At 72.6% G+C, this 55,081-nt stretch carries 52 protein-coding genes and 1 riboswitch (1 of these 53 cut by a window edge); of the genes, 35 read left to right on the forward strand and 17 right to left on the reverse strand.

Annotation, left to right across the window (positions count from 1 at the left end; translation table 11 throughout):
• Positions 1 to 68: 68 nt before the first annotated feature.
• The gene (locus ACFXI4_RS32450; protein WP_384997612.1) at positions 69 to 668 is read right to left on the reverse strand and encodes a DUF305 domain-containing protein; all 600 of its coding nucleotides are present in this window, start codon (positions 666 to 668) and stop codon (positions 69 to 71) included.
• 82 nt (positions 669 to 750) lie between these two features.
• Complete coding sequence (locus tag ACFXI4_RS32455) at positions 751 to 1,152, reverse strand: DUF6153 family protein (RefSeq protein ID WP_384997614.1); 402 nt, start codon at positions 1,150 to 1,152, stop codon at positions 751 to 753.
• Between the two features lie 151 nt (positions 1,153 to 1,303).
• On the opposite strand from ACFXI4_RS32455, the gene ACFXI4_RS32460 reads away from it, so the two are divergent.
• Entirely contained in the window at positions 1,304 to 2,029 is a 726-nt protein-coding gene (locus ACFXI4_RS32460; RefSeq protein ID WP_384997616.1) for a lysophospholipid acyltransferase family protein, read from the forward strand.
• Positions 2,030 to 2,091: 62 nt separating this feature from the next.
• Here ACFXI4_RS32460 and ACFXI4_RS32465 read toward each other — a convergent pair whose 3' ends face one another.
• From ACFXI4_RS32465 to ACFXI4_RS32500, 8 genes are all read right to left on the reverse strand, one after another.
• Positions 2,092 to 3,693, reverse strand: coding sequence for an alpha/beta hydrolase (locus tag ACFXI4_RS32465; RefSeq protein WP_384997618.1), 1,602 nt, complete (start codon positions 3,691 to 3,693; stop codon positions 2,092 to 2,094).
• A 129-nt stretch (positions 3,694 to 3,822) separates the two neighbouring features.
• Positions 3,823 to 4,584, reverse strand: coding sequence for an urease accessory protein UreD (locus ACFXI4_RS32470; RefSeq protein ID WP_384997763.1), 762 nt, complete (start codon positions 4,582 to 4,584; stop codon positions 3,823 to 3,825).
• Positions 4,581 to 5,261, reverse strand: a complete 681-nt coding sequence (ureG, locus tag ACFXI4_RS32475; protein WP_384997620.1) for an urease accessory protein UreG — start codon at positions 5,259 to 5,261, stop codon at positions 4,581 to 4,583. The genes ACFXI4_RS32470 and ureG overlap by 4 nt, the downstream gene beginning before the upstream one ends.
• 56 nt (positions 5,262 to 5,317) lie before the next feature.
• Complete coding sequence (locus ACFXI4_RS32480; RefSeq protein WP_384997622.1) at positions 5,318 to 5,995, reverse strand: urease accessory protein UreF; 678 nt, start codon at positions 5,993 to 5,995, stop codon at positions 5,318 to 5,320.
• Between the two features lie 15 nt (positions 5,996 to 6,010).
• Positions 6,011 to 7,732 (reverse strand): urease subunit alpha, encoded by a 1,722-nt coding sequence (locus ACFXI4_RS32485; protein WP_362723046.1) that lies wholly within the window; start codon positions 7,730 to 7,732, stop codon positions 6,011 to 6,013.
• Entirely contained in the window at positions 7,725 to 8,036 is a 312-nt protein-coding gene (locus ACFXI4_RS32490; RefSeq protein WP_362723049.1) for an urease subunit beta, read from the reverse strand. The genes ACFXI4_RS32485 and ACFXI4_RS32490 overlap by 8 nt, the downstream gene beginning before the upstream one ends.
• A 10-nt stretch (positions 8,037 to 8,046) precedes the next feature.
• Positions 8,047 to 8,349, reverse strand: a complete 303-nt coding sequence (locus ACFXI4_RS32495; protein ID WP_037672587.1) for an urease subunit gamma — start codon at positions 8,347 to 8,349, stop codon at positions 8,047 to 8,049.
• Between the two features lie 394 nt (positions 8,350 to 8,743).
• Positions 8,744 to 9,022, reverse strand: a complete 279-nt coding sequence (locus ACFXI4_RS32500; protein WP_362723055.1) for a type II toxin-antitoxin system Phd/YefM family antitoxin — start codon at positions 9,020 to 9,022, stop codon at positions 8,744 to 8,746.
• 151 nt (positions 9,023 to 9,173) lie between these two features.
• On the opposite strand from ACFXI4_RS32500, the gene ACFXI4_RS32505 reads away from it, so the two are divergent.
• From ACFXI4_RS32505 to ACFXI4_RS32515, 3 genes are all read left to right on the forward strand, one after another.
• A complete protein-coding gene (locus ACFXI4_RS32505; protein WP_384997626.1) occupies positions 9,174 to 9,809 on the forward strand; it encodes an ATP-dependent Clp protease proteolytic subunit in 636 nt (211 codons plus the stop codon).
• A 7-nt stretch (positions 9,810 to 9,816) separates the two neighbouring features.
• The gene (locus tag ACFXI4_RS32510; RefSeq protein WP_384997628.1) at positions 9,817 to 10,125 is read left to right on the forward strand and encodes a hypothetical protein; all 309 of its coding nucleotides are present in this window, start codon (positions 9,817 to 9,819) and stop codon (positions 10,123 to 10,125) included.
• A 331-nt stretch (positions 10,126 to 10,456) separates the two neighbouring features.
• A riboswitch (cyclic di-AMP (ydaO/yuaA leader) is annotated at positions 10,457 to 10,670 on the forward strand.
• Positions 10,671 to 10,673: 3 nt separating this feature from the next.
• Positions 10,674 to 11,147: a C40 family peptidase gene (locus ACFXI4_RS32515; protein WP_384997630.1), complete on the forward strand. Its 474-nt coding sequence runs from the start codon at positions 10,674 to 10,676 to the stop codon at positions 11,145 to 11,147.
• Between the two features lie 43 nt (positions 11,148 to 11,190).
• On the opposite strand, the gene ACFXI4_RS32520 is transcribed toward ACFXI4_RS32515, so the two are convergent.
• Positions 11,191 to 11,649 carry an ATP-binding protein gene (locus ACFXI4_RS32520; RefSeq protein ID WP_362723066.1) on the reverse strand — a complete coding sequence of 153 codons (459 nt, stop codon included), beginning with the start codon at positions 11,647 to 11,649 and terminating at the stop codon, positions 11,191 to 11,193.
• 214 nt (positions 11,650 to 11,863) lie between these two features.
• On the opposite strand from ACFXI4_RS32520, the gene ACFXI4_RS32525 reads away from it, so the two are divergent.
• Positions 11,864 to 12,724 carry a helix-turn-helix domain-containing protein gene (locus ACFXI4_RS32525; protein WP_384997632.1) on the forward strand — a complete coding sequence of 287 codons (861 nt, stop codon included), beginning with the start codon at positions 11,864 to 11,866 and terminating at the stop codon, positions 12,722 to 12,724.
• A gap of 9 nt (positions 12,725 to 12,733) precedes the next feature.
• Positions 12,734 to 12,961: a DUF397 domain-containing protein gene (locus tag ACFXI4_RS32530; RefSeq protein WP_384997634.1), complete on the forward strand. Its 228-nt coding sequence runs from the start codon at positions 12,734 to 12,736 to the stop codon at positions 12,959 to 12,961.
• 61 nt (positions 12,962 to 13,022) lie between these two features.
• Here the strand turns inward: ACFXI4_RS32530 and ACFXI4_RS32535 are convergent, their stop codons facing one another.
• The gene (locus tag ACFXI4_RS32535) at positions 13,023 to 14,150 is read right to left on the reverse strand and encodes an 8-amino-7-oxononanoate synthase (protein WP_384997636.1); all 1,128 of its coding nucleotides are present in this window, start codon (positions 14,148 to 14,150) and stop codon (positions 13,023 to 13,025) included.
• Between the two features lie 147 nt (positions 14,151 to 14,297).
• Between ACFXI4_RS32535 and bioB the strand changes: the two genes are divergently transcribed.
• The 3 genes from bioB to bioD are packed head-to-tail and all read left to right on the forward strand — an operon-like array spanning position 14,298 to position 17,477.
• A complete protein-coding gene (gene bioB, locus ACFXI4_RS32540; protein ID WP_384997638.1) occupies positions 14,298 to 15,485 on the forward strand; it encodes a biotin synthase BioB in 1,188 nt (395 codons plus the stop codon).
• Complete coding sequence (locus tag ACFXI4_RS32545) at positions 15,478 to 16,758, forward strand: adenosylmethionine--8-amino-7-oxononanoate transaminase (RefSeq protein ID WP_384997640.1); 1,281 nt, start codon at positions 15,478 to 15,480, stop codon at positions 16,756 to 16,758. Before bioB ends, ACFXI4_RS32545 begins: the two co-directional genes overlap by 8 nt.
• A 2-nt stretch (positions 16,759 to 16,760) precedes the next feature.
• Positions 16,761 to 17,477, forward strand: a complete 717-nt coding sequence (gene bioD, locus ACFXI4_RS32550) for a dethiobiotin synthase (protein ID WP_384997642.1) — start codon at positions 16,761 to 16,763, stop codon at positions 17,475 to 17,477.
• Here bioD and ACFXI4_RS32555 read toward each other — a convergent pair.
• Positions 17,474 to 19,747 (reverse strand): LuxR C-terminal-related transcriptional regulator, encoded by a 2,274-nt coding sequence (locus tag ACFXI4_RS32555; protein WP_384997644.1) that lies wholly within the window; start codon positions 19,745 to 19,747, stop codon positions 17,474 to 17,476. The genes bioD and ACFXI4_RS32555 overlap by 4 nt on opposite strands.
• A gap of 116 nt (positions 19,748 to 19,863) precedes the next feature.
• On the opposite strand from ACFXI4_RS32555, the gene ACFXI4_RS32560 reads away from it, so the two are divergent.
• Together ACFXI4_RS32560 and ACFXI4_RS32565 are read left to right on the forward strand one after the other, a co-directional pair.
• Complete coding sequence (locus tag ACFXI4_RS32560; protein WP_384997646.1) at positions 19,864 to 20,550, forward strand: esterase/lipase family protein; 687 nt, start codon at positions 19,864 to 19,866, stop codon at positions 20,548 to 20,550.
• 75 nt (positions 20,551 to 20,625) lie between these two features.
• The gene (locus ACFXI4_RS32565) at positions 20,626 to 21,309 is read left to right on the forward strand and encodes a class I SAM-dependent methyltransferase (protein WP_384997648.1); all 684 of its coding nucleotides are present in this window, start codon (positions 20,626 to 20,628) and stop codon (positions 21,307 to 21,309) included.
• A gap of 12 nt (positions 21,310 to 21,321) precedes the next feature.
• Here the strand turns inward: ACFXI4_RS32565 and ACFXI4_RS32570 are convergent, their stop codons facing one another.
• Together ACFXI4_RS32570 and ACFXI4_RS32575 are read right to left on the reverse strand one after the other, a co-directional pair.
• Positions 21,322 to 21,696 (reverse strand): fic family toxin-antitoxin system, toxin component, encoded by a 375-nt coding sequence (locus tag ACFXI4_RS32570; protein WP_362729168.1) that lies wholly within the window; start codon positions 21,694 to 21,696, stop codon positions 21,322 to 21,324.
• A gap of 4 nt (positions 21,697 to 21,700) precedes the next feature.
• Positions 21,701 to 21,952, reverse strand: a complete 252-nt coding sequence (locus ACFXI4_RS32575) for a toxin-antitoxin system HicB family antitoxin (protein ID WP_384997650.1) — start codon at positions 21,950 to 21,952, stop codon at positions 21,701 to 21,703.
• 127 nt (positions 21,953 to 22,079) lie between these two features.
• Here ACFXI4_RS32575 and ACFXI4_RS32580 point away from each other — a divergent pair, with 127 nt between their 5' ends.
• The 13 genes from ACFXI4_RS32580 to ACFXI4_RS32640 all read left to right on the forward strand — a co-directional run bounded on the left by ACFXI4_RS32580 (position 22,080) and on the right by ACFXI4_RS32640 (position 39,010).
• Positions 22,080 to 22,922, forward strand: a complete 843-nt coding sequence (locus ACFXI4_RS32580) for an ABC transporter ATP-binding protein (protein ID WP_384997652.1) — start codon at positions 22,080 to 22,082, stop codon at positions 22,920 to 22,922.
• Between the two features lie 4 nt (positions 22,923 to 22,926).
• Positions 22,927 to 25,494 carry an ABC transporter permease gene (locus tag ACFXI4_RS32585; RefSeq protein ID WP_384997654.1) on the forward strand — a complete coding sequence of 856 codons (2,568 nt, stop codon included), beginning with the start codon at positions 22,927 to 22,929 and terminating at the stop codon, positions 25,492 to 25,494.
• Positions 25,495 to 25,523: 29 nt separating this feature from the next.
• Positions 25,524 to 26,384 (forward strand): TIGR03621 family F420-dependent LLM class oxidoreductase, encoded by an 861-nt coding sequence (locus ACFXI4_RS32590; protein ID WP_384997655.1) that lies wholly within the window; start codon positions 25,524 to 25,526, stop codon positions 26,382 to 26,384.
• Between the two features lie 142 nt (positions 26,385 to 26,526).
• Positions 26,527 to 27,834, forward strand: coding sequence for a D-alanyl-D-alanine carboxypeptidase/D-alanyl-D-alanine-endopeptidase (dacB, locus tag ACFXI4_RS32595; protein WP_384997657.1), 1,308 nt, complete (start codon positions 26,527 to 26,529; stop codon positions 27,832 to 27,834).
• 120 nt (positions 27,835 to 27,954) lie between these two features.
• On the forward strand, positions 27,955 to 28,374 hold the full coding sequence (locus tag ACFXI4_RS32600) for a GNAT family N-acetyltransferase (protein ID WP_384997659.1): 420 nt from the start codon (positions 27,955 to 27,957) through the stop codon (positions 28,372 to 28,374).
• A gap of 171 nt (positions 28,375 to 28,545) precedes the next feature.
• Complete coding sequence (locus tag ACFXI4_RS32605) at positions 28,546 to 29,886, forward strand: hemolysin family protein (protein ID WP_384997661.1); 1,341 nt, start codon at positions 28,546 to 28,548, stop codon at positions 29,884 to 29,886.
• Positions 29,883 to 30,896: a hemolysin family protein gene (locus ACFXI4_RS32610; protein ID WP_384997663.1), complete on the forward strand. Its 1,014-nt coding sequence runs from the start codon at positions 29,883 to 29,885 to the stop codon at positions 30,894 to 30,896. The genes ACFXI4_RS32605 and ACFXI4_RS32610 overlap by 4 nt, the downstream gene beginning before the upstream one ends.
• Before the next feature lie 59 nt (positions 30,897 to 30,955).
• Positions 30,956 to 31,813 carry an SGNH/GDSL hydrolase family protein gene (locus ACFXI4_RS32615; protein ID WP_384997665.1) on the forward strand — a complete coding sequence of 286 codons (858 nt, stop codon included), beginning with the start codon at positions 30,956 to 30,958 and terminating at the stop codon, positions 31,811 to 31,813.
• 477 nt (positions 31,814 to 32,290) lie between these two features.
• Entirely contained in the window at positions 32,291 to 34,579 is a 2,289-nt protein-coding gene (locus tag ACFXI4_RS32620) for a tectonin domain-containing protein (protein ID WP_384997667.1), read from the forward strand.
• A gap of 54 nt (positions 34,580 to 34,633) precedes the next feature.
• Positions 34,634 to 34,978 carry a DUF4326 domain-containing protein gene (locus ACFXI4_RS32625; RefSeq protein WP_362715275.1) on the forward strand — a complete coding sequence of 115 codons (345 nt, stop codon included), beginning with the start codon at positions 34,634 to 34,636 and terminating at the stop codon, positions 34,976 to 34,978.
• Between the two features lie 73 nt (positions 34,979 to 35,051).
• Positions 35,052 to 36,497 carry an adenylosuccinate lyase gene (purB, locus tag ACFXI4_RS32630; RefSeq protein WP_384997669.1) on the forward strand — a complete coding sequence of 482 codons (1,446 nt, stop codon included), beginning with the start codon at positions 35,052 to 35,054 and terminating at the stop codon, positions 36,495 to 36,497.
• Positions 36,494 to 37,039: a G/U mismatch-specific DNA glycosylase gene (gene mug, locus ACFXI4_RS32635; RefSeq protein WP_384997765.1), complete on the forward strand. Its 546-nt coding sequence runs from the start codon at positions 36,494 to 36,496 to the stop codon at positions 37,037 to 37,039. The genes purB and mug overlap by 4 nt, the downstream gene beginning before the upstream one ends.
• A gap of 813 nt (positions 37,040 to 37,852) precedes the next feature.
• Entirely contained in the window at positions 37,853 to 39,010 is a 1,158-nt protein-coding gene (locus ACFXI4_RS32640) for an ROK family transcriptional regulator (protein WP_384997671.1), read from the forward strand.
• A gap of 73 nt (positions 39,011 to 39,083) precedes the next feature.
• Here ACFXI4_RS32640 and ACFXI4_RS32645 read toward each other — a convergent pair whose 3' ends face one another.
• On the reverse strand, positions 39,084 to 39,845 hold the full coding sequence (locus tag ACFXI4_RS32645) for a GntR family transcriptional regulator (protein ID WP_384997673.1): 762 nt from the start codon (positions 39,843 to 39,845) through the stop codon (positions 39,084 to 39,086).
• A 410-nt stretch (positions 39,846 to 40,255) separates the two neighbouring features.
• Between ACFXI4_RS32645 and ACFXI4_RS32650 the strand changes: the two genes are divergently transcribed.
• The 5 genes from ACFXI4_RS32650 to ACFXI4_RS32670 all read left to right on the forward strand — a co-directional run bounded on the left by ACFXI4_RS32650 (position 40,256) and on the right by ACFXI4_RS32670 (position 48,844).
• Positions 40,256 to 41,086, forward strand: a complete 831-nt coding sequence (locus tag ACFXI4_RS32650; protein ID WP_384997675.1) for an alpha/beta fold hydrolase — start codon at positions 40,256 to 40,258, stop codon at positions 41,084 to 41,086.
• A 360-nt stretch (positions 41,087 to 41,446) separates the two neighbouring features.
• Entirely contained in the window at positions 41,447 to 43,027 is a 1,581-nt protein-coding gene (locus ACFXI4_RS32655; RefSeq protein WP_384997677.1) for an alkaline phosphatase D family protein, read from the forward strand.
• Between the two features lie 162 nt (positions 43,028 to 43,189).
• Entirely contained in the window at positions 43,190 to 44,599 is a 1,410-nt protein-coding gene (locus ACFXI4_RS32660) for an SWIM zinc finger domain-containing protein (protein ID WP_384997679.1), read from the forward strand.
• On the forward strand, positions 44,596 to 47,262 hold the full coding sequence (locus tag ACFXI4_RS32665; RefSeq protein ID WP_384997681.1) for a DUF6493 family protein: 2,667 nt from the start codon (positions 44,596 to 44,598) through the stop codon (positions 47,260 to 47,262). Before ACFXI4_RS32660 ends, ACFXI4_RS32665 begins: the two co-directional genes overlap by 4 nt.
• A 142-nt stretch (positions 47,263 to 47,404) precedes the next feature.
• Positions 47,405 to 48,844, forward strand: a complete 1,440-nt coding sequence (locus tag ACFXI4_RS32670) for a GNAT family N-acetyltransferase (RefSeq protein ID WP_384997683.1) — start codon at positions 47,405 to 47,407, stop codon at positions 48,842 to 48,844.
• Between the two features lie 98 nt (positions 48,845 to 48,942).
• Here the strand turns inward: ACFXI4_RS32670 and ACFXI4_RS32675 are convergent, their stop codons facing one another.
• The gene (locus ACFXI4_RS32675; RefSeq protein ID WP_384997685.1) at positions 48,943 to 50,151 is read right to left on the reverse strand and encodes a trans-sulfuration enzyme family protein; all 1,209 of its coding nucleotides are present in this window, start codon (positions 50,149 to 50,151) and stop codon (positions 48,943 to 48,945) included.
• 59 nt (positions 50,152 to 50,210) lie between these two features.
• On the opposite strand from ACFXI4_RS32675, the gene ACFXI4_RS32680 reads away from it, so the two are divergent.
• The 6 genes from ACFXI4_RS32680 to ACFXI4_RS32705 form a co-directional block, all read left to right on the forward strand.
• Positions 50,211 to 50,702 carry an Lrp/AsnC family transcriptional regulator gene (locus ACFXI4_RS32680; protein WP_384997687.1) on the forward strand — a complete coding sequence of 164 codons (492 nt, stop codon included), beginning with the start codon at positions 50,211 to 50,213 and terminating at the stop codon, positions 50,700 to 50,702.
• Between the two features lie 33 nt (positions 50,703 to 50,735).
• Complete coding sequence (locus ACFXI4_RS32685; RefSeq protein WP_384997689.1) at positions 50,736 to 52,424, forward strand: DUF885 domain-containing protein; 1,689 nt, start codon at positions 50,736 to 50,738, stop codon at positions 52,422 to 52,424.
• A 173-nt stretch (positions 52,425 to 52,597) separates the two neighbouring features.
• On the forward strand, positions 52,598 to 53,272 hold the full coding sequence (locus tag ACFXI4_RS32690; RefSeq protein WP_362729769.1) for a hypothetical protein: 675 nt from the start codon (positions 52,598 to 52,600) through the stop codon (positions 53,270 to 53,272).
• A gap of 145 nt (positions 53,273 to 53,417) precedes the next feature.
• Positions 53,418 to 53,645 carry a ferredoxin gene (locus tag ACFXI4_RS32695; RefSeq protein WP_384997766.1) on the forward strand — a complete coding sequence of 76 codons (228 nt, stop codon included), beginning with the start codon at positions 53,418 to 53,420 and terminating at the stop codon, positions 53,643 to 53,645.
• Positions 53,632 to 55,026 carry an NAD(P)/FAD-dependent oxidoreductase gene (locus tag ACFXI4_RS32700; protein ID WP_384997691.1) on the forward strand — a complete coding sequence of 465 codons (1,395 nt, stop codon included), beginning with the start codon at positions 53,632 to 53,634 and terminating at the stop codon, positions 55,024 to 55,026. Before ACFXI4_RS32695 ends, ACFXI4_RS32700 begins: the two co-directional genes overlap by 14 nt.
• A gap of 34 nt (positions 55,027 to 55,060) precedes the next feature.
• Positions 55,061 to 55,081 carry the 5' end (the start) of a cytochrome P450 gene (locus tag ACFXI4_RS32705; RefSeq protein WP_384997693.1) on the forward strand. 1,212 nt of this gene lie beyond the right edge of the window, so 21 of the gene's 1,233 nt are visible here — the first part of the coding sequence; the start codon lies at positions 55,061 to 55,063; its stop codon lies off the right edge, out of view.

The raw sequence follows: 55,081 nt of genomic DNA on the forward strand, positions 1-55,081 counted from the left end.
TTGGCTTTTGTTCGGGGGGCCCTGCGGGGGCGGGCCCGCCCCGCCGGCCCCCCCCCCACCCCTCCTGGTCAGCCCTTGCCGAGGAGGTGGTTCATCTCCTTGATCTCGGCGTTCTGGCCGGTGACGACGGCACCGGCCAGAGCGGTGGCCGGTCCGTACGCGCCGGCGGACCGCTCGGTGGCGGCCATCCGGACGGCGCCCCGGTGGTGTTCGGCCATCATGGTCAGGAACTTCGTGTCGAAGTCCGTCCCTTCGGCCTTCTTCAGCGCGGTCATGTCCGCGTCGTCCATCATTCCGGTCATGCCGGAGTGACCGCTGTGGTCCATGCCGGCCATGGGGACGTCCTCGCCCCAGGCCTTCAGCCAGCCGGCCATGGTCCTGATCTCCGGATCCTGGGCCTTCTCGATCCGGACGGCGAGGTCCTTGACCCGCGCCGAGGAGGCCCGGCCGGCAGCGAGTTCCGCCATCTCCAGGGCCTGCCGGTGATGGGGGATCATGCGCTGCGCGAAGGTCACGTCCTGCGCGTTGTGCGCGCCGTCGGCGGCTCCGCCGTGCGCCGCCGCCTCGCGGTGAGCGGGGCCGTCGCCGCCGCACGCGGTGAGGGCGAGGGCGGCGAGCGCGGTCAGCACGCCGAACACGGCGCGGGAACGGGTACGGGTGGTGGTCATGCTCGAACTCCTGCGGTGGGTGGGAAAGGGCACGCGGGAAGACGACCGCGGCGCGGTGCGCGCACGGCCGGCTCGGGTGCCTCTAGATCCGCAGCAGCTGGAGTTCGGCCAGATCAGGGGGTGCGCGGGCGCCGTCCGGCGGCGTGGCCGGGCGGGAGTCGGCCGAACGGGTGGCCGTGGGGCAGGGCGCCGGGTCCGGGACCGGCGCCGGCAGCGTCGGTCCGCCGCTCACCGCGCCCGAGGCGCAGGTCGCGTCCGCGTGGTGCGCGTGACCGCCGCCGTCCCCGGAGCAGCCGTCACAGGCGGTGGCCGTCGCGGCTGTCTCCATGACCCGCTCATGACCGCGGTGGTCTCGACCGGGCCCCATGCCGCCGCCGGGTGCCAGCGCGTGCATGGCGAGCAGCCCGGCCAGGAGGCCCAGCACGAGCAGCGCTCGCCACCGCCGGTGCGGCGGGAGCGGGGCGGGCTGCTCGGTGGGGCGCATCGGGATCATCCTACGCGCGGCCCGAACCGGGGCCGGGACGGACACGTCACCCGACCGGTCACGGGACCGGCACCACCCGACGACTGTGCTATTCATACCGGGCCCGGCAGACTTCGGCTTGGGTACGACCTGTTGGAGCGAAGGGCGAGCCATGTTCTACTACCTGCTCAAGTACGTGCTACTCGGGCCCCTGCTGCGGCTGGTGTTCCGGCCCCGGATCGAAGGTCTGGAACATGTCCCCGCGTCGGGGCCGGCCATCGTCGCGGGCAACCATCTCTCCTTCGCCGACCACTTCCTGATGCCGGCGGTCCTCAAGCGGCGGATCACCTTCCTCGCCAAGGCCGAGTACTTCACGGGACCGGGCGTGCGGGGCCGGCTGACCGCGTTCTTCTTCCGCAGCGCCGGGCAGATCCCGGTGGACCGCTCCGGCAAGGAGGCCGGCCAGGCCGCGATCCGGGAGGGACTCGGGGTGCTGGGCCGGGGCGAACTGCTCGGTATCTACCCGGAGGGCACCCGCTCGCACGACGGCCGGCTCTACAAGGGCAAGGTCGGCGTGGCCGTGATGGCGCTGCGGGCCGGTGTCCCGGTGATCCCCTGCGCGATGATCGGCACCTTCGAGGCGCAGCCGCCCGGCAAGGTCATCCCGAACATCCACCCCGTGGTGATCCGTTTCGGCAAGCCCCTCGAATTCTCCCGCTACGCCGGGATGGAGAACGAGAAGGCCGTCCTGCGCGCGATCACCGACGAGATCATGTACGCCGTCCTGACCCTCTCCGAGCAGGAGTACGTCGACGAGTACGCGGCGGTGGTCAAGGCCGGACAGGCCGCGGCGAAGAGCGCCAAGGAGCGCAAGTTCCCACGGGCGCCGTTGAGTTGACCTCGTACGGCGAAGGGGCGGCGGGAGTGTTCCCGCCGCCCCTCGGCACCGCCGCGGACGGGTTACGGCTGCGGTGTGGCGTGCGGCGTGCAGGTGACGTCCGCGCGGTCCAGCTTGCCGGTGAGCAGGTAGCTGTCGACACGGCTGTTGATGCACGGGTTGACCAGGCCGGTCACACCGTGCGAGCCGGCCCCCTGCTCGGTGATGAGGCGGGAGCCCCTGAAGCGCTTGTGCAGGTCGACGGCGCCCGGGTAGGGAGTGGCGGCGTCCCGGGTGGACTGCACGATCAGCACCGGCGGCAGACCCTTGTGGGTGGTGACGTGCACCGGGGTCTGCTGCTTGACCGGCCAGGTGGCGCAGGGGAGGTTGAGCCAGGCGTTGGCCCAGGTCATGAAGGGGTACTGCTTGTTGAGCTCGGTGTTGTCGCGGTCCCACTTCCGCCAACTGGTGGGCCACTGCGCGTCGGTGCACTCGACGGCGGTGTAGACGGCGTTGCCGTTCTCCGCCGAGATGTTGCCCGCGGTGTCGGAGAGGTCCGGGGCGGCCGCGTCGACCAGTGCCTGGGTGTCACCGGCGACGTACTTGGAGAACACCGTGGCGACCGGCACCCAGGAGGAGTCGTAGTACGGCGCGCTCTGGAAGAAGCCGATCAGCTCGTTGGGTCCGACGACCCCGCCGATCGGGTTCTTCTTGGCGGTGGCGCGCAGCTGGAGCCACTTGGCCTGGACGGCCGCGCGAGTGGTCCCCAGGTGGAAGGCGGAGTCGTGGGCGGCGACCCAGTCCTCCCAGTCCTTCCAGCGGCCCTCGAAGGCGACGTCCTGGCCCAGGTTGGCCTGGTACCAGATGTTCTCCCGCGACGGGCCGACGACGCTGTCGACGATCATCCGGCGCACGTGCCCCGGGAACAGCGTCCCGTACACGGCGCCGAGGTAGGTGCCGTAGGAGACACCGAGGTAGTTGAGCTTCTTCTCGCCGAGCGCGGCCCGGATGACGTCCAGGTCACGGGCCGTGTTGGCGGTGGTCATCTGCTGGAGCGTCGCCCGGCCGGTGCGCTCGGCACAGCCCTTCGCGTACTCCTCGGCCAGCTTGCGCTGCGCGGTCTTGTCCGCCTCGGTGTCCGGTACCGGGTCGGCCTTGGGCGCCTTCACGAACTCCTGCGGGTCCTCGCAGGAGATGGGTGCCGAGTGACCGACGCCGCGCGGGTCGAAGCCCACGAAGTCGTACGCCTTCGAGGTGTTGACCCACAGCGGGTTCTTGGTGGTGACCCGCAGCGGGAAGCGCATTCCCGAACCGCCAGGGCCCCCGGGGTTGTAGACGAGCGCGCCCTGGCGCTCCGCCTTCGTCCCCGTGCTGCCTATTCGGTCGACGGCGAGCTTGATCTGCTTGCCGTAGGGCTTCGCGTAGTCGAGCGGCACACTGACCCAGCCGCACTGGACGGGCTTGGTCAGGGCCCAGTCGGCTGGGCAGTCGGCCCAGTCGATCCCGGCCTTGGCGGCATGGGCGGCGGCGACGGCCGCGCCCCGCTGTTCGCGGTCCTGGCCGTGCCGGGCCTCGGCGCCGGACGCGGGGGCCGCGAGCGCACCGGTGATCAGGCTCGCGGTGACGAGCGCTCCAGCCGTGCCGAACGCGAGTACCCGGCTCCTCGATCTGAAGTTGTCCCTCAAGTGGGCCCCTCCCCGTACGTGGTTACGAATGGTCAGGGGGATCCTTCCGGCTGTGAACCTCCTGAGAACAGGGTGTGAGAGCCGTCTTTACCAATCCGATAACCGGACGATCACGTCCCGCTGAGCGGATCAGCCACCGAGGTGGCCCAACGCCTCGTCCAGGACCCGCCTGAGCAGCAGCGCATCGCCCGCCACCGCGCTCACGAGCACGGCGGGGCCGGCCAGCGGAGTGAGCGCCGCGCACTCCCCCAGCATCCGCGCCGCCACCGGCTCCCGCGCGAACTCTGGCCTTACGACGACAAGTTGGCCCACCGCACGATGTCCCGCCAGCACGGCGGGACCGTCCCAGCCACCGGGCGCCCCGGGCCCGCAGGCCAGCTCCTGGTCGAGGAGCGCCCGGCCGGCGACGCGGACCGTGAGCCGGCTGGTGAGGCGCCCCGGATCCTCCCTCACCCGCCCGAGCACCTGCTCCTCCCGCAGCACCAGGCGCCCGGCAGGTCCGACCTCGACGCGGGTGGAGACGTGCAGGTCACTTCCGTTGGCGGAGATCAACTGCTCGGGCAGCCAGCGCAGTTCGCCGCCGTCGGCGACATCGAGACGAACGTCGTAGCGGGCCTCGCCCTTGCGCTGCCCCGGCAGCGCGATGGTCGCCGCGGCCGAGCCCACCCGGAGCCGGGCCCCGTCCTCCACCCGGGCCTCGATCGCGAACCGGTCCCCGCCGAGCGGCCCGCTCATCGCCCCGACGACCATCACGTGGGCCTCGGCCCCGCTTCCCCGGGTCCGTCGCAGGGCGAGCGGCCCCCCTCCCTCCAGGACGGGAAGCGAGGTGCCGCCCCTGCCATCGCCCCGGGCCAGGACACGCGCGCCGGCGCGCACCCCCGTGACGGTCATGCCGTCCACGCGCGCAGCCGCTCCCGCACCCACCCGGCCACGTCCGCGACCCCGGTTTCGCCGCGCAACGACTGCAGGACGACAGGCAGTTCGGCGCGCTGTGCCTTCGCGTCGGCGGCCATCCGCGCGAGGTCCGACCCCACGTAGGGCGCCAGGTCGGTCTTGTTGACGATGAGCAGGTCGGCCGTGGTGACACCGGGGCCGCCCTTGCGCGGGATGTCGTCGCCCCCGGCCACGTCGATCACGAAGATCTGCGCGTCCACGAGCCCCTTGGAGAAGGTGGCCGTGAGGTTGTCGCCGCCCGACTCGACGAGGATCAGGTCCAGTGGTCCGACCTCGTCCTCCAGGTCCTCCACGGCTTCGAGGTTGGCCGAGATGTCGTCCCGGATCGCGGTGTGCGGACAGGCTCCCGTCTCGACGGCGGTGATCCGTTCGGGCGGCAGCACGGCCTCCCGCAGCAGGAACTCGGCGTCCTCACGCGTGTAGATGTCGTTGGTGACGACGGCGAGGGACAGCTCGTCGCGCAGGGCCCTGCAGAGGGCGGCGACGGTGGCGGTCTTGCCGGACCCGACGGGGCCGCCGAGGCCGATGCGCAGGGCACGCCGTGATCCGTCCGGACGGCGGGCGTCGGCGCTGACGGCGGCGGGGCCGTGGTGGTGATCGTGGTCGAGATGCATGTGCGACTCCCTGTGAATACGTGGCCCTGCGACGGCCTGTCCTTCGACCTGCGGCTCTACGACGCGAACAACCGCACCGCCCACCCCGCATGCCACTGCGCGCCGATCTCCAGCAACGGGGCGGAGCCCGCGGGCAGCTCGTCCACCCCGCCGCCCGCGGCCGCGCTGCGCGCCGCCTCCGCCGCCCGGTCCACCACCCGGTCCACCTCGGGGGCCAGCCGGGCCAGCACCCCCGTCGCCTCGAAGGGGTCCAGACTCAGCAACCGCACCACCGCCGTGGCCGGCCCGCTCACGCACTCGTACGCGGCGCAGTAGGCCGCGTCCTCGGCCGCGAGCCCCGCGGCCCTGGCCACCACCCCCAGCACCACCGGCTGATGGGCTCCCTTGGGGAACTCCCTTGCCAGGGACTCCAGTTCGGCGGCCGGCCAGGCGGCTCGAGCGGCCCGCAACAGCTGCCGCCCGAGCCTTCGAGCCGTGTTCCTGAGCGCGGGCGACGGCGTCCGTGCGTCCGCCGCCGCGTCCAACTCCCCTACGTCGAAGCCGAGTACGGCGGCCCCGGCGAGCGCGCCCGCCACCAGTCCCGCCGTGTGCAGGCGCCCCCGGCAGAACTCCTCCAGACTCGCCGCCCCGGTGATCCGGCCGGCCTTGACGGCCGCCTCCGCCCCGCCGGAGTGCGCATGCCCTCCGGCGGGAAAGCGGCCGTCGGCCAGGACCAGCAACGCTGCCCGAGACATCACAGACACCGGCTCTCAGAACAGGAAGTAGCGCTGGGCCATGGGCAGTTCGGCGGCCGGTGCCGCCTCGACCAGCTCCCCGTCGATGTACACGGCGAAGCTGTCGGGGTCGACCCGCACCCTGGGACGCGCGTCGTTCTCCCGCATGTCCGCCTTGGTCACCCCACGGGTGGACTCGATGGCGACGAACCGCTTCCCGAGCTGCAACCGCTCCGGCAGCCCGTCCTCGACGGCGAGCGGAGCGACGAAGTTGAAGGAGTTGGCCGCCGGTGCCCGCCCGATCGCCCCGAACATGGGGCGCGGCAGGATCGGCTGGGGAGTGGGGATCGACGCGTTGGCGTCGCCCATCTGCGCATAGGCGATCTGGCCGCCCTTGAGCACGAGGTGCGGCTTGACCCCGAAGAACGCGGGCTCCCACAGCACGAGGTCGGCGAGCTTGCCGCTCTCGACGGACCCGATCTCGCGGGCGAGCCCCTGGGCGAGCGCCGGGTTGATCGTGTACTTGGCGACATAGCGCCGCACCCGGTGGTTGTCGGCGCGTCCGTCGCCCGGCAGCGCGCCGCGCCGCCGCTTCATCACGTGGGCGGTCTGCCAGGTCCGCAGTATCACCTCGCCCACCCGCCCCATGGCCTGTGCGTCGGAGGAGATGATGGAGATCGCGCCCAGGTCGTGCAGGACGTCCTCGGCCCCGATCGTCGACGGCCTGATCCGGGACTCCGCGAAGGCCAGGTCCTCCGGGACCGCCGGGTTCAGGTGGTGGCACACCATCAGCATGTCGAGGTGTTCCTCGGCGGTGTTCACGGTGTAGGGCCGGGTCGGGTTCGTCGAACTCGGCAGCACGTGCGGCTCGGAGACGACCGTCATGATGTCCGGCGCGTGCCCGCCCCCGGCGCCCTCGGTGTGGTACGCGTGGATCCCGCGCCCGCCGATCGCCGCGAGGGTGTCACCGACGAACCCCGCCTCGTTCAGCGTGTCCGTGTGGATGGCCACCTGGATGCCGGTGCGGTCGGCGACGGTGAGGGCCGCGTCGATGACCGCGGGGGTGGAGCCCCAGTCCTCGTGCAGTTTCAGTCCCAGAGCACCGCCCCGGATCTGGGAGACCATCGCCTCGTGCGAGACGGTGTTGCCCTTGCCGAGCAGGCCGATGTTGAGCGGGTACTGCTCCATCGCCTCCAGCATCCGGGCGAGGTGCCACGGGCCCGGGGTCACGGTGGTGGCCTTGGAGCCCTCGGCCGGTCCCGTACCGCCGCCGACCAGTGTGGTGATCCCCGCCGCCAGTGCCTCGTCGGCGATCTGCGGGCAGATGAAGTGGACGTGCGCGTCGACGCCGCCGGCGGTCAGGATCCGCCCGTTGCCGGCGATGACCTCGGTCTCGGGCCCGATCACCAGCTCCGGGTGGACCCCGTCCATGGTGTCGGGGTTGCCCGCCTTGCCGATGCCGGTGATCCGGCCGTCGCGGATCCCGACGTCGGCCTTCACGACGCCCCAGTGGTCGATGATCACCGCGCCGGTGACGATCGTGTCGGGAGTGCCCTCCGCGCGCGTGGCGCGCGACTGGCCCATGGATTCGCGGATGACCTTGCCGCCGCCGAAGACGGCCTCGTCCCCGGCGCGCCCGGGGCCGCCCGAGCGGTCCTCCTCGATCTCCACGATCAGGTCGGTGTCGGCGAGCCGGATCCGGTCGCCGGCCGTCGGTCCGAACAGGTCGGCGTAGGCGGCGCGGGAGATCTCAGGCATCGAGGGCACCTCCGGTCTCCCCGCGCAGCCCGGGGACGACCCGGGCCCCGGTGAGCGGGACGAGTTCGACGTCGACGGGAATGCCCGGCTCGAAGCGGACGGCGGTGCCGGCGGCGACGTTCAGCCGCCGTCCGCGCGCGGCGTCCCGGTCGAACTCCAGTCCGGGGTTGGCCTCGGCGAAGTGGTAGTGGGAGCCGACCTGGACGGGCCGGTCGGCGGCGTTGAGGACGGTCATCCGGGTGACGTCGCGGCCCTCGTTGTACACGATGGGCCCGTCGGCGAAGAGGAACTCTCCGGGGATCATCGGTGGCCCCTCAGACGATCGGGTCATGGACGGTGACGAGCTTCGTGCCGTCCGGGAAGGTCGCCTCGACCTGCACGTCGTGGATCATCTCGGGGATGCCTTCCATGACGTCGTCCCTGGTGAGGAGCTTGCGCCCGGATGCCATGAGTTCCGCGACGGTGCGACCGTCACGGGCGCCTTCGAGGATGTGCGACGTGATGAGGGCGATCGCCTCCGGGTGGTTCAGCCGCAGTCCGCGGGCCCGGCGCTTCTCGGCCACGTCGGCCGCCACGTGGATCAGCAGCCTCTCTTGCTCGTGCGGGGTCAGTTGCACGTCCCACCTCACAGTCCTCGCTCCGGACCGTGCGGGGTCCGGTTGCCGCAGCCACCGCGACAGATCGGGCGGACCCGATCCGGATACGAAAACCCCTGGTGGCGTGGATCGGCAGGCTAGTTTGCCGGAGTTTCGACGACGTTAACCGGACCTTGATCGTCTGATGACCGGCGCATGGAGGTGCGGCCCGGCCCACGGCGCACGCCACCGGCGCCGCCGAACGGGTCCTGTCACCTCTCGTCGCCGCCCTGGGGGCCGTCCGGGTGAACACCGCGCCGTCCGGGTGAACACCGCGCCGACGGGCAGGGCCGGCACCGCCCCGGTCGCCTCCCCGGGCACGTGCGTCGACCCTCCTCCGCTGGCTCCGGAGAAGGGCCGATGTCGTGACAGGCGCTCAGGAGCCCGCGACGCCCCTGTGTTCGGCCGTGATGCCGAAGCGGCCGCGCTCCGGGCGTACGGCGGCGCTCTCGCGGACCGTGGAGACCGCGCTCACCACCTGGTCCTCGGCGGCTTCCGACAGCTCTTCGAGGCGTTCGAGGTCGGCTGCGGAGACGAGGGCGACCAGCGGCTTGCCGTGCCGCGTCACGACGACGCGCTCACCGCCGTACACCACCCGGTTGATCAGGTCGGCGAGCTCAGCCCTGGCTTGCGTCACCGGAATCTCGTAGGCCATGCCCCCAGCTTACGGGGCACCCCGGACATCACATCTTGTTCGGCGACAGCGGAATCCCCGCACGACACCCCTCCAGGGTTCTGTACGTCCTGTACGTTTCTTACTGAGAGTTCGGCCACTGAGTCAGCTCAGCCGCGAGGAGGGGTACGTCATGACCCGACCGTCCGCCCGCTACGTCCTGCCCGAGTTCACCGAACGCACCGGCGCCGGGCAGCGCACGCTGGATCCGTACTCGAAGCTGCTGGAGGAACGGATCGTCTTCCTCGGCACGCCCGTCGACGAGACCTCGGCCAACGATGTGACGGCCCAGTTCATGTACCTGGAGCACGCGGCGCCGGAGCGGGACATCTCGCTGTACATCAACTCTCCGGGCGGCTCGTTCAGCGCGATGGCCGCGATCTACGACACGGTCCGGTACGTCACCTGCGACGTGGAGACGATCTGCCTCGGGCAGGCCGGGGCATCGGCCGCGGTGCTGCTCGCGGCGGGCACCCCGGGCAAGCGCTCCGTGCTGCCGGGTGCGCGGGTCGTGCTCAAGCAGCCGTCGCTGCCGGAGCCGGTACAGGGCCAGCCGAGTGATCTGGTCGTCCGGGCGGCGGAGTTGGACAGGACCCGCGGGCTGCTCGAGGAGATGCTCGTCCGGCACACCGGGCGGACGGCGGCCCAGGTCCACCAGGACCTGGAGCGGGACCTGGTGCTGGACGCGCGGGCGGCGCTGGCGTACGGGCTGGTGGACCGGATCGTGCAAAGCCGCAGGAGCACCCTCGACCTGCCGGACGCGGGGTGAGTGTCCGATGCTGCCACCGGAGCTGCCGCCGCTGCCCGCGCTGACCCGCGCCGAGGGCGAGTTGGTCGACCGTTACCTGGACGTGGTCGACCTGCTGGGCCGGATCAACCCGGCGCAGAACGAGGACACCTATCGTGGGCTGCGCGCCGCGCAGGCGCTGGTGCGCGCGGCGGCCGAGCTGCGCGACGCCCTCGCGCTGATGCACCGGCGGGGCGAGACGGAGCTGCACGGCGACACGCTGGCACGGGCGTTGCGGGTGCTCGACGGCGAGCGCCGGACCGCGCGCGTCGCACTCCCGCCCGACTGCGTACGGTGACGCCCGCCGACGTCCGGGGCGAGACGTCCACCGGTCGATGGGACCGGAGTTGAAACGACCCAGTGGGGTTACGGCCGTTCGGCGGAGTGTGGCGTGGTTTTACCTGACCGCGGGGGCCGCTCAAGATGCGCGCACGAAGGGGCCCGCGAGGGGTTCCGGTGCAGGTCCGGGGCTACGCAGGGCAGTTGACGACTAATCGAACACAACTCTGTCCACCCGAACGGGTGGGTGGTGAGTAACCCCACAAATCCCCGATTCGGTTGGGATTTTCGGACACGCGTGAGTGAGGATCCCTGTCTGACGACAAGCCCCCGCCACCGCGGCGGGGCGATCCGTGCGGACGCCGAGTCCTGCCGCCGCCCGGATGACCGGTCGACGGAAGTGGATCGGCAGGAGTGGAGGACCCGAGCACGACGGGTCGCCGGCACGGTCGCACCACGACCGGACCGGGCAGCCCTTGGGGTGAAGCCGTGGCAACGCGGCCGGGCAACTTCGCCAGCCCGAATCCGACAGGTCATCCTTCACAGGCGGCTGACGAAGGGTTGCGCATGACTGCGCTCAATCGTGTCCCGTCGCTGATGGCGCGGGCCGGCACGGCCTCGGCGCTCACCATCGCCGCCGTGGGCGGCTCCATCGTGATCCCCGGTGTCGCCTCCGACGCCTCGGCCGCCACGATGGGGACGAAGGCACTTCAGGTCGCGGCCTCGAAGAAGGGCGCGCCCTACAGGTGGGGTGCCACCGGACCGAACCGGTTCGACTGCTCAGGGCTCACCCTGTACTCGTTCAAGAAGGCGGGCAAGAAGCTCCCGCGAACGGCGGCCCAGCAGTACAACAAGACCCGTCACATCTCGGCCGGCAAACGCAAGGCCGGTGACCTGGTCTTCTTCCACTCGGGTTCCAGCGTCTACCACGTCGGCATCTATGCCGGGAAGGGACGGATCTGGCACGCCCCGAAGACCGGGGACGTGGTGAAGCTCCAGAAGATCTGGACGCGGAGCGTCTGGTACGGCCGGGTCAGCTGACTCGCACAGCGGCACCCCTCAGCAGGCCGGCGGGAACTCGGGGCTACGGTTCCTGCCGGCCGGCTGCGGTGACCGTGCCGGCCCGGACCGCCCAGGGCAGTTCGATGAAGACGGTCTTGCCGCCCTCCCGGGTGGGGCGCACCCGGAGCTTGCCGCCGCACTCCGCGGTGAGCCAGCGGATGATGACCATGCCGCGCCCGTTGTCCTGCTGCACCGCGGCAGGGAGTCTCTTGGGGAAGCGCGGATGGCTGTCCGTGACGCCGATGCGCAGCTGTTCGTCACGGTCGAGGACGAGGTCCACCGTGAAGGTGGGCGACTGGCCGAAGGTGTGCTGCACCGCGTTGGTGGCGAGTTCGGAGACGATGAGGCGGATGGTGTCCGCGGTCTCCGTCTCCGGTGGCAGCCCCCATTCGGCGAGGGTGCCCAGCGCGTAGGAGCGGGCCGTGGAGACCGAGGCGGGATCGCTCGGCAGAGTGATGGATGCTTCCAGGTGGTCTGCCATGGCGACGTCGTCCCTTTCCCACGGGACCGGAGTCCGACACACGGTGCGGATGGTTCGAGTACGGTCCCGGACTGGTGCTTCTTCGCCAGACTGCCATTACCAGGGTGGCCAGGGGAGCGATCCACCAAGATATGCATATATCTGTCGCTCGATGCGGTGAACTCTGCGACCCCAGAGTGTATTTGGGCGGCTCGGAAGGAGTAAGGAGTAGCCCATGCAGAACGGTCCCGCGGTGCGCCGTCGGAAACTGGGCTCCGAACTGCGCACTCTGCGCACCGGCGCCGGGCTCACGAGCGGTGAGGCCGCCCGTCTGGTGGGCTGGCATCAGTCGAAAGTGAGCCGGATCGAGACCGGCGCCAGCGGTGTGAAACCAGCCGATGTGCGGTTACTTCTCGACGCGTACGGCGTGGTCGAGGGGCAACTGCGCGAGTTGCTGCTGGTGTTGGCGGGGGCGGAGGACACCGCCGGGCGACACCACTGGTGGCACGCCTATCGTGGCGTACTGCCGCCCACCTACCGCGATTTCATCAGCCTGGAGTCGCAGGCGCGTGCGATGCGCACGCTGGAGACCTCGGTCGTACCGGGGCTGCTGCAGACCCCCGAGTACGCGCGTGCCGTGACCCGGGCGGCCGTCGACGGGCTCGACGACGAGGCGCTGGACGCCCTGGTGAAAGTGCGGCTGGCCAGGCAGGACGTGCTGCGCAACCATCCGCCGCTGGAGCTGAGCGCGGTCCTTGACGAGGCGGTGCTGCGCCGGGAGGTCGGCGGCCCGGGCGTGATGGCGCGGCAGCTGGAGCGGCTGCTGGAGGCGGCCCGGTTGCCCCAGGTACGGCTCCAGGTGCTGCCGTTCTCGGCCGGAGCCCATATCGGCATCACCGGGCCTTTCGTAATCTTCTCATTTCCGAGCACTTCTGATCTGGATGTGGTTGTTCTCGACCAGTTGACGAGTAGCCTCTACCTCGAACGGAAAGAAGACCTCCAGACCTACGCGGAGGCCTTCAACACCCTTCAGATCCACGCCCTTTCGCCCGAGGATTCGCTGGATTACATCGCCGGGATAGGTGACGGCGCGTAAGGAGGCACCATGACTGCACTGCCTCGGAACGTACCTTCAAGTGCTGATCTGCACGGATTGCGGTGGCTGCGCAGCAGCTACAGCACCGGAGCGAACAACTGCGTGGAGACGGCACGGCCGCGCTCCGGCCGGCTGGCCGGACTGCTCGCCGTGCGCGACTCCAAGGATCCGGCCGGACCCGCGCTGCTCTTCTCCCCCGGGAGCTGGGCGGGTTTCGTGTCGTCGCTCACCTGCTGATCACAGTCCGTAACCGAGTCCATATCCGCATTCGGTCAGGATCCGACCGTGTCACGCCGACTCATGGCCGTGTCTGACCGATCACCTGTACAGCGCGTTCGATCTCGGCCCCGGAGAGGTCCGCCCGGGCGGTCAGCCTGAGCCGTGAGATGCCGTCCGGCACGGACGGCGGACGGAAGCACCCCACGGCCAGGCCTGCCGTACGGCAGTCGGCCGCCCACCGCACGGCCCCCTCCGGGGACGGGGCCCGCACGGAGACCACCGCGGCGTCCGGACGCACCGCTTCCAGACCCGCGGCGATCAGCCGTGCGTGCAGTTCGGCGGCCACCGCACGGGCTCGCTCCGCGCGTTCGGGCTCGCGGCGCAGCAGCCGCAGCGCCGCCAGGGCCGCTCCCGCCGCCGCGGGGGCCAGGCCGGTGTCGAAGATGAAGGTCCGGGCCGCGTTCACCAGATGGTCGATCACCCGGGCCGGCCCGAGCACGGCCCCGCCCTGGCTGCCCAGCGACTTGGACAGGGTCACGGTGACCACCACGTCGTCGGCGCCGGCGAGCCCGGCCGCGTGCGGCGCGCCCCGGCCGCCGTCCCCGAGCACCCCGAGCCCGTGCGCGTCGTCCACGAGCAGACCGGCGCCGTGCTCCCGGCACGCTTCGGCCAGGCCGGCCAGCGGTGCCGCGTCGCCGTCCACCGAGAACACCGTGTCGCAGACGACGACCGCGGGCCCCTCGTGCGTCCCGAGCGCCTTGCGCACGGCGTCCGGGGCGGCGTGCCCGACGACCTGGGTGGCGCCCCGGGCCAGCCGGCAGCCGTCGATCAGCGAGGCATGGTTGAGGGCGTCGGAGACGATCAGGGAGCCGTGCGGGCCGAGGGTGGTGACGGCGGCGAGGTTGGCGGCGTAGCCGGAGGAGAAGACCAGGGCCGCCTCGAACCCGCAGAATTCGGCCAGCTCGCGCTCCAGCTCGGTGTGCAGCTCGGTGGTGCCGGTCACCAGCCGGGAGCCGGTGGAGCCGCCGCCCCAGGTCCGGGCCGCCCCGGCCGCGCCCTCGGTCACCTCGGGGTGGTGGGCGAGGCCCAGGTAGTCGTTGCTCGCCAGATCCAGCAGCGGCGAGTCGGCGGGGCGGGGGCGCAGGGTCCGTACCAGTCCGGCGCGGCGGCGGAGTTCCGCCTGTTCGTCGATCCAGCCGAACGCCATGGCTCCTCCGGTGAATTTGTAGGCAGTGGACAGACCCTAGCGGGACGACCAGCCACCCACTGTGTGGCAATACCCACACGTCGAACTGACAGGGTTGTGCAAACTCTCCTTGGCCAGGAGCGGCCCCGTAGTACAGGATCGGCTTTCATGGACCTGCTGAACACGCTGGTGGACAAGGGGCTTCGGCGCGAGCTGCCGACCCGCGAGGAAGCGCTCGCCGTGCTGGCGACCTCCGACGACGACGTGCTCGACGTGGTGGCCGCGGCCGGCAAGGTGCGCCGGCAGTGGTTCGGCCGGCGCGTGAAACTCAACTACCTGGTCAACCTCAAGTCGGGCCTGTGCCCGGAGGACTGCTCCTACTGCTCGCAGCGCCTCGGCTCCTCGACCGGGATCCTCAAGTACAGCTGGCTGAAACCCGACGAGGCCTCCAAGGCGGCCGCCGCCGGTCTGGCCGGGGGCGCCAAGCGGGTCTGCCTGGTGGCGAGCGGGCGCGGCCCGACCGACCGGGACGTCGACCGGGTGGCCGGCACCATCAAGGCGATCAAGGAGCAGAACGAGGACGTCGAGGTGTGCGCCTGCCTCGGTCTGCTCTCCGACGGCCAGGCCGAGCGGCTGCGGGAGGCGGGCGCGGACGCCTACAACCACAACCTCAACACGTCCGAGGGGACGTACGGGGACATCACGACCACGCACACGTACGCCGATCGGGTGGACACCGTCAACAAGGCGCACGCGGCAGGTCTGTCGGCCTGCTCCGGTCTCATCGCCGGTATGGGCGAGAGCGACGAGGACCTGGTCGACGTGGTCTTCTCGCTCCGCGAGCTGGACCCCGACTCGGTGCCGGTCAACTTCCTGATCCCGGTCGAGGGCACCCCGCTGGCCAAGGAGTGGAACCTGACCCCGCAGCGCTGTCTGCGGATCCTGGCGATGGTGCGGTTCGTCTGCCCGGACGTCGAGGTCCGTATCGCGGGCGGCCGCGAGGTCCACCTGCGCACCATGCAGCCGCTCGCGCTGCACCTCGCGAACTCGATCTTCCTCGGCGACTACCTCACCACCGAGGGCCAGGCCGGCCAGGCCGATCTGGAGATGATCGCGGACGCCGGGTTCGTGGTCGAGGGCGCCGACGAGGTGACGCTGCCGCAGCACCGCTCGCAGGTCGCGGCCGGCGGCTGCGGGTCGCACGCGGAGGCCGGGTGCGGGTCGCACGCCGAGGCCGGGTGCGGATCGGGCGTCTGCGGCTCGCACGAGGACACCGCGCAGGCCAACGAGCCGCGCACCGACCTCGTCGCCGTCCGCCGCCGGGGCGCCGGAACGGATCTCGCGCCCAATGCCTGACCTGAGCGTCCCCGAGCTGCTGGAGCTGGACCGGCGGCACGTCTGGCATCCGTACGGACCGATGCCGGGCCGGGCCGAACCGCTCGTCGTGGAGTCGGCGAGCGGGGTCCGGCTGCGGCTCGCGGACGGCTCGGGCGAGTTGGTCGACGGCATGTCGTCCTGGTGGTCGGCGATCCACGGCTACAACCACCCGGTGCTCAACGAGGCCGCGCGCGGCCAGCTCGACCGGATGAGCCACGTGATGTTCGGCGGGCTCACCCACGAGCCCGCGGTACGCCTGGCGAAGCTCCTTGTCGACATGTCGCCGGACGGACTGGAGCATGTCTTCCTCGCCGACTCCGGCTCCGTGTCGGTCGAGGTCGCGGTCAAGATGTGCCTGCAGTACTGGCGGTCTCTCGGCCGCCCCGCGAAACAGCGCCTGCTGACCTGGCGGGGCGGCTACCACGGCGACACCTGGCAGCCGATGTCGGTGTGCGACCCCGAGGGCGGGATGCACGAGCTGTGGTCCGGGGTGCTGCCCCTCCAGGTGTTCGCGGACGCGCCTCCGGCCGAGTACGACGAGTCGTACGCCGACCGTCTGCGGTCGCTGATCGAGCGGCACGCGCACGAACTGGCCGCGGTGATCGTGGAGCCGGTGGTGCAGGGCGCGGGCGGGATGCGGTTCCACTCCCCCGGTTATCTGCGGGTGCTGCGCGAGGCCTGCGACGCGCACGACGTGCTGCTGGTGTTCGACGAGATCGCGACCGGTTTCGGCCGTACGGGCGCGCTGTTCGCGGCGGACCACGCGGCCGTCACGCCCGATGTGATGTGCGTGGGCAAGGCACTGACCGGCGGCTACCTGACGATGGCGGCGACCCTGTGCACGCCCCGGGTCGCCCAGGGCATCTCGCGGGGCGAGGTGCCGGTGCTGGCCCACGGCCCGACGTTCATGGGCAATCCGCTGGCCGCCGCCGTGGCCTGCGCCTCGCTCGGGCTGCTGCTGGCCCAGGACTGGCGGGCGGAGGTGAAGCGGATCGAGTCGGGCCTGCGGGACGGGCTGGCGCCGGCCCGGGAGATCCCCGGCGTGCGGGACGTCCGGGTCCTCGGCGCCATCGGGGTGGTCCAGCTGGACCACGAGGTGGACATGAAGGCCGCCACGGCGGCCGCCGTACGCGAGGGCGTCTGGCTGCGGCCGTTCCGCGATCTGGTCTACACGATGCCCCCGTACGTCACCGGCGACGCGGACGTGGCACGGATCGCGCGCGCGGTGTGCGCCGCCGCGCGGGAGGGATGAACATGCCGATCCTGATCATCACCGGGACGGGCACCGAGGTCGGCAAGACGGTCACCACGGCCGCCGTCGCCGCCGCGGCGCTCACGGCGGGCCGCACGGTCGCGGTCCTGAAGGCCGCGCAGACCGGGGTACGACCGGACGAGCGCGGGGACGCCGACGAGGTCGGGCGGCTCGCCGGCCCGGTGACGACGGCCGAACTCGCCCGATTCCCGGAGCCGTTGGCGCCCGGGACGGCGGCCCGGCGGGCCGGGACGGCTCCGGTGCGTCCGCACGAGGTGGCGGAGGCCGCCGCCAAGCTGGCCACCGAGCACGAACTGGTGCTGGTCGAGGGGGCGGGCGGGCTGCTCGTACGGTTCGACGCGGCGGGCGGCACGCTGGCGGACGCGGCCCGGCTGCTGAACGCGCCGGTGCTGGTGGTGGCGTCGGCCGGGCTCGGCACCCTCAACACCACTGAGCTGACGGCACGTGAACTGCGGGCACGTGAGCTGGAGTTGCTGGGTGTGGTGATCGGCAGCTGGCCCGGGTCCCCGGATCTGGCGTCGCGTTGCAACGTCGCCGATCTTCCGGAGGTGGCCGGGGCACCGCTGCTCGGTGCGCTGCCCGCCGGGGCCGGGGCGCTGACGCCCGCCGACTTCCGTGCGGCGGCGCCGGGCTGGCTGTCGGCGCGGCTGGACGGCAACTGGGACGCGGAGGCGTTCCGGCGACGGGAAGCGCGCTAGTACGCGTGACGGGCCGCGCAGCCGTGCCCCCGAAGGGGTGCGGGGAACTGCGCGGCCGGCCCCCACGCAGCCGCACCCGGCCGACGGCCCTGGGCCGGCTCGCCGAGCAGCCGTACCAGTTCGATGCGGGAGCGGATGTCCAGCCGGGCGAAGACCCCGCGCAGGTGGTGGTCGATGGTGCGCGGACTCAGGTTGAGCCGGTCGGCTATCTCCCGGTTGGTGGCCCCCTCGGCGGCCATCCGGGCGACCGTCAGCTGCTGGGCGGTCAGGACGGCGGCCGGGTCCGGAGAACCGGCGCCGGACGGTGTCGACGCCGTTCCCAGCGCCCGGAGTTCCGCACGGGCCTGGGCCGCGCAGTGGGTGGCGCCGAAGGACTCGAAGGCGGCCAGCGCGCTGTGCAGCCGGTCCCGGGCCTCGGGACGCTGCCGCAGCCGGCGCAGCGCCCCGGCGAACAGCAGCTCGGTACGGGCACGTTCGAAGTCACGGATGCCCCGGGCGTGCAGGTCGAGTGCGGCACGGTAGTGCTGGAGGGCCTCGGCGCCAGGGGCGAGCAGCGCCCGGCAGCGGGCGCTCAGCGCGAGGTCGTCGGCGCTGCGGACGGCGGTCGCCCAACGGTGGTGGTCGGCGTGTGCGGCACGGGCGACCCTGGTGTCTCCGGTACGGACCGCGGCCTCGACGTAGTGCGGGGTGGCAAGGTGCCGGATGGCCCGGTGGCCGTGTCCGGGGCCGAATCCGGCGAGGGCGCGCAGCCGGGCGGCGGCAGCGGGGAAGCGGCCGGCCGCCAGGTCGAGGAAGGCGAGCGCCCACTGCGCGAGGGCGGCGGGCAGACCGAGCCCGTGTGCCAGGGCGTGCGCGTGCACGGCGGCGGAGCGCTCGCGGCAGGCCTCCTCGTCGCCGCGGACGGCGGCGAACATGGCGAGGGCGGCCCGGAGGTGACAGGCACCGTTGTCCTGCCCGGTGGCGTGGGCCTGGCCCAGGGCCTCCTGGACGGCGGCCTCGGCGGCCCGGTTGCGGCCGCTCCAGAAGTCGGCGTAGGCCCGGAACTCCATGGCCTGTGCGGCCGTCGCCGGGGTACCGAGGGCACGGGCCGAGGCGGCCGCCCGGAGGGTGGCGGTGGCGGCGCGGGTGTGGTCGCCGAGCATCAGCGCGGCCATGCCGGAGTGGATCAGCAGGCTGGGGTCACCGCCCGGCCCGCAGCGGCCCGCGGTGCCCGTGAGGAGGATCCGGGCGTCGTCGTAGCGGCCCTCCACGGCGGCGGCGAGTGCGGCGAGGATGCCCGGCGGGGAGACGCCCAGCCACCTGGCCAGGTCATGGGCCTCCCGGCAGCGTCTGAGGTCGCCGGTGTAGACGGCGGCCTCGGTGGCGAGGGCGAGGAGTACGGCGGAGTCGGCGGAACGTTCCTGCCCGACGGCGGCGGTGAGCAGGGCGTCGAAGGCCTCCGCCGCGTTGCCGGCCCGGAGGGCGAGGACCCCGTCGAAGGCGGAGTCGTCGGTACGGGCGGCGAGCCGTCTCGCCCGGTCGGGCTCTCCGCAGCGCCAGGCGTCGGCGGCGGCCCTGGCGAGCAGCCGGGCCTCCGCCACCGGGTCCGGGCAGAGGTCGGCGGCGCGTTCGGCGAGGGCCCGGGCGAGCGCGGGTCTGCCCTCGGCGCGCGCCCGGTCGGCGGCGACCCGGAGCTCCGCCGCGAGCCGGGCGCTGGGGCCGAGCGCGGCGGCGCCCCGGTGCCAGGAGCGGCGGGTCGTCTCGCCCTTGCCGCCCAGCACCCGGGCGAGGAGCTGGTGGGCCGCGCGCCGGTCGGCGGGCGAGGCGGTCCCGTAGGCGGCGATCCGGGTCCAGGCGTCCCGGAAGAACACCCCGCCGGCACCGGCGTGGGCGACTCCGGCGGTCTCGGCGGCCTCCAGCGGACGGGTGTCGAGCCGGCCGGCCGTGACCGCGCGCAGGAAGGCGTGGGTGGCGACCGGGTACTGGTCGGCCGCGGCCAGGAGCAGTAGCCGACGGGTGTCGTCCGGCAGCGCGCGGATCTCCCGGCGCAGCCCATGGAGCAACCGCGGGGCGAGTTCGGCCGGTTCGGCCGGCAACGGGTCGAGTCCCGCCGTCTGCCGTCGGGTGAGGCGCGGCACGAGTTCGGCCACGGCGCGCTGGTCCTCGTATACGACCCGTCGCACCCGGGCGCGTACGCCCTCGGGGAGCGCCGATGCCGGGCACGGCACCGCGTCGGTGGTCTGCGGTGGCGAAGTGCGGTCAAGAGGTTGGGGATTCACCGGTATCACCACACGAAAGACGTTACTGGCGAGTTAGTTGACTCGTAAAGACTGGCGACTTCGCCGATGCGGCGCGCGTAGACCCGTCCCGACACTCCTGAACAACCCCACCCGTTTCAGGAGGCATCATGCAACGCGCCACGCGTCGCATCGCAACCGCTCTGACGGCGATAGCCGGTTCGCTCCTTCTGTCACTCCCCCTGGCCACCACTCCCGCGCAGGCGGCGAGCCACGACCCGGTCGTCTTCGTACACGGCCTCAGCAGCGACTCCAGCAGCTGGGACGACTGGATCGCGGACTTCGAGGCGGACGGCTACGCGTCCTCCCAGCTGTACGCGTGGTCCTACGACTGGACGAAGTCGAACGTCACCACCGCTTCGCAGTTGTCGAGCTACATCCAGACCGTGCTGTCGCGGACCGGCGCCTCGAAGGTGGACCTGGTGGTCCACTCCATGGGCGCGCTGAACAGCCGCTACTACCTCAAGAACCTCGGCGGGACCTCGTACGTGGACGACTTCGTGTCGGTCGCCGGGGTGAACCACGGGACGAGCGTCGCCTCGCTGTGCGGGTGGCTGTACACGTCCTGCAAGGAGATGACGACCGGCAGCTCCTTCCTCACCTCCCTCAACTCCGGTGACGAGACGCCCGGCAGCGTCTCCTACGCGGCGTACTGGTCTAACTGCGACTCGGCGATCGACCCGGACTCCTCGGCGCTGCTGAGCGGGGCGACCAACGTCGGGGTCGGCTGCATCTCGCACACCGACATGAACGACGACCACGGCGTCTACCAGCAGGTGCGGGACTTCATCGCCTGATCCGGCGGCGGGGGGTGCGACGGGCCCTCGCGGGGGACAATCACCGTAGACCTGCTCCCGTCGGGAGGTATCGTCATGCGGCTGATGTCCACCGCCACCGGGAATCCGGTGCGGGACCCCGTCCACCACCCGCTGTTCGCCCGCTGCTACGCCCGCGTCAGCGTGAGCGCCGAGACCAGGCTCGGGATGGCCGCCATCAGGGAGCGGCTGCTGTCCGGGCTGTCCGGGCGCGTGATCGAGATCGGTGCGGGCAACGGCCTGAACTTCGACCGCTATCCGGCCTCGGTCGCGGAGGTCGTCGCGATCGAACCGGAGCGCACGCTGCGGCAGTTGGCGGCTGAGGCCGCGGTCCGTACGGAGGTCCCGGTGGACGTGGTGCCGGGCGCGGCGGAGGCGCTGCCGGTGAAGAGCGAGGCGTACGACGCGGCGGTGCTCTCCCTGGTGCTGTGCAGTGTGCGGGACGTGCGACGAGCGCTCGCGGAGGTCCGGCGGGTGCTGCGGCCGGGCGGTGAGCTCCGGTTCTTCGAGCACGGCCGGGGCGGTGGTCCGGCGATGCTGTTCACCCAGCGGGCGCTGGACCGGACGGTGTGGCCGCTGCTGAGCGGCGGCTGCCATCTGTCCCGGGAGCCGGTCGCGGAGCTGCGCGCGGCCGGGTTCGAACTGGGCCCGTACCGGCGGATGTCGGTGCCGGAGAACGGCCTGCGGCTGCCGTCCTCCTCCTGCGTGCTGGGCGTCGCTCGCAAGCCCCCGGAGTCCTGAGCGGAACCCGGTTCACAGGCTCCAGCGGCGCAGTTCCTCCGCGATGTCGGAGACGCTCGCCTCGCCGGCCTTCACCAACCGGGCCAGATCACGGACCTGTTCCGGCGAGGTGACGACCTTCAGGCCGCTGGCCACCAGGTAGGCGTAGGCGACCGAGGACGCGAAGAGGGCGTTCGAACGCTCGAGGGCCGGGACGTGGATGAGGAGTTGCAGCAGGGCGGCCGCACGGGCCTGCGGGGTGTCGTAGACGGGGACGTCGAATATCTCGGCCTGATGCCTGGCGACGGCCGCGATCAGCGCGCCCCAGTCGGTGACCTGCGGGTCACCCGGGGTCTTCTGTTCGGCGAGCATGAGGAGCCAGGCGAGGTCGATGGTCAGGTCGCTCAAGGGATCAGTGACGGCCTTCGCTCTTGTCAGACGTGTCGGGACCCTGTGCTTCGCCGAACTCCTCCGCGAAGACGGACTCGTACTGCTTCATGAAGTCGGCGGCGGCCTCGACGAACGTACGGCCCGCTTCACCCGTGTCCTGCATGACCAGTTCCTCTATGTAGCGGTTGACGCTCATGCCGCGCGCGAGGGCGCGTTCGCGGGCCGCTTTGGCGGTGCCCTCGTCCACGCGCACGTTCAGCTGGGTCTTCGCCATACGTACGACGCTAGCGCGGTTGTGCTAGCAGCGGCAAGCGCGCATCGGAATCGAAAAGGGATACCACCTGTGCGACGGCTCACACTACGCTCGGCGCCGACGAACCCGCGCGAGCGAGGAGGCAGTCTTGGCCACACCTGCTGCGAAGGCACCCGCCGCCGAGGGGACAGCAGCCCGGGCACGGGGGCTGACCAAGGCGTACGGCGCGGGTGAGACGGCCGTGCTGGCACTCGACTCGGTGGACGTGGACATCGATCGCGGCCGCTTCACCGCCGTCATGGGCCCGTCGGGTTCGGGCAAGTCCACCTTGATGCACTGTCTGGCCGGACTGGACACCGTGTCGGCCGGTCAGGTCTGGCTCGGCACCACCGAGATAACGGGGCTGCGGGAGCGCGAGCTGACGCGGCTGCGCCGGGACCGGATCGGGTTCATGTTCCAGTCGTTCAACCTGATCCCGACACTGAACGCGGCCGAGAACATCACCCTGCCCATGGACATCGCGGGCAAGAAGCCCGACGGGAAGTGGCTGGACCAGGTCATCGACACGCTCGGGCTGCGGGACCGGCTGAAGCACCGGCCGGCGCAGCTGTCCGGCGGACAGCAGCAGCGGGTGGCCTGCGCGCGGGCGCTGGCCTCCCGGCCGGAGCTGATATTCGCCGACGAGCCCACCGGCAACCTGGACTCGCGGGCCGGTCTGGAGGTGCTGGGCTTCCTGCGGGACGCGGTCGACCAGTTGGGGCAGACGGTGGTCATGGTGACCCATGACCCCGGTGCCGCCGCCCACTCCGACCTGGTGCTCTTCCTCGCGGACGGCCGGCTGGTGGACCGGATGGAAGGGCCGACGGCCGACGCCGTACTGGAACGGATGCGCCTTTTCCCCGGAGCCGGCGGCCCCGCCGAGCCCGCCGGAGCCGCCGGGCCCCCCGGTTCCGACGTGGAGAGCGGGTCCGCGGGGCCCGAGGAGGACTGACCCCGTGCTCAAGGCAACCCTGCGGAGCTTTCTGGCCCACAAGGGACGGCTGCTGCTGTCCGCGCTGGCCATCGTCCTGTCCGTGGCGTTCGTCGCGGGCAGCCTGATCTTCTCCGACACCGTCACCCGCACCTTCGACCGGCTGTTCGCCTCCACCTCCGCCGACGTGACGGTGGAGCCCAGGGAGGACCTCAGGTCGTCGGTGCCGACCGGTGCCGTACAGACCGTGCCGGCCGCGCTGAGGGAGCGGGTCGCCGAGGTCGACGGGGTCGCGGACAGCCATGCGGACGTGTCCGTGCAGAACGTCGTGGTGGTCGACAGCCACAACGAGTCGGTCGGCCCGACCACCGGCGCCCCGACCATCGCCACCGACTGGTACCTCACCCACCGCAGCCCCGTGAAACTCACCTCGGGGCACGCGCCGCGGGGCGCGGGCCAGGCACTGCTCGACGCGGACACCGCCGACAAGAAACACGTGCGCATCGGCGACACCCTCACCGTGCAGGCCCAGCCCGGCACCTTCGAGGTCGAGATCGTCGGCATCGCCACCTTCACCACCACCAACCCCGGCGCGGCCCTGGTCTTCCTCGACCCGTCGGTGGCCGCGAAGGAACTGCTCGGCACCGCCGACCGGGCCACCAGCATCTCGGTGGACGCGGCGCCGGGCGTCACCGACGCCGTGCTGAAGCACCGGATCGGCGAGGCGATCGGTACCGGCACCTACGACCTGAAGACCGCCGACGAACAGGCGAAGTCCTCCGCCGCGGACCTGGGCGGCTTCCTCGACGTCATCAAGTACGTGATGCTCGGCTTCGCCGGTATCGCCACCCTCGTGGGCGTCTTCCTGATCGTGAACACCTTCTCCATGCTGATCGCCCAGCGCACCCGCGAGCTGGGCCTGCTGCGCGCTCTGGGCGCCGACCGCCGTCAGGTACGGCGGTCCGTGCTCACCGAGGCGGTGCTGCTCGGGCTGGTCGGTTCGACACTGGGACTGGCCGCTGGTATCGGCCTGGCGCTCGGACTGATCAAGCTGATGGGCGCGTTCGGGATGAACCTCAGGACCACCGAGATGGTCATCGGCTGGGGCACCCCCGTCGCCGCGTACCTCGTGGGCGTCGGTGTCACCTTCGTCGCCGCCTATCTGCCCGCCCGGCGCGCGGCCACCGTGTCGCCGATGGCGGCGCTCGCGGACGCCGAGATCGCCGGGGTGGGCAAGCCGTTGCGGACGCGGGCGATCGTGGGCGCGGCCGTCGGGGCGCTCGGGGCGGCGGCCCTCGTCGGCTGCGCGACTGCCACGAAGACCGCCCCGGCCGCCTCGCTGCTCGGCCTCGGGGTGGTGCTGACCCTGCTCGCCACGGTCGTCTCGGGCCCGCTCCTGGTACGCCCGGTGATCCGCGTCCTGGGCGCGGCCTTCCCCGCCCTCTTCGGCTCGGTCGGCCGGATGAGCCAGCGCAACGCCCTGCGCAACCCGCGCCGTACCGGCGCCACCGCCGCGGCGCTCATGGTGGGACTGGCCCTGGTCGGCGGGATGTCCGTGGCCAGCGCCTCCATGTCCAAGTCCTTCGACCAGCAGATCGACAGGACGCTGGGCGCCGACTTCATCGTCCAGAACGGCAACTTCCTGCCGTTCACCGAGGAAGTCACCGACAAGGTGCGCGGCACCGAGGGCGTCGGGCTGGTGGTACGGCAGCGCTTCGCGCCGGTGGCGGTGCGGCTGCCGGACGGCAAGCGGGTCACCACGACCGCCGCCGGGTACGACCCGCGGGTCGACGAGGTCGCGCATGTCGCCTACAAGGGCGGCGACACCGCCGCCGCACTGGCCGACGGCAGCATCGGCATGGACGCCGCCTTCGCCGCGGACCACAAGGTGCGCCTCGGCAGCGTTCTCCCGGTCGAGTTCCAGGGCGGCAAGCGCGCCGAGATGACGGTGGGCGCCCTCACCGACCAGGACAGCGGCAGCGCCTTCGGCACCCAGGGCGGGCTGTTCTTCGGCATCGCCACCGTGGAGAAGTACGTCCCCGGCGGGCAGGACTCGTCGTTGTACGTCAACCACGCCTCCGGTACGAGCGTGGACCGGCTCCGCGCGAACCTGGAGAAGACCCTCGCACCGTTCCCGCAGGTCCAGGTCCGCGACCAGGCCGACTACAAGAAGCTGGTGCACGACCAGATCTCGGTGCTGCTGTACCTCGTCTACGCGCTGCTGGGCCTCGCGATCGTGATCGCCGTGCTCGGCGTGGTCAACACCCTCGCCCTGTCGGTCGTGGAGCGCACCCGGGAGATCGGCCTGCTGCGCGCGATCGGTCTGGGCCGGCGGCAGCTGCGCCGGATGATCCGGCTGGAGTCGGTGGTCATCGCGGTGTTCGGCGCGGTGCTGGGGCTCGCGCTCGGCCTGGTGTGGGGCGTGTGCACCCAGCAGGTGCTGGCGCTCCAGGGCATGAAGGCGCTGGCGCTCCCGTGGGGCACGATCGTCGCCGTGGTGGTCGGCTCGGCGGTCGTGGGCATCGTGGCGGCACTGCTGCCGGCGCTGCGTGCCTCGCGCATGAACGTGCTGGCGGCCATCGCGCACGAGTGACTCAAGTCGTCGACCGTTGAGGAGAGTTCATGCCGCGCCCGTTCCGCTTCGGGGTCAGCCTGCTCACGCCCGCGTCGGCCGCCGAGTGGCGTGCGAAGTGCCGGCGCGCCGAGGAACTCGGCTACGACGTGCTCCTCGTCCCCGACCATCTGGGCATGCCCGCGCCCTTCCCGGCGCTGGTCGCGGCGGCCGGGGCGACCGAACGGCTCCGTCTCGGCACCTTCGTCCTCAACGCGGGCTTCTGGAACCCCGTGCTGCTCGCCCGCGAGGTCGCGACGACCGCCGCGCTGACCGGCGGCCGTCTCGAACTCGGGCTCGGCACCGGCTACGTGCAGGCGGAGCACGAGCGGGCCGGGCTGCCGTTCGGCTCGCCGCGCGAGCGGGTGGACCAGCTGCGGAGCACGGTCGAGAAGCTGCTCAAGGCGGACGGTCCCCGGGTGCCGCTGCTGATCGGCGGCAACGGCGACCGGATGCTGCGGCTGACCGCCGAGCACGCGGACATCGCGGCCTTCGCCGGGGCCCGTCTGACGCCGGGCAGCACGGAGGGCCGTCTGGAGCCGGTCACGGCACGGGACCTCGACGAACGGGTCTCCCGCTACGCGGAGTTGGCGTCGGGGCGCGGTGAACCAGCCGAACGGAACCTGCTCATCCAGATCGTCGCGGTCACCGACGACCCCCGGTCCGCGCTCGGTCCGCTCCTGGAGCGGCGGCCCGACCTGAGCCTGGCCCGGGCCCTCGCCCTGCCCACGGTCCTCGTCGGCACCCTGGAGGAGGTCACCGGGCGGGTGCGGGGGCTGCGCGAGCGGTACGGGTTCTCCTATCTGACCGTCCTGGAGCCGTACATGGAAGCCTTCGCGCCGGTGCTGGCCGGGCTCGCGGGCGACCGCTGACGGTCCGGCGTCACCATCCGGCCAGGCTTCCCCACTGCACAACGTGCCCATGGGTAATCTCCGTTGCGGCTGTTGCTTTCCCTTTCAAGATTCACTGGATCTCCGGCACGTCCCCCGCTCACACACCTGGACCGAGGCCTCCATGTCGAACTCCTCCGCCGGCCGCGCGGGCGTCCGCCACCACAGGGGCAGAACGCTCGGTCCGGCGCTCCGCCGTGCCGCCGTCATCGCGGTGACCGCTCCCGTCGCCGGGACGATCCTGTTCGGCACGTCCGCCTTCGCGGCGCCCACCACCCTCGACCCCGCCGAGCAGTCGATCGCGGACCGTCTCAGCACCCGTGTCCAGGACATCCGCCTGGGCAGCACGCTGAGCGGTGTCGTGATCGACGCGGACTCCGGCGGCCTCGTGTGGGGTCATGACGCGACCACCGCGCTGATGCCCGCGTCCAACACCAAACTGGCCACCTCGACCGCCGCGCTGACGGTTCTCGGCCCAGACCACCGTTTCACCACCAAGGTCGTCTACGGCAACGGCACCGTCACCCTGGTCGGCGGCGGGGACCGCACTCTGACCTCCGCCGACCTCGACGCGCTGGCCGACACCGTCGTCGCGGGCCTGAAGAACGCGGGCGTGACCTCGGTGAAGGTGCGGGTCGACGACAGCCTCTTCCCCGCGCCCACGCTCGCCGCCGGCTGGAACGACGGCTACTACCCCGACTCCGTCGCCCCGGTACGGGCGCTGGTGGTCGACGGCCGCCACGTCACGGACACGTCCCTGGACGCCGGCCAGACCTTCGCCAGGCTCCTCGCCGAGCGAGGCGTCACCGTCAGCGGGAACGTCGCCCACGGCACCGCTGCCACCGGGACCGCCACCGTGGCACAGCACCGGTCCGACGTGCTGTCCGCCGTCGTGGAACACATGCTCAAGGTGAGCGACAACGACATCGCCGAGACCCTGCTGCGGACCACCGCGCTCGCCGCAGGCCGGCCGGCCACCTTCGAGGACGGCACGGCTGTCGTACGTCAGGTTCTCGGCCAGTACGGCGTGTCGCTGGCCGACTTCGAGATCCACGACGGCAGTGGGCTCTCCCGTGCCGACCGGATCCCGGCACAGACCATCGCCGACATCCTCGACCTGGCCGGCTCCGCCGCCGACAGCAGGACCCTGAAGTACATCGTCGACGGACTGCCCGTCGCGGGTGAGGCGGGCTCGACGCTGGGCCCGGAGTGGGGCCGGTTCGACACCGCGGACTCCCAGTGCGCCGTCGGAAGGGTCAGCGCCAAGACGGGCACGCTGACCGGGGCGATCGCGCTGAGCGGACTGACGAAGGCCGAGGACGGCCGCTGGAAGATCTTCTCCTTCATCGAGAACGGCTCCACCGCCGACCCGGCCGCCACCAAGGACGCCCTCGACGGCCTGGCCGCCACCGTCAACGGCTGCTGGGCGTAGGGCGCGGAACGAGATCGGCCGGGCGGGACCGCCCGGCCCGCGGGTCCCGCCTGATCCGCCTGATCCGCACGGCGGGAAACTCGTTCGCCAGACGGGTGAACACCCTGCTTGGCTCGTGCCATGAGTGATCTTCGTATCCGCTGCGCCACCTTCTCGGACGTCGACACCGTGCTGGGGTTCTGGCGTGAGGCCGCGGAAGGAACGAGCATCAGCGACGACCACGACGGCGTGACCCGGCTCATCGCGCGGGACCCCGGGGCCCTGCTCCTCGCCACCCGTGACGGTGTCCTCGCCGGAACCGTCATCGCCGGTTTCGACGGCTGGCGCTGTTCCGCCTACCGCCTCGCCGTACACCCGGACCACCGTCGGCGGGGTGTCGCGACCGCGCTGCTGCGAGCCGCCGAGGAGCGCTTCGCCGCCCTGGGCGGACGACGCGTGGACGCCATGGTCCTGGAGGCCAACGCGCCGGCCCACCACACCTGGGCCGCCACCGGCTACCACCGCGAGGACCACTGGCGACGCTGGGTCAAACCGCTGTAGGTGACACTTCCGCACACCCCGCTTTGCCGATCCTTTACCCTTGAGGAGTCGTGCCGTTCCCCGATGGAAGGTGTGTGAGCGTCCGCCCATGGGCGAGCCTCCCGGTCCCCCGTCCCGTCAACACCGCGCGGTCCCGACCGCCCTGTCCGACCATGGGACGGAGGTGACCCGATGACCGAAGTGCTCCTCCTGCTGGTGGCGATCCTGCTCTCGCTCGCCTGCGGCGCCTTCGTCGCCGCCGAGTTCTCGCTGACCACCGTGGATCGCGGCGAACTGGAGCGCGCCGTCGTGCGCGGCGAGCGCGGGGCGGCGGGCGCCCTCAGGGCCGTACGGCAGCTGACCTTCCAGCTCTCGGGAGCGCAGCTCGGCATCACGGTCACCAATCTGGTGGTCGGCATGCTCGCCGAACCGTCGATCGCCAAGCTGCTGGCCGGTCCGCTGGAGGCGGTCGGCATCGCACGCTCCGCGGCGAGTTCGCTCGCCCTGGTGATCGGCACCGCGCTGTCCACGGTCTTCCTGATGGTCGTCGGCGAGCTGGTGCCCAAGAACTGGGCGATCTCCTCTCCGCTCGCCGTCGCCAAACGGGTGGGCAACGCCCAGCGCTGGTTCAGCGCGGCCTTCCGGCCCTTCATCACGCACCTGAACAACACCGCGAACCGGTTGGTACGACGGTTCGGCCTGGAGCCCGCCGAGGAGCTGGCCTCCGCGCGCGGCCCCCAGGAGCTGGCCGCGCTGGCCCGGCACTCCGCCAAGAAGGGCTCGCTGGAGGCGGACACCGCCGAGCTGTTCGTGCGGACCCTGAACCTCGCCGATCTCACCGCGGAGAACGTGATGACCCCACGCGTGCAGGTCGTCGCCCTGGAGGTCCACGCCACCTGCGAGGACGTCGCGAACGCGACCCGGGCGACCGGGCTGTCCCGCTTCCCGGTCTACCGGGAGAGCCTGGACACGGTCGTCGGCACCGCCCACATCAAGGACATCCTGGCCCTGCCGGTGGCGGAGCGGGGCCGGGTCCGGGTGGCCCAGGTGATGCGCGAACCCCTGCTGGTCCCCGAGTCCCTCACCGTCGACCGCCTCCTTGACCGCCTCGGCGGCCGGCGCACCATGGCCGTCGTCATCGACGAGTACGGCGGTACGGCCGGCGTCGCCACCCTGGAGGACATCGTCGAGGAGGTCGTCGGCGAGGTGCGCGACGAGCACGACCCGCACGAGACGCCCGACCTCGCTCCCGCGGGCGCCGACGAGCGGGGCCGCGCGCTCTACTCCGCGGACGGCGCGGCCCGTATGGACCAGCTCGCACGCGTCGGCCTGAGGCCGCCCGACGGGCCGTACGAGACGCTGGCCGGGCTGGTCGCGGCCGAGCTGGGACGGATACCCGAGACCGGGGACGGCGTCGAGGTCGCCGGGTGGCGCCTGGACGTGGTGGACGCCTCGGGGCGGCGGGCGGCCCGGGTGCTGCTGCACGCGCCGCACGCCGACGAGCAGGACCAGAGTCAGGAGGGGCACCGGTGACCGCCGTACAGCTGCTCATCGGCTTCGCCACGCTGGTCGTCAACGCCTTCTTCGTGGGCGCCGAGTTCGCGCTGATCTCCGTGCGCCGCTCCCAGATCGAGCCGCACGCCGAGGCGGGCGACCGGCGGGCCAGGAGCGTGCTGTGGGGCCTGGAGCACGTGTCGGCGCTCCTGGCCGCCGCGCAGCTCGGCATCACCCTGTGCACGCTGGTGCTGGGCGTGGTCGCCGAACCGGCCATCGCCCATCTGCTGGAGCCGGTGTTCCACGCGGTCGGCGTGCCCACGAGCGCGGGCCATGTCGTGTCCTTCGTGATCGCGCTGACCCTGGCCACCTACCTGCACATGCTGCTCGGCGAGATGGTGCCGAAGAACGTGGCGCTCGCCGAGCCCGTGCGCAGCGCGCTGCTGCTCGGGCCGCCGCTGGTGACGCTCTCCCGCGCCCTGCGCCCGGTGATCTTCACGGTGAACGCCTTCGCGAACGGCCTGCTCAAGCTGTTGCGGGTGGAGACCAGGGACGAGGTCGCCGCGACCTTCACGGACACCGAGCTGGCCGAGATCGTCAAGGACGCCGGCGAGGCGGGCCTGATCGACGACCGGGCGCAGGAGCGGCTGCACGACGCCCTGGAGCTGGGCCGGCGGCCGGTGCGCGACGTGGTCGTACCGCTGGAACGTGTCGTCTACGCGCGCGTGGGCGTCACCCCGGACGAGCTGGAGCGGCTGTCGGCGGGGTCGGGTTTCTCCCGGTTTCCGGTGGTCGACGAGGGGCGGCGGATCGTCGGCTATCTGCACGTCAAGGACGCGCTGGACGCCTCGCCCCGGGACGAGGCGTTCCGGCTGCGGGAGATGCGGCCCATCGCCCGGGTTCGGGAGGACACCCCGCTGGACGACGTGCTCACCGCGATGCGGGGCAGCCGCACCCATCTGGCGGGCGTGCTCGGCGACGACGGCCGGCTGGCCGGGCTCGTGACGATGGAGGACGTGCTGCGGGAGCTGTTCGGGCAGCACGCGTAGCCGCCTCCGGGGAGGAACCGACTGACGGGTATGCGCCTCGGGATACCATCTCTGTCGCCATGCAGAAGAACCCTTTGCGCCCCGCGCCGCCCACCCACTCCAGCCTGGTCGCGGTCGGCGACTCCTTCACCGAGGGCATGTCGGACCTGCAGCCCGACGGCTCGTACCGGGGCTGGGCCGATGTCCTCGCCATCCGGATGGCCGGCCGCACCCCCGGCTTCCGCTACGCCAACCTCGCGGTGCGAGGCAAACTGATCCGCCAGATCGTCGAGGAGCAGGTGGACGTGGCGGCCGCGATGCGGCCCGACGTGATCACCCTCGTCGGCGGCTTGAACGACACCCTGCGCCCCAAGTGCGACATGGCCTTGGTCCGGGACCTGCTCACCGAGGCGGTGGAGCGGCTGGCGCCGGCCTGCGAGCAGCTGGTGCTGATGCGCAGCCCCGGCCGCCAGGGCCCGGTCCTCGACCGGTTCCGGCCGCGCATGGAGGAGCTGTTCGCCTGCGTCGACGAGCTGGCCGGGCGGCACGGCGCAGTCGTGGTCGACCTGTACGGCGCCCCCTCGCTCTCCGACCCGCGCATGTGGGACGTGGACCGGCTGCACCTGACCGCCGAGGGACACCGCCGGGTCGCGGAGGCGGTCTGGCAGACCCTCGGGTACGAGGCCGAGGACACCGAATGGCACACGCCCATGCCGGTCACGGCGCCGCCCGGCTGGGCCGCGCGGCGGGTGGCGGACGCCCGCTTCACCAGACAGCACCTGCTGCCGTGGATAGGCCGCCGCCTGACCGGCCGCTCCTCCGGCGACGGCCGGACAGGGGCCCAGTTCAGCGCTGAGCTGGGCAAAGCCTTCTGGGTCACCCCCGCGGACCACACGAACCCCGGCCCGGTGACGGACTGGCGACGAGTGGACTCCTGAGCCGGAGCCCCGTACAGGCCCTGCCCTGCCCGGCTGCCCCGCGCGGGGCGGCCCGGGCGTTCGGGGCGGGGCACCCCCGCGGTCGCGGCTCCGCGGGCTCCCCCTGATCGTCTCTCCCGGCACGGTGCTCCGTCGGTACCGTGACCTCCGGCGGGGGCGCCGCGTCCTCGTCGCCCCGGCGCGACCGGCCGTCGTCGCGGCCGGCCTGCCCGCATGTTCCAGGAGCCTCTTCCAGGCACGGGAGGCTCGATTCAGGTCTGGCACCGGCGTGGCCGCGATGTTCGGCATTCGGCACGTACGGCGTCCGCCGCGGACCGCGAGGGCCTGCCGGCCGCGTGGAACGGCGTGGAACGACACGGAACGCCCCACCCTCGGGTGGTCACGCCGGGCTGCGCAGGCCGCGCCCCTGAGAGGGCGCGCGGTCCCGGACCGGTCGGCTCCACCGAGTCAGCACACGGGACGAGAACCGGGACAGGGATGAACATTTCGAGAACGTGCCGACTGTTCGCGGCGGTCGGGGCACTGGTGACCTCACTGGCCGTGTCCGCGGGCACCGCGTCGGCCACCGTGCCCGCGGGAGCCGCCGGCCGCGCGGCCGACTCGCCGGACTTCAGCATCACTTCCGACGACCAGCAGAACCAGTTCGTCCAGGCCGTCGGCACCCCCAACGCGACGGTGACGATCGCGGGGACCGTGAATCTGGACCTGAGCGGCCTGTCGGCCGTACCGGTGGCACCCGGGGTCCGGGTCATCGGCGATCGCACGGTCGTCGCGAAGGGGCCGCGGATCTTCACGACGACGTTCCCGCGGACGCTGCTGACGATCGGGGACAGCGGCGGCGGAACCGCGGACAACGTGCGGATCAGCGGGATCAGGTTCGACGGCGGGGAGCCGATGGACCCCGCCGCGTCGGTGGGCACCACCGACGCGAACGGGATCGACATCTGGTCCAGCCAGAACGTGGAGATCGACCACGACGAGTTCGCCCGCTGGCGCGGCGCGGCGATCAACGTGCAGGATCCGGGCAACCGGATCAACCGAGCCAACGCCGACACGGTGTGGGTGCACGACGACTACATCCACGACAACCAGCACCCCACCATGGACGGCATCGAGGACGCGTTCGGCAGCCATCACGGCGCAGGTTACGGGGTGGCCCTGAACAACGGCGCCTACGCGCTGATCGAGAAGAACGAGTTCCAGGCCAACCGCCACTCGGTCACCGGTGACGGCCGGCCGGGCACCGGGTACCTGGTGTACCGCAATCTCATGGAGTCACCCGGGCTCGGCTTCTCGCTCCTGGGCTGGGACCACTACGAGCACCTCATCGACATGCACGGCCGCGGTGACTGCTCCAACTACCAGTGCGGTCCGGCCGGCGAGTACGCCGACATCGCCTACAACTCCTTCCCCTCCACCAACTCGACCGAGATCAAGCTGCGCGGCACGCCCACGGACGGCTTCGACGTCGAGAACAACGTCTTCGCCCACACGGTCCGGTGGTCGACCACGTTCACCAACGGCGCGCTGGACCAGACCGAGACCGGCCTGCACGACAACGGCGGGAACATCCTGGGAGCGAACCGGGACAATCAGCGCACGTGCGACTTCGACGGCGACGGCGTCGCCGACCCCTTCATGACCACCGGTCTGACCTGGTGGTACGCCACCAGCGCCGGGGACCAGCACTGGGTCTACCTCAACCAGTCGAACGAGCGCATCGCCGACCTCCGGTTCCGCGATGTCAACGGCGACGGACTGTGCGACGCGACCTCGGTGAACACCGGCAAGGTCTACTACACCCACCGCCGGACCGACGACTCGGTGCGTCCCGGCAGCGGGCTTCCCACGGTCGCCCCCGTCCCCGGCTCCGCGGTCGCCATGGCCTCCCAGGACGAGACGGACGCCGCGAAGGGGGTCCAGGCGTTCGCCGTCGACGCGCAAGGCGGGCTGCACACCACCCACATCGTCCCGGGGCAGCCGGCTCCGGACTGGACCGCCGACTACGACACCCCCGCACCGCTGACGTCCGTGACGGCGGCGGCCAACGCCGACGGGCGGATCGAGCTGTTCGCCCTTGACCGGAACGGGCTGATCCACTCGCGCACCCAGACGAGTCCCGGATCGAGCGGGTGGTCGGCATGGCGGAGCATCGACGGCATCCTCAATTCGATCTCCGTGGCACGCAACCAGAACGGAACCCTCCAGATATTCGGCACCAACTCCGCCGGCTCGATCTTCACCCGCTCCCAGCTGCAGCCCTCGGTCGACAACTGGAACGGCTGGCAGCAGATGGACGGCCTCCTGAACAAGATCGTCGCGGGAACGCACGCGGACGGGACGATCGAGGTCGACGGCTTCAACTTCAACGGCACCCCGTTCCACCGCCGGCAGACCGCCGTCAACGCCACCGGCCCCGGGTCCGGCTGGTCGCCCTGGGCCCAGATGTTCACGAATCAGGGGGTGCTCACGGACATCTCCGTAGCCCCCACCTCTTATCAGGAGTTCGCGTTCTTCGGTGTCTTCGGTGACGCGGCGTACCAGAACACCGAGGTGTCGTGGGGCGGCTACAACACCGGCGGGTGGCACGCCCTCGGCAACGGCGGCGGCATCCGCGAGGTCGCCGCGCAGCGGTGCGGCACGGACGTGCTCCTCATCGGCGTCGCCGACGACGGCAGGACCGAGATCAACGAGATCGGGGGCGGCTTCATCGGCGGTGACTACGGGTGGGGCCTGATCAACGGCGCCACGGCGCGCGCCACCTGATCCGTACCGACGGCGCGGCCGACCGAGGCGCGGCGAGGGCCTAGCCTGGATCCCGTGTCCACGAGAGTGATCAATGTCAGGGGCCGGATCCACGAGTTCGGTCCCCGGCTGGAGCACGCTCCCGGGGACGTCGTCTACGTCGGCCGCCGCTGGACCATGGGCGGCTGGGACCTCCCCGGCCACCCGCTCCGCAACCCGTTCGTCCACGACACCCCGGGAAAGAAGCGGGACGGCACCCGGGCCGAGGTGATGTCGATGTACCGGGCGTACCTGCTGGAACGCCCCGAGCTGCTGGAACTGGTGACCGAACTGCGGGGCAGGACCCTGGCGTGCTGGTGCGCGCCCGAGCTGTGCCACGCGCACGTCCTGGCCGAACTGGCCGACCTGCCCCAGCCGTGACCTGGCTCTCGTAGCTTCGCACGAGCGGACCTGCGGCGCTGGCCTGCACGTATCGCCAGTAGAATCCGTACACGTGACTTCTGCCGCTCCCGCCAAGCCCCGCATCCCGAACGTCCTCGCCGGACGTTACGCCTCCGCCGAGCTCGCCACGCTCTGGTCGCCCGAGCAGAAGGTGAAGCTGGAGCGGCAGCTCTGGCTCGCCGTGCTGCGAGCGCAGAAGGACCTCGGGATCGAGGTGCCGGACGCGGCGATCGCCGACTACGAGCGGGTCCTGGACACCGTCGACCTGGCCTCCATCGCCGACCGCGAGAAGGTCACCCGGCACGACGTGAAGGCGCGGATCGAGGAGTTCAACGACCTCGCCGGGCACGAGCACGTCCACAAGGGCATGACCTCCCGCGACCTGACGGAGAACGTCGAGCAGCTCCAGATCCGGCTCTCGCTCGAGCTGGTGCGCGACCGCGCGGTGGCCGTCCTGGCGCGGCTGGGCAAGCTGTCCGGCGAGTACGCGGAGCTGGTCATGGCCGGCCGCTCGCACAACGTGGCCGCGCAGGCCACCACCCTCGGCAAGCGTTTCGCGACCGCCGCCGACGAGCTGCTGGTGGCGTACGGCCGGGTCGAGGAACTCCTTGCCCGCTACCCGCTGCGCGGCATCAAGGGCCCGGTCGGCACCGCCCAGGACATGCTGGACCTGCTGGGCGGCGACACGGCGAAGCTGGCCGAGCTGGAGAACCGGATCGCCGTTCACCTGGGCTTCTCGCAGGCGTTCACGTCGGTCGGCCAGGTCTACCCGCGCTCGCTGGACTACGACGTCGTGACCGCGCTGGTGCAGCTCGCGGCCGCGCCGTCGTCGCTCGCCAAGACGATCCGGCTGATGGCCGGGCACGAGCTGGTCACCGAGGGCTTCAAGCCGGGCCAGGTCGGCTCCTCGGCGATGCCGCACAAGATGAACACGCGGTCCTGCGAGCGCGTCAACGGCCTGATGGTGATCCTGCGCGGCTACGCCTCCATGACCGGCGAGCTGGCGGGCGACCAGTGGAACGAGGGCGACGTCTCCTGCTCGGTGGTGCGCCGGGTGGCGCTGCCCGACGCGTTCTTCGCGCTCGACGGCCTGCTGGAGACGTTCCTTACGGTCCTCGACGAGTTCGGCGCCTTCCCGGCCGTGGTCGCCCGTGAACTGGACCGGTACCTCCCCTTCCTCGCCACCACCAAGGTGCTCATGGGTGCGGTGCGGGCGGGCGTCGGCCGTGAGGTCGCGCACGAGGCGATCAAGGAGAACGCCGTCGCCACCGCGCTGGCGATGCGTGAGCAGGGTGCCGAGCGCAACGACCTGCTCGACAAGCTGGCCGCCGACGAGCGGCTGCCGCTCGACCGTGAGCAGCTGGCGGCCCTGATGGCCGACAAGCTGTCCTTCACGGGAGCCGCCGCCGACCAGGTCGCGCTCGTCGCCGGGCGGATCGAGGAGATCCTCAAGCAGCACCCCGAGGCCGCCGCCTACACTCCCGGGGCGATCCTCTGAGCCGCTTCACGGCGGCGGAACTGGAGGCCGCCCGCGACCGTCTCGTCCCGGACGTGATCGCGGACGGCCTGCGGGTGCTCTTCTGCGGCATCAACCCCGGCCTGATGACGGCGGCCACGGGCCATCACTTCGCCCGTCCGGGCAACCGCTTCTGGCCGGTGCTGCACCTGTCCGGCTTCACCCCGAGGCTGCTCGAGCCCGCGGAGCAGGGCGAGTTGCTGTCGTACGGGCTCGGCATCACGAACGTGGTGGCGCGGGCGACCGCGCGCGCCGACGAGCTGACGGCCGCGGAGTACACCGAGGGCGGCCGGCTGCTGACGGCGAAGGTGGCCCGGACGCGGCCGAGATGGCTGGCGGTGGTGGGCGTCACGGCCTACCGGGCCGCCTTCGGCGACCGCACGGCCCGGGTGGGGCCGCAGGACCGGCCGATCGGGGACAGCCGGGTGTGGGTGCTGCCGAACCCCAGCGGGCTGAACGCGCACTGGACGGCGGCGACGATGGCGCAGGAGTTCGGGCGCCTGCGGGAGGCGGCGCAGGGTTAGCGCCCTGTCGTTCTGGTCAGGTCGCGGGGCGGGGCTGGTCGGCGCCGGTGAGCGGGGGCCGGTGCGTGCGGCTGCACGGCGGAGGAGACGTTGACCCGCGGACGGCGCCGCGGTGGACGACGCGGTGGGACACCCCTCTGAAGGAGCGCGGGCCGGCCCCGCTCCTGCGGCACGATCCGAACGACAGGCCCCAGTGGCGCCGTCGGGCGTCGCGCCGGCGCACGCCGCGGGCTCCGGTGACCAGCGCGGCGGCCGTCCCGCTCCGCCGGTCCGGTTCACGGCCCGGGGCCCGGCCCGGGCGCTGTGCAGGACGACTCGGCCGACCCGCCGACCCGGCCGGTCGGAGACGGTGGCCGCTCCGGTCCCCCGGCAGGGCTGCCGCATCCGCCAGGAGGCACTCACCCACGTGCTCCGGCACCCGGGGTGACCGTGGCCGACGCGTGCTCGGTCTGAAGGTGCGCGATCCGCTCACCGCGGCGGCGCCCGGGGCAGCACAGCGGGATGCGCGAGCGCGCGGAACCGGACCTGACCGAGGTGACTGGCAGGTGCACGCCGAGTTGCCGGTGCCTTGATCTAGGCTGACCGGATGCCGGTCGGTGTTCTCCCCGTGGGACCGAGGCCACCGGCGCGGTCCTGCGCGCGGGCGCGGAACCACCGAGGATCCTGGTGGTGACGGCGTTCGACGACGACGCGCACGCAGGTACCTCGCCGATCGCGGATTCCCGGCAGGTTGGGGGCTCCGGACACTCGCCGGGGTCGTCGTTACCGAAGTACGATCCGGCCAACACGCAGGGCTAGCTGGGAGGACGGACGTTGGCGGGGCTGACCGGCGGTGATCCGTCGCTGCTGCGGAGGATCAACTCCGCTGTGGTGCTGCACGCGTTGCGTGCCACGGACTGCGCGACCCTGACCGAGATCACCCGGGTGACCGGACTGTCCCGGCCGACCGTCGAGGGGGTCGTCGAAGGGCTGATCGAGGCTGGTCTGGTCGTCGAGAAGGCCGCCGAGGAGGGCGCCACCCGGCGGCAGGGGCGGCCCGCGCGGCGGTTCCGGTTCCGGGCCGAGGCCGGGCATCTGCTGGGGCTGGAGATCGGTCCGCACCGCGTCGCCGCGCTGCTGTCCGATCTGGACGGCCGGGTGCTGGGCGCCCAGGCCAAGGACGTGGACGAGACGGCAGACGCGGACGAACGGCTGGAGCGGCTGCGCACCGCGGTCGCCGAGCTGCTGCGCCGGGCCGGGGTGGCGCGCAGTTCGCTGCGGGCCGTCGGGGTCGGTACGCCGGGCATCGTCGAGGCGGACGGCCGGGTGCGGCTGGGCACCGCGCTGCCCGAGTGGACGGGGCTGCGGCTCGGCGAGCGGCTGAGCCGGTCCTTCAAGTGCCCGGTGCTCGTGGAGAACGACGCCAACGCGGCGGCCGTGGCCGAGCACTGGAAGGGCGCCGCCACCGAGTCCGACGACATGGTGATGGTGATGGCCGGGCTCAGTCCGGGGGCCGGTTCGCTGATCGGCGGACGGCTGCACCGGGGCTACGGCGGGGCGGCCGGGGAGATCGGGGCGCTGCATCTGCTGGGCCGGGAGGTGACCCCGGAGACGCTGCTGTCCACCACCGACGAGCCGCTGCACCCGCTGGACGAGCAGGCGGTCGCGGAGGTGTTCGCACTGGCCCGCAAGGGCGACACCCGGGCGCGGGCCGCGGTCGACCGGTTCATCCAGCGGCTGGTCCACGACGTGGCCGCGCTGGTGCTGGCCCTCGATCCGGAGCTGGTGGTGATAGGCGGCTGGGCGGCGGGGCTCGACGGCGTCCTGGAGCCGCTGCGCCGCGAACTCGCGCGCTACTGTCTGCGCCCGCCGCGGGTCGCCCTGTCCCTCCTCGGTGAGGCGGCGGTGGCGACGGGCGCGCTCCGGCTCGCCCTCGACCATGTGGAGGAGCAGCTGTTCGCGGTGGACGGGACGGTCACCGCACGCCGCTGATCAGCCGTGCGTCCGTGATGACGGCGCGACGCGCCCCGGAGGGTTCCGGGGCGCGTCCTGTGGGGCCGGGTGGCTACGAGGCCTGCCGCTCGGGTCCGTGGTGGATCTCCACGCTGCCGGAGTCGCCGAAGGTCAGCCGGCAGGTGTCCGCGCGGTACGTGGCGACGGAGAGCGCGGCGGTGCGGCCGGCGGTGAGGAAACGGGTGGTGACGACGAGGACCGGGGCGCCCGGGAGGCGGTCCAGCTCCTTGGCGTCGTCGGCGCGGGCCGAGCCCAGTTCCACGGCGCGGTCCTGGCCCTCCAGCTCCAGGCGCTGCAGCTCGCGCAGCACCGCACGCGCGCGTGCCGCGCCGGACGGCGCGTCGATCGCCGTCAGGTCCGGGACCGAGGACGCCGGGACGTAGAGCAGTTCGGCGGCGGCGGGCCGGCCGTGGACGACGCGGGAGCGGCGCACGACGTGCACGGGTTCCTCCACGCCGGTCTCCAGGGCCGTCGCGACGGCGGCCGGCGGCACCGCGAGGGCGCAGTCGACCGGCTGCCAGGCGTCGTCGGGGGCGCCCGGCCAGGCGTCCTGGTCGGTGCCCACGGCCACACCCACCCGCGGGGGCGCCACCGTCGTACCGACGCCGCGGCGGCGCTGCAGGCGGCCCTCCAGTTCGAGCTGCTCCAGGGCCTGACGGAGGGTGGCCCGGGCCACGCCGAAGCGGGCGGCGAGATCGCGCTCGTTGGGCAGGATCTCGCCGACCGAGAACTCCGAGTCGAGTGCCTCACTGAGCACGGTCCTGAGATGCCAGTACTTCGGTTCCGGTACCGATTCCAGCTGCGTGGTCCCCACCCTGTCCTCCGCAATCGCCGTGATCCGGCGGCGTTTAAGCGCCCTTGTTTATTAAAGGTTGTTGTACTTATCTGCGACCATAAGGCGGCGCACACCCTTGGTCAAGACCAATCCTCGAACCCACGGGCAGCACATAGAAAGCGGTGCCACGCAGCGTTCACGAGGCGTTCGCACGGGGGCGTTTTCGTGACATGACGGCAAAGCTCCCGCAGCACCACGGGGGCCGTGGGGTGAGCGGGGTCAGAGGGTCCCGACACGTTCCCGCGCGTCCAGGCCGAATCCCCCGGTCCCGCGGGAGTCCCGCCCAGAATGGTCGGGCGCGACACGCGACCCCCGGGGACTACCCGCCAGTAGCAATTGCTGACAAGCTGTCTACGGCGTCAGCCGATGTCACAGACGAGGAGCCCTCCATGTCCGCCACCGTCTCCGTCGAAGTCCCGGCCGCGCAGGGCCGACAGGCCGTGTCCGTCTCCTACGCGCGCGTGGGCCGGGGCGAGCCGCTGGTCCTGATCCACGGCATAGGGCATCACCGGCAGGCCTGGGACCCGGTGGTGGACATCCTCGCGACCGAGCGGGACGTGATCGCCGTGGACCTGCCCGGCTTCGGCGCCTCCCCCGGCCTGCCGGCCGGGCTCGCCTACGACCTGCCCACGACCAACACCGTGCTCGCCGCCCTCTTCGAGGCGCTGGAGCTGGACCGGCCGCACGTGGCCGGCAACTCGCTCGGCGGGCTGCTGGCCCTGGAGCTGGGCCGCGAGAAGCTCGTACGGTCCGTCACCGCCCTGTCCCCCGCCGGGTTCTGGACCCAGGCCGAGCGGCGCTACGCCTTCGGGGTGCTGATCGCCATGCGGCGCATCGCGGAGCGGCTGCCGCTCCCGCTGGTGGAGCGGCTGTCCCGGACGGCCGCCGGGCGGACGGCCCTGACCAGCACCATCTACGCGCGCCCCGGGCGCCGTTCACCCGAGGCCGTGGTCGCCGAGACACTCGCGCTCGCGCGGGCCACCGGGTTCGCCGAGACCCTGCGGGCGGGCACCGCCGTCCAGTTCACGGACGACGTCCCGGGCCTCCCGGTCACCGTCGGCTGGGGCACCCGGGACATGCTGCTGGTGCGCCGGCAGGGGGTGCGGGCCAAGCAGATCATCCCCAAGGCCCGCCTGGTCCGGCTCCCCGGCTGCGGCCACTGCCCGATGAGCGACGACCCGGCCCTGGTCGCACGGGTCATCCTGGACGGCAGCCGCTGAGCCGCGCCGCGAGCGGGAGGCGGCGGCCGTCGGCGGTCGCCTCCCGCCGTGCCGGGGCGCGGCGGGGCTCCGGGAGCGGGGGCCGCTCCCGCGCCCATCGCGGCGCCGCCGACGGCCCGTGCGGGACCGCCGGTGCCGGTTCCGACGAGTGGGGCGGTGGCGACGGCGGCGTCGGGGAGGCGACCCGTGCGGAGTCGCGCGCACGGTGCCGGTCCGCCGCACGGGCGAGAACGCTCGACGGACGCGACGGGTGACCTCGTGGGGCCGGGCAGTTGTTCACTTCTGGTTTCCGTGAGCGCTGCGGCGCACCAGTAGGTGTGGCTGTGCACAACTGGCCGGACCACGTTCTGGAGGCCCATCATGTCCCTTTCGCTCCCCGGCCGCCGCAGTGTGCTGCGCGGCTCCCTCGCCGCCTCGGCGGCCCTGGCCCTGCCCACGGCACTCGGTACGCCACCGGCGTTCGCGCTCTCCGGACGGCCCCGTGCGGACTGGGGTGTGCAGGCGGGCGACGTGAGCGCCGACTCCGGCCTGGTGTGGGTCCGTTCGGACCGCCCGGCCCGGATGATCGTGGAGACGGCGGCCACCGGGTCGTTCCGCAACCCGCGCAGATGGCACGGCCCCCTGCTCGGCGCCGACAGCGACTTCACCGGTACCACGCGGCTGCACGGCCTGCCGTCCGGCGAGCAGGTCCACTACCGGGTGCTGCTCGCCGACCCCGACGACCCGCGCCGCACCGGCGAGCCGGTCACCGGTACCTTCCGCACCGCCGCCACGCGCCGGCGCCAGGGCGTGCGGTTCCTGTGGTCGGGGGACCTGGCCGGGCAGGGCTGGGGCATCAACGAGTCCATCGGCGGCTACCGCATCTTCGACGCGATGGCGAAGCTGGACCCGGACTTCTTCCTGTGCAGCGGCGACAACATCTACGCCGACGGCGTGATCACGGCGACCCAGGCACTGCCCGACGGCGGCCTGTACCGCAACGTCACCAGCGAGGCGAAGTCGCACGTCGCGGTCACCCTGGACGACTTCCGCGGCAACTTCCGCTACAACCTGCTGGACGAGGCGCTGCGCCGGTTCAACGCCCAGGTGCCGAACGTCATCCAGTGGGACGATCACGAGGTCCGCAACAACTGGTACCCGGGCGAGGTCATCGGCACCGGCACCGCCTACCCGGCCGGTACCCGGCTGGACGACATGGCGGTGCGCTCCCGGCGGGCGTTCTCCGAGTACTTCCCCATCTCCACGGTCAGCGGCCGCCCGGACGGCCGGATCTACCGCGTCCACCGCCACGGCCCGCTCCTCGACGTCTTCGTGCTGGACATGCGGACCTACCGCAACGCCAACTCGGCCGACGACCAGAGGACCGACCCGCAGGGCATCCTCGGCGCCGGGCAGCTGGCGTGGCTCAAGCGCGAGCTGTCCCGGTCGCGGGCGGTGTGGAAGGTCATCGCCGCGGACATGCCGCTCGGCCTGGTGGTGCCCGACCCGGTCGAGGGCATGGCCGGTTTCGAGGCCGTCGCCCAGGGCGATCCGGGCGCGCCGCTCGGCCGTGAGCTGCAGATCGCCGAACTGCTGCGGTACATCAAGCACCGCGGGATCACCGGCACGGTGTGGCTGACGGCGGACGTCCACCACACCTCGGCCCAGCACTACGACCCGTCACGGGCCGCGTTCAAGGACTTCGCTCCGTTCTGGGAGTTCGTCTCCGGACCGCTCAACGCCGGCGCCTTCCCGGCCAGCGCGCTGGACGGCACGTTCGGTCCCGACCGGGTGTTCGTCAAGGCACCGACCGCCTCGAACGTGTCTCCCGCCGAGGGCTACCAGTTCTTCGGCGAGGTCGACATCGACGGCCACAGCGGCGAGCTGACGGTCCGTCTGCGCGAGTACGACGGCACCGTGCTGTTCACCCGGACCCTGCGGCCGGGCCGCGTCGGCCAGTAACTCCCGTACCCTTCTCGCAGGGCCGTGCACCGGCGTCATCCCCCGGCGTACGGCCCTGCCGCACTCCCGGGACGGGCCCCACGGCGCCCTCGAACTCCCCCACCCGCGTGGCGTTTTCGCAGGTCGGAGTGGATTGTCAGTGGTCGCCTCTACGGTCTTTCCATGACGCGATCTTCACAGGCCGTGGCCTATCGCCGACCCTCCGTGCTGCACTCCGCCGCCGCCGGACGCCATCTGGGACTGGAGACGTCCCGGGGTGCGACACCCACCGGGGTCGAGGACCATCCGCGGTTCTTCGCGGGCTTCCTGACCTCGCCCCAGGTGGCCGCCGCCGGCCTGCTCGCGGTGGCCGACGTGGCGGCCGCGCGGTACTACCAGCCGCAGCTGCGCGCCTCGCTGGACCCGGTGGTGACGGGCAGCGGTGACCGGCTGCGCTTCGAGTCCTTCTCCGGCTGCGGCGGGGTGTACGCCCGGCTGGACGTTCTCGGTGCGGGTCTGGACGGCGGCGAGGTGGGCCACGGCACGACGAACGTCGACGTCAACAACCCGCTGCGGGAGGCCCTTTCCCGGCTCGGCACCGACGACCCGCTGCATCTGCGGGTGGGGCCCGAGGAGTTGGCGGTGACCACGCTCGACGGCCCCGTGGTGGAGAAGAAGGTGCCGCTGCCGGACCGCTGGCTGCGCGGCTTCGCCGAGGCGCAGGTCATAGCGGCCGGGTTCGACCTGCGGGCCGAGCTGCCGGCGGACGAGGCGGTGCGGTTCCTGCGCTCACTGCCCCGCGCGGGCACGGCCCGCCGCGGCTCGGCCGGGCCCCGCTGGGTGGTACCGGCGGGCCGCGGGCTGCGGCCGACGACCCGACCGGTGCCGGGCGCGGTCTGCCTGCCGGGGCCGGAGCGGCTGGCCGCGCTCCAGCGGGTGCTGCGCCATGCGACGGCGTTGCGGGTCCACGGCCCGCAGGGCACCCTCGCGGCGTCCGGGACGGCCGCCGCCTGGGAGGTCGCGCTGCCGGGCATGCGGCTGACGCTGACCCTGTCGCCCGACGCGGACCGCGGGTTCTCCGGCGAGGGCGGCGTGCTGGACGCGCTCGCCACCGACGTGGCCGCCGAGGACGCGGAGCTGATCGCGGTGCTGCTGGCCTGGGAGCCCCGGGTCGACGTCGCCGGCCTGGCCGCCTCGGCCGGGCTCACCCCGGAGCGTGTCCGCGCGGCCCTGATCCGCCTAGGGACGTCGGGGCGCGTCGGTTACGACACGGCCGAGGCCGCCTACTTCCACCGTGAACTGCCCTACGACGCGGGCCGTGTCGAGCGGCACAACCCCCGGCTGCGCGCGGCGCGGACGCTGGTGACCGCCGGCGCGGTGGTGCTGGACGGCGCCGTCGCCGCGGTGACGGCCGAGGACGGTCATGTGCACCGGGTGCGGGATGCGGCGGGGGTGCTGAGCTGCAGTTGCGTGTGGTGGGCGAAGTACCGGGGCGGGCGCGGGCCGTGCAAGCACGCGCTGGCGGTGCGGATGGTGCGGCGCGGTGGCGTGGTGGGGCAGGAGCCGGCGAAGACCTGCGGGGGTGTGCGATGAGTGCGGTACTGGAAGCGGTGCGGATGGGGCGCGCGGGCGAGACCGAGCTTCTGCTGAGAAACCTGTCGGATGCCGAACGGCGCCCGCTTCTGCCGGAGTTGAAGCGACTGCGCAAGGAGGTACGGGCGTCGCCGTGGGAGCGGCGGGACGGACTCGACCGTATGTGTCCGGCGCTTCAGGTGGCCGGGGCGATGTGTCACTCCGGGGCCGCGGCGGCCGCGACCTGGATCGCCGGAGCGGACATGCGCCGGCGGCAGGCGCCGGTGGAGACGCTGTTGCGGGCGCTGGCCGGCCGGGACGCCGGCTGGCAGGCCGACGTGGTCCGGCGCCTCGCCGCCCGGCCGGTCTCCGCCGACGTGCCCTTCCCGCTGATGGCCGGGCTGGTCAGCCGCTCGGGATGCGAGGTGCCGGTGACCGACGCCTATCTGGTCGGGTGGGTCCGGCACATCGGGCACGCGTGGGGGCGCGTCCCGCTGATCGACCGGCTGCGGGCCGAGCCTGCCCTCGCACCGCTGGTGAACGGGCTGTTCGAGTTCTCCGAGGTGAGCGAGGTCCGCTGGCTGTTCGGCGACGGCCCCGGCTCCTGGCAGAGCGCGATCGCCGAGCTGACCCGGACGGGCGAACTGGACCGCAGGGCGGTGGCCGACGCCTGTGTCGCCCGGCTGCTGCGCGGCGGCGGCCCGACCGACCACCGGATCTTCCTGCCGCTGCTGGTCCGGCTCGCCCTCACCCGCGAGGAGGAACGCGACCGCGTCGCGGACTGGACGGCCCTGGCCCGGGACGCCGTCTCCCCCGTCGCCGCCCACGCCCAGGCGGTCCTCGCCGCTCTGGCGCTCGACGGCGAACTCACCGCACGGGAGCTTGCGGAGGCCTCCGAAGGGCTGCTGTTCCGCACCGAGAAGAAGCTGGTGCGCGCTCAGCTGGTGCTCCTCGGCAAGGTGCTCGCCGGTGAGCCGGCCGCGGCCGCACAGCTGCTGCCGGCCGTGGCCCAGGCGTTCGGGCACGAGGACACCCAGGTGCAGGAGCGGGCGCTGAAGCTGGTGGAGCGGCACGTGAAGAGGCTCGACGACCCCGCGGCCCTGGCCGGCGTCGCCGACGCGGCCGGGCAGTTGAGCCCGGCCCTGCGTTCCCGGGCGGCCGATGTGCTGGGGATCGAGGCCGTGGCGGCGCCCCAGGGGTACGCGGAAGTGCTGCCGCCGGCGCCCGAGCCGTGGCGGCCGGCACCGGCGCCGGAGACCGCCGTCGAACTCGCCGAGGAGGTCGGGGCCCTGCTGGCGGCCGACGGGGACGTGGCGGCGTTCGAGCGGGTGCTGGACGGACTGGCCCGGCACGCCCACCGTGACCAGGACGCGCTGCGGGCGGCGCTGGAACCGGTGGCCGCCACCCGCTGGTGGAAGCAGCCCGGGGGCCGCCGCTGGTGGCACGCCGACGAGTACTTCGGCAACATCCGATACGGCCTCCTCGGTGCCCGGGACGGCCTGGAGCTGCTGCTGGCCACGGTGTTCGGGGCCGTCGGCACGGACACCCTGTTCGCGGCCCAGCAGCGTGGTCCGGCCGACCACACGTGCGCGCACACCGGGTTCTCCCGGGTGTTCGACGTCCGGCTGCGTGAACTGGCCTACCGGATGCGGACGGACCCGCAGCCGCTCCTGCTGGCCACGCCGTCGTGGAGCACCGGGCTGCTGGAACCGGGCGAGCTGGTCGACCGGCTCGCGGTCTACGGCAGGCTCGGCGCCCGGGTCGGCGCCGCGGACTTCGCGCAGGCACTGCTGCGGGTGCGCCGCGAGGACCGTACGGCGGCCCTCGCGGCGGCCGGGCGGGCGACGGCGCTCGGCACACCGGAGGGCGGACGGCTGGCACGCCGGCTCTCCTCCGGGGTGCCCGCCCCGGCCACCTCCCAGCGCCGGACCTCGGGCGCGCGGATCCTGGCCGAGTCGGGTGAGGTCCTGGAACTCCAGGCGGACCTCCCGGAGGCGTTCCGGCGGCTGGGCAGGCCGGTGACGGCCGGCGACGAGCGGCGGTACTGCCACCACGGGGGCCAGGAGAACCACCGGCACTGGCTGGCCATGCTCCCCGAACAGCGTGAACTGGTCGCCGTGCGGCTGGTGCACGACCTGTCCCAGGCCGCCGTGGACGATCAGCGGGGCATGGCCGCCGCCCTGCCGTCGCTCGCCGAGTCCGGCGGCACCGCGGGCGAGAGCACCCACCTGTGTCTCGCCTACGGGCTGGGCGCCCGGCATCCGGAGGACCGGCTCGCCGCGGTGGACGCGCTGCTGGTGCTCGCCGCGCGGGGGCAGCTCGACACGGAGCGGCTGGGCGCCGACCTGGGTCAGCTGGTCCGGCGCGGTGCGGTGAAGCCGCTGCGGCTGGCCGAGTCGGCGCGGACGGCGGCGGCCACCGGGGCCAACACGACGATATGGGAGATGCTCCGGCACACGCTTCCGGTGCTGCTCGCCGACCTCGCGACGGCGGGCGCGGGCACGCCGGGCGCGGTGCGTGGGCTCGGCGAGCTGCTCTCGGTCGCCGCCGAGTGCGCCGAGCGGTCCGGGGCCCGGGGTGCCCTGCCGCATCTGCCGCAGGCGGCGGCGCGGCGCGGCTCGTCCCGTCTGGTGGTCCAGGCCCGCCGGCTGCTCGACGCGCTGGGGGCGGAGACAGCCGCCTGACAGTGATCGGAACCGGTTGTTTCGAAGACTCCAGAACAGTAGAAAACTAAACAAAACAACATAAGCACGCTTTACCCGTCAGTCACAGAGCGTTCGTGATCACGCAACACCCTTCCTTCACAGTGGATGCATGAATCGAGACATGTCTGACGTGAGCCGCACACGGCACGGACGGCCCGTGCACCACTGGCGGCGGGACGTCGTCGAACTCGCCGCCCTGTTCACGGCCGTCGCGGTCGCGGACGCGGTGGCGAACCTGATCGGGCACGGGCCCGACGGCCCGGCCATGCTGGTGATCTCGGCACTGGTGCTGGCCGCGACGGCCGGCTTCCACGTGTGGTGGGCCAGGCGCCCAGGTCACGCACCTCCGGTGACCCGAAGCGATACCGACGCCCGGCCGGCCGTCACCAGGACGCGGCAGGCCGGGCCCGGCGCGGCGGCCCCGGGGGGCGAGGGCGCGGGCAGCACGCTGTGGCGGCTGCGCACGACCGTGCGGGACGAGCCCGGTTCGCTGGCCGTGCTGTGCGCCGCGCTCGCCGGGCACGCGGTCGACATCCTGAACCTGCAGACGCATCCGCTGGGCGACGGCACGGTCGACGAGTTCCTGCTGCGGGCTCCGCGCCCGCTGACCGCGGGCGGGATCACCCGGGCGGTCGCGCTGGCCGGGGGCAGGGACACCTGGATCGAGCGGGCCGACGCGCACGATCTGGTGGACGCCCCGACCCGGGTGCTGGGCCTGGCGACCCGAACCGCGCTGGACGCGGCGGAACTTCCGCTGGCCCTCCGGCAGTTGTTGGGAAGGTGCACGATCCGCTCGCTCCCCGCCCATCCGGTCGGCGGGGCCCGGCGCCCCGAGACGGTTCCCGTCGAAGGGGTGCTGGAGGACACCGTGATGCGGCTGCGCGCACCGGAGGGTGGAGTGATCACCGTGGAGCGGCCGTATCTGCCGTTCACCCCGACCGAGTTCGCGCGGGCGCGCGCGCTCGTCGAACTGGACGCCCGGCTCGGGCCGCGCATCCCGCACAGTCAGGACGTGCTCACCCTGCCCGAGGGCAGGGAGATCACCGTACGCCGGGCCGGCACCGGTGACGTGCGGGCCGCGAAGGCCATGCACGAGCGCTGCTCCGCACGGACCCTCGGGCTGCGCTACCACGGCCCGGTCGGGGACGCGGACCGCTACCTGAACCACCTGCTCAGCCCCCGCTTCGGCCGGACGCTGGCCGTGCAGACCGCCTCGGGCCGGATCGTCGGCCTCGGGCACCTGCTGTGGGACGGGGACGAGACGGAGGTCGCCCTGCTCGTCGAGGACGACTGGCAGCGGCGCGGGATCGGCCGCGAGCTGCTGGGGCGTCTGGTGGGCATGGCCGTCGAGGCGGGCTGCGAGAGCGTGTACGCGGTGACGCAGGCGTCCAACACCGCGATGGTGGCGGCGATGCGGGGGCTGGAGTTGCCGCTGGACTATCAGATCGAGGAAGGGACGCTGGTCATCACGGCCCGGCTGGCGGCCGAGCCGGGGCGTGCCGTGACCGCCACGGGACGGCTCTCCGGCGCGGGTGAGAGCGGGAGGGCCGAAGCGCCGTAGGGCTCAGGCCCGTCCCGCGGCCTGCGGGAGCGCGGGGCTGATCGCGGCCGCGCGGCGGAGCCGCGCCTCCCTTCGGCCCCGCGCTCCCGAGTGCCCGGTCAACGCGGCCCCAGGGCCCGGTCCAGGTCGGCCCAGAGGTCGTCGACGTCCTCCAGGCCCACCGACAGGCGCAGCAGGCGGTCGCCCACCCCGGCGCCGCGCCGGTCCGACTCGTCCACCACCCGGTGGCTGATGGAGGCCGGATGCTGGATGAGGGTGTCGACGCTGCCGAGGCTGACGGCCGGGGTGATCAGCCCTACCCGGGAGACGACCGCGTGCGGATCGCCCTCCACCTCGAAGGCGATCATCGCGCCGCCCAGGCGCGGGTAGTGGGTGCGGGCCACGCGCGGGTCGGCGGTGAGCCGGCGGGCGAGTTCGGCGGCGGTGGCGGAGGCGGCCCGGACCCGGACCGGGAGCGTGGACAGGCCGCGCAGCAGCAGATAGCCGGCCAGCGGGTGCAGCACACCCCCGGTGGCGAAACGTATCTTCCTGAGCTGCCCGGCGAAGACCTCGTCGCAGGCGACCACACCGGCCAGGACGTCGCCGTGGCCGCCGAGGTACTTGGTGGCACTGTGCAGCACCAGCCGGGCACCGTGTTCGGCCGGGCGCTGGAGCACCGGGGTGGCGAAGGTGTTGTCGGCGAGCAGCGGAACCGTGCCGCAGGCGTGGGCGACGGCCCGCAGGTCGAGTTCGGCGAGGGTCGGGTTGGCCGGGGACTCGACCAGCACCAGCCCCGTGCCGGGGCGCAGCGCGTCGGTGACGCCGGCCGGGTCGGTCCAGGTGACCTCGGTGCCGAGCAGACCGGCGGTGAGGAGGTGGTCGCTGCACCCGTACAGGGGCCGGACGGCGACGACATGGCGCAGGCCGGCCGCCGCGCGGGCGAGGAGGACGGCGCTCAGGGCGGCCATGCCGCTGGCGAAGGCGACGGCCGACTCGGTGCCCTCCAGTCGGGCCAGGGCGGTCTCGAAGCGGGCGACCGTCGGATTGCCGAGCCGTCCGTAGACCGGCGGCCCGACGGGGTCGGCGCCGTCGGTGGCGAAGGCGTCGATGCGGGCGGCCTCGCCGCGGCTGTCGTAGGACGGGTAGGTGGTGGACAGGTCGATCGGCGGGGCGTGCAGACCCTGCCGGGCGAGGTCGTCGCGGCCGGCGTGCACGGCCTCGGTGGCCAGGGCACGCGCGGCGCCGGACCGCCGCGTCGCACCGCCGCGGGGGTGCACCGAGTCGTCGTAGATGCCCACTGAGTCGTCGTGGGTGCTCGTCGAGTCCATGCCCGAAGGGTGAACATCGAGCGGGGTACCGGAAGCGGACACCGTGTTACGTTCGCCGTATGGCCGAATCTGTCGTACTGGATCCGGTCGATCTGCATCTGCTTCGGCTGCTGCAGAACGACGCCCGGACCACCTACCGCGATCTCGCCGCGCGGGTGGGCGTGGCACCGTCGACCTGTCTGGACCGGGTGACCCGGCTGCGGCGCTCCGGAGTGATCCTCGGGCACCGCCTCGAGCTGGACCCGGCCAAGCTCGGGCGCGGTCTCCAAGCGCTGCTGTCGGTGCAGGTGCGGCCGCACCGAAGGGAGTTGGTGGGGCCGTTCGTGGAGCGGATCAGGGCACTGCCGGAGTCCCGGACGGTGTTCCATCTGACCGGTCCCGACGACTACCTCGTCCATGTGGCGGTGGCCGACATGACGGACCTCCAGCGGCTGGTCCTGGACGAGTTCACGTCCCAGCGCGAAGTGGCCCGGGTGGAGACCCGGTTGATCTTCCAGCAGTGGGAGTGCGGACCGCTGCTCCCGCCCACGCCGTCGGCCCAAACCCCGTGACGTCCGGCGGCCCGTCGTACGAGGATGGACCGCATGTCACAGACCAAGAGCCCGCTGCCCCGTCAGGTCGCCGACACCTTCGTCGACGAGCTCATCGCCCTCGATCCGATCACCGGTACGTTCCTCGGCGTCAAAGAGAGTTCGAGCCGGCTGCCCGACACCTCGCCGGCCGGCGACGAGGCGCTCGCCCGGCTCCAGCGGGACACGCTCGCAAGGCTCGCCGAGGCCGAACGGCAGCCCGGCGCGGACAGTGACATCGAGCGTCGCTGTGCCCGCCTGCTGCGCGAGCGGCTGACCGCCTCCCTCGCCGTGCACGAGGCGGACGAGAGCCTGCGTTCGGTCAGCAACCTCAGCTCGGCCGCGCACGCGGTGCGCCAGGTGTTCACCGTGACGCCCACGGCCACCGACGAGGACTGGACGGCGATCGCCGAGCGGCTGCGTGCCGTACCGGCGGCGCTGGAGGGCTACCGGCAGTCCCTGGAACTCGGTCTGGAGCGGAAGCTGTACGCGGGCCCGCGTGCCACCGCCACCTTCGTCGAGCAGCTCGGCGAATGGGCCGGCCCGGGCGACGGGCAGGGCTGGTTCGAGCAGTTCGCCGCGGCCGGGCCACAGGCGCTGCGCGCCGAACTGGACGAGGCCGCCCGCTCCGCCACCCGGGGCGTCGCGGCGCTGCGTGACTGGATGCGGGACGTCTACGCGCCGGCGATCGAGGGCGCCCCCGACGTGGTGGGCCGCGAGCGGTACGCCCGCTGGGTGCGCTACTTCAACGGCACCGACCTCGACCTCGACGAGGCCTACGCGTACGGCTGGTCCGAGTACCACCGGCTGCTGGGCGAGATGAGGACCGAGGCGGAGAAGATCCTGCCCGGCGCGGCCACGCCGTGGGTGGCGCTGGCGCACCTGGACGAGCACGGCACCCACATCGAGGGGGTCGACGAGGTCCAGCGCTGGCTGCAGTCCGTGATGGACGAGGCCATCGAGAAGCTGGACGGCACCCACTTCGACCTGGCCGAGCGGGTCCGCCGCGTGGAGTCCCGGATCGCGCCTCCGGGGAGCGCCGCGGCGCCGTACTACACGCCGCCGTCGGACGACTTCTCGCGCCCGGGCTGCACCTGGCTGCCGACCATGGGCCAGACCCGGTTCCCGGTCTACGACCTGGTCTCGACCTGGTACCACGAGGGCGTTCCCGGCCACCACCTCCAGCTGGCCCAGTGGAAGCACATCGCCGGGAACCTCTCCCGCTACCAGGCCAGCGTGGGCATGGTCAGTGCCAACGCCGAGGGCTGGGCGCTGTACGCGGAGCGGCTGATGGACGAACTGGGCTTCCTCACCGACCCGGAGCGCCGGCTCGGCTACCTGGACGCGCAGATGATGCGCGCCGCGCGGGTCATCATCGACATCGGGATGCACCTGGAGCTGACGATCCCGGAAGACTCCCCCTTCCACCCCGGGGAGCGGTGGACGCCGGAACTGGCACAGGAGTTCTTCGGCGCGCACAGCAGCCGGCCGGCGGACTTCGTGGAGAGCGAGCTGACCCGCTATCTGTCCATGCCGGGGCAGGCCATCGGCTACAAGCTGGGCGAGCGGGCCTGGCTGACGGGCCGCGAGCAGGCCCGCGAGCGGCGCGGCGACGCCTTCGACCTCAAGACCTGGCACATGGCGGCCCTGTCCCAGGGTTCGCTGGGCCTGGACGACCTGGTGGACGAACTGTCGCAGCTGTGACGGCGGTCTGAGGAGCGGCCGCCTCGGTCCGGGCGCCCACCACCGGTGGGCGCCCGGTGACGGCCGCCACCGGGTCGTCGCGGTCTGCCGTTCGGGGGTGCTCCGGTGGCGGCGGCCGATGGCAGGAGGCTTTCTGGTGCCAGGGGCCACCGGCAACAGGAAGCGAGCCGCGCATGCAGATCTCCACGACCCCACGGCGGGAGCCGTTGCAGACCCCACGCGCCGCCGGCGTGGCCGGGATCGTGTTCGCGCTGCTGCTCGCGGCCGCCATCGTGCTCATCCGGCTCGGCATCCCCCAGGGCGCCGACGCGGTCTCCTTCCAGCAGCCGGACCCCTCCCGGCGCAGCGCCGTCCGCTGGGCCCTCCTGCTGGTGCCGTTCGCCGGCATCTTCTTCCTGTGGTTCGTCGGAGCCGTCCGCTCGCACGTCGGCGACGCCGAGGACCGGTTCGTGGCCACCGTGTACCTCGGCAGCGCCTTGGTCTTCACGGCCACCATGTTCGCCGCCGCGGCGGTGGCTTCGGCCGTGCTGGCCACCTCCCATCCGGCGGGGACCTCACCCTCCCGGCCCACCTGGGACTTCGGCCAGCACCTCGCCTACACGCTGATGATCGAGTACGCGATGCGGATGGCGGCCGTCTTCGTCTGTTCCACGTCGGTGATCGGGCACCGCCTGGGCATCCTGCCCCGCTGGCTGACGCTCCTGGGCTTCCTCACCGCGCTCGTCCTGCTGTTCGTCTCCGCCGCCGTGCCCTGGGCGGAGCTGGTGTTCCCGGCCTGGTCCCTGCTGCTCAGTGTGTACATCGTCATGGAGAGCTTCCGCCGCTCCGCCGCTGCCCCGGCCCCCTGAGCGCTCACCCGTTCGGAACCCTCCGGCGCGCGGCGCCGGGTGCGGGATCCCATGCTGACGTGCGGGGAGTTCTCCGCCGTCCGAGACTTGAAGCCACGGAGTGGCGGTACGTACGACACCTGGCCACCGGAAGGGCGGAGCCATGATGCGCCTTGTCGTCGATCTCAACAGATGTCAGGGATACGCGCAGTGCGCGTTCCTGGCTCCGGACGTCTTCGCCATGCACGGCGAGGAGTCCCTCGTCTACAACCCGCACGCCGAGGAGGAGCAGCGGGAACGGCTGGCCCGTGCGGTCGCCGCCTGCCCGGTGCAGGCGATCAGCGCCGACGGCCTGAACGGCTTCGCGGGAGGGACGTCCGATGGCGCCCGCTGACTATCTCGACTGGCTCCGGCGGGAGGGCCGGATCGTCGTCGTGGGTGCCTCACTGGCCGGGCTGCGCGGCGCCGAGACGCTGCGCGCCGAGGGCTTCGCCGGCGAACTCACCATGATCGGCGACGAGCCGTACGAGCCGTACGACCGGCCGCCGCTGTCCAAGGCGGTGCTGCTCGGCAAGGCGTCCCCGAACCACACCGAACTTCCCCACCGCCGGGAGATCGACGCGAAGTGGCGGCTGGGGGTCGCGGCGACCGGTCTCGACCTGGAGGCCAAGCGGGTCCGGCTGGCCGACGGCGACGAGGTCGAGTACGACCGTCTGCTGATCGCGACCGGAGTCAGCGCCCGGCCCTGGCCCAAGGAGGACGAGGCCCGGCTGGACGGCGTGTTCACCCTGCGCACCCGGGACGACGCCACCGCGCTGCTGCGGCGGCTGAAGGCCGGCCCGCGCCGGGTGTTCGTGATCGGCGCGGGGTTCACCGGTTCGGAGATCGCCTCGGCCTGCCGGGAGCACGGCATCGAGGTCACCGTCGCGGAACGCGCGGGCGCGCCGCTGGTGGGGGCGCTCGGCGGGGTGATCGGCGCGGTGGCGGCCGACATGCACCGCGAGAACGGGGTGGACCTGCGCACCGGGGTGACGGTCACCGCGCTGGAGGGCGACCCGGCCGGCCGGGTGCGTGCCGTCCACCTGTCCGACGAGAGCATCGTCGAGGCGGACGTCGTGATCGTGTCGCTCGGCGCGACCCGCAACACCGGCTGGCTGACCGGTTCCGGTCTCGGCGCGGGCCCCCGGGGCATCGCCTGCGACGCGGGCTGCCGTGCCTTCGACTTCCGGGGCATCGTCACCGACGACATCTTCGTGGCCGGGGATGTCGCCCGGTCCCCGCACGCGCTGTTCGGCTACCAGTTCCTCTCCCTGGAGCACTGGGGCAACGCGGTCGCGCAGGCCGAGATCGCCGCGCACAACATGATCAGCCCGAGCGCCGAGCGCCGGCCCCACCTGTGGGTGCCGGCGTTCTGGTCGTCCCAGTTCGGGGTGAACATCAAGTCGGTCGGGGTGCCGCCGATGGGCGACCAGATCATGATCACGCAGGGCTCGCTGGCCGAACGCCGGTTCGTCGGGGTCTACGGCTGCAAGGGCCGGACGATCGCCGCGGTGAGCTTCGACAACACCCGGTGGCTGGAGTTCTACCAGCGGCAGATCGAGAGGGGCGCGCCGTTCCCGGTGGAGTTCCCGACGGTGGACCGGCGTCCCGAGGGCCGGGTGCCGGTCGACGCCGACTTCCCGGACCCCGCGCTGCCGACGCACGGCCCCATGGTGACCCTCAGCGGCTACTCGCCGACCGACCAGCAGCTGGTCTTCCACCCCGCCCGCCACTGACCGTGCCCCGGCCCCGACGCTCCAAGGACCTGTCATGACGACGCAGACCTCGATG

Origin of the sequence: Streptomyces sp. NPDC059224 (assembly GCF_042754285.1) — a bacterium.
In the GTDB taxonomy this organism is placed as follows: domain Bacteria; phylum Actinomycetota; class Actinomycetes; order Streptomycetales; family Streptomycetaceae; genus Streptomyces.

What these genes read in the sequence shown, in the direction of transcription:
- ACFXI4_RS32450 (WP_384997612.1), bottom strand. Translation starts at nt 668, where the DNA reads ATGACCACCACCCGTACCCGTTCCCGCGCCGTGTTCGGCGTGCTGACC.
- ACFXI4_RS32455 (WP_384997614.1), bottom strand. Translation starts at nt 1,152, where the DNA reads ATGCGCCCCACCGAGCAGCCCGCCCCGCTCCCGCCGCACCGGCGGTGG.
- ACFXI4_RS32460 (WP_384997616.1), top strand. Translation starts at nt 1,304, where the DNA reads ATGTTCTACTACCTGCTCAAGTACGTGCTACTCGGGCCCCTGCTGCGG.
- ACFXI4_RS32470 (WP_384997763.1), bottom strand. Translation starts at nt 4,584, where the DNA reads ATGACCGTCACGGGGGTGCGCGCCGGCGCGCGTGTCCTGGCCCGGGGC.
- ureG (WP_384997620.1), bottom strand. Translation starts at nt 5,261, where the DNA reads ATGCATCTCGACCACGATCACCACCACGGCCCCGCCGCCGTCAGCGCC.
- ACFXI4_RS32480 (WP_384997622.1), bottom strand. Translation starts at nt 5,995, where the DNA reads ATGTCTCGGGCAGCGTTGCTGGTCCTGGCCGACGGCCGCTTTCCCGCC.
- ACFXI4_RS32485 (WP_362723046.1), bottom strand. Translation starts at nt 7,732, where the DNA reads ATGCCTGAGATCTCCCGCGCCGCCTACGCCGACCTGTTCGGACCGACG.
- ACFXI4_RS32490 (WP_362723049.1), bottom strand. Translation starts at nt 8,036, where the DNA reads ATGATCCCCGGAGAGTTCCTCTTCGCCGACGGGCCCATCGTGTACAAC.
- ACFXI4_RS32500 (WP_362723055.1), bottom strand. Translation starts at nt 9,022, where the DNA reads ATGGCCTACGAGATTCCGGTGACGCAAGCCAGGGCTGAGCTCGCCGAC.
- ACFXI4_RS32505 (WP_384997626.1), top strand. Translation starts at nt 9,174, where the DNA reads ATGACCCGACCGTCCGCCCGCTACGTCCTGCCCGAGTTCACCGAACGC.
- ACFXI4_RS32510 (WP_384997628.1), top strand. Translation starts at nt 9,817, where the DNA reads ATGCTGCCACCGGAGCTGCCGCCGCTGCCCGCGCTGACCCGCGCCGAG.
- ACFXI4_RS32515 (WP_384997630.1), top strand. Translation starts at nt 10,674, where the DNA reads ATGACTGCGCTCAATCGTGTCCCGTCGCTGATGGCGCGGGCCGGCACG.
- ACFXI4_RS32520 (WP_362723066.1), bottom strand. Translation starts at nt 11,649, where the DNA reads ATGGCAGACCACCTGGAAGCATCCATCACTCTGCCGAGCGATCCCGCC.
- ACFXI4_RS32525 (WP_384997632.1), top strand. Translation starts at nt 11,864, where the DNA reads ATGCAGAACGGTCCCGCGGTGCGCCGTCGGAAACTGGGCTCCGAACTG.
- ACFXI4_RS32530 (WP_384997634.1), top strand. Translation starts at nt 12,734, where the DNA reads ATGACTGCACTGCCTCGGAACGTACCTTCAAGTGCTGATCTGCACGGA.
- ACFXI4_RS32535 (WP_384997636.1), bottom strand. Translation starts at nt 14,150, where the DNA reads ATGGCGTTCGGCTGGATCGACGAACAGGCGGAACTCCGCCGCCGCGCC.
- bioB (WP_384997638.1), top strand. Translation starts at nt 14,298, where the DNA reads ATGGACCTGCTGAACACGCTGGTGGACAAGGGGCTTCGGCGCGAGCTG.
- ACFXI4_RS32545 (WP_384997640.1), top strand. Translation starts at nt 15,478, where the DNA reads ATGCCTGACCTGAGCGTCCCCGAGCTGCTGGAGCTGGACCGGCGGCAC.
- bioD (WP_384997642.1), top strand. Translation starts at nt 16,761, where the DNA reads ATGCCGATCCTGATCATCACCGGGACGGGCACCGAGGTCGGCAAGACG.
- ACFXI4_RS32560 (WP_384997646.1), top strand. Translation starts at nt 19,864, where the DNA reads ATGCAACGCGCCACGCGTCGCATCGCAACCGCTCTGACGGCGATAGCC.
- ACFXI4_RS32565 (WP_384997648.1), top strand. Translation starts at nt 20,626, where the DNA reads ATGCGGCTGATGTCCACCGCCACCGGGAATCCGGTGCGGGACCCCGTC.
- ACFXI4_RS32575 (WP_384997650.1), bottom strand. Translation starts at nt 21,952, where the DNA reads ATGGCGAAGACCCAGCTGAACGTGCGCGTGGACGAGGGCACCGCCAAA.
- ACFXI4_RS32590 (WP_384997655.1), top strand. Translation starts at nt 25,524, where the DNA reads ATGCCGCGCCCGTTCCGCTTCGGGGTCAGCCTGCTCACGCCCGCGTCG.
- dacB (WP_384997657.1), top strand. Translation starts at nt 26,527, where the DNA reads ATGTCGAACTCCTCCGCCGGCCGCGCGGGCGTCCGCCACCACAGGGGC.
- ACFXI4_RS32600 (WP_384997659.1), top strand. Translation starts at nt 27,955, where the DNA reads ATGAGTGATCTTCGTATCCGCTGCGCCACCTTCTCGGACGTCGACACC.
- ACFXI4_RS32605 (WP_384997661.1), top strand. Translation starts at nt 28,546, where the DNA reads ATGACCGAAGTGCTCCTCCTGCTGGTGGCGATCCTGCTCTCGCTCGCC.
- ACFXI4_RS32615 (WP_384997665.1), top strand. Translation starts at nt 30,956, where the DNA reads ATGCAGAAGAACCCTTTGCGCCCCGCGCCGCCCACCCACTCCAGCCTG.
- ACFXI4_RS32620 (WP_384997667.1), top strand. Translation starts at nt 32,291, where the DNA reads ATGAACATTTCGAGAACGTGCCGACTGTTCGCGGCGGTCGGGGCACTG.
- ACFXI4_RS32650 (WP_384997675.1), top strand. Translation starts at nt 40,256, where the DNA reads ATGTCCGCCACCGTCTCCGTCGAAGTCCCGGCCGCGCAGGGCCGACAG.
- ACFXI4_RS32655 (WP_384997677.1), top strand. Translation starts at nt 41,447, where the DNA reads ATGTCCCTTTCGCTCCCCGGCCGCCGCAGTGTGCTGCGCGGCTCCCTC.
- ACFXI4_RS32660 (WP_384997679.1), top strand. Translation starts at nt 43,190, where the DNA reads ATGACGCGATCTTCACAGGCCGTGGCCTATCGCCGACCCTCCGTGCTG.
- ACFXI4_RS32665 (WP_384997681.1), top strand. Translation starts at nt 44,596, where the DNA reads ATGAGTGCGGTACTGGAAGCGGTGCGGATGGGGCGCGCGGGCGAGACC.
- ACFXI4_RS32670 (WP_384997683.1), top strand. Translation starts at nt 47,405, where the DNA reads ATGTCTGACGTGAGCCGCACACGGCACGGACGGCCCGTGCACCACTGG.
- ACFXI4_RS32675 (WP_384997685.1), bottom strand. Translation starts at nt 50,151, where the DNA reads ATGGACTCGACGAGCACCCACGACGACTCAGTGGGCATCTACGACGAC.
- ACFXI4_RS32680 (WP_384997687.1), top strand. Translation starts at nt 50,211, where the DNA reads ATGGCCGAATCTGTCGTACTGGATCCGGTCGATCTGCATCTGCTTCGG.
- ACFXI4_RS32685 (WP_384997689.1), top strand. Translation starts at nt 50,736, where the DNA reads ATGTCACAGACCAAGAGCCCGCTGCCCCGTCAGGTCGCCGACACCTTC.
- ACFXI4_RS32690 (WP_362729769.1), top strand. Translation starts at nt 52,598, where the DNA reads ATGCAGATCTCCACGACCCCACGGCGGGAGCCGTTGCAGACCCCACGC.
- ACFXI4_RS32695 (WP_384997766.1), top strand. Translation starts at nt 53,418, where the DNA reads ATGCGCCTTGTCGTCGATCTCAACAGATGTCAGGGATACGCGCAGTGC.
- ACFXI4_RS32700 (WP_384997691.1), top strand. Translation starts at nt 53,632, where the DNA reads ATGGCGCCCGCTGACTATCTCGACTGGCTCCGGCGGGAGGGCCGGATC.